Origin of the sequence: Kribbella voronezhensis, from assembly GCF_004365175.1 — a bacterium.
Classification (GTDB): domain Bacteria; phylum Actinomycetota; class Actinomycetes; order Propionibacteriales; family Kribbellaceae; genus Kribbella; species Kribbella voronezhensis.
Window position 1 is genome coordinate 1 of sequence record NZ_SOCE01000003.1, and the last position, 57,671, is coordinate 57,671.

At 68.7% G+C, this 57,671-nt stretch carries 53 protein-coding genes (1 of these 53 running past the window's edge); 39 read left to right on the forward strand and 14 right to left on the reverse strand.

Going from position 1 to position 57,671, the window contains the following annotated elements; all coding sequences use genetic code 11:
• The first annotated feature begins 761 nt into the window (after nt 1–761).
• The 4 genes from EV138_RS34735 (at nt 762) to EV138_RS34750 (ending at nt 3,886) form a co-directional block, all read left to right on the forward strand.
• A complete protein-coding gene (locus EV138_RS34735; protein ID WP_133984707.1) occupies nt 762–1,637 on the forward strand; it encodes a ribosomal eL19 family protein in 876 nt (291 codons plus the stop codon).
• A gap of 42 nt (nt 1,638–1,679) precedes the next feature.
• Nucleotides 1,680–1,841, forward strand: a complete 162-nt coding sequence (locus EV138_RS34740; RefSeq protein ID WP_166678877.1) for a hypothetical protein — start codon at nt 1,680–1,682, stop codon at nt 1,839–1,841.
• Nucleotides 1,838–2,902, forward strand: a complete 1,065-nt coding sequence (locus tag EV138_RS34745; protein WP_238158582.1) for a tetratricopeptide repeat protein — start codon at nt 1,838–1,840, stop codon at nt 2,900–2,902. The genes EV138_RS34740 and EV138_RS34745 overlap by 4 nt, the downstream gene beginning before the upstream one ends.
• Nucleotides 2,903–3,022: 120 nt before the next feature.
• On the forward strand, nt 3,023–3,886 hold the full coding sequence (locus tag EV138_RS34750; protein WP_133984711.1) for a CHAD domain-containing protein: 864 nt from the start codon (nt 3,023–3,025) through the stop codon (nt 3,884–3,886).
• 1 nt (nt 3,887) lies between these two features.
• On the opposite strand, the gene EV138_RS34755 is transcribed toward EV138_RS34750, so the two are convergent.
• Complete coding sequence (locus EV138_RS34755; RefSeq protein ID WP_133984713.1) at nt 3,888–5,051, reverse strand: DUF1015 domain-containing protein; 1,164 nt, start codon at nt 5,049–5,051, stop codon at nt 3,888–3,890.
• A gap of 24 nt (nt 5,052–5,075) precedes the next feature.
• Here EV138_RS34755 and EV138_RS34760 point away from each other — a divergent pair, with 24 nt between their 5' ends.
• The 13 genes from EV138_RS34760 (at nt 5,076) to EV138_RS34820 (ending at nt 19,152) form a co-directional block, all read left to right on the forward strand.
• Nucleotides 5,076–6,188, forward strand: coding sequence for an HAD-IIA family hydrolase (locus EV138_RS34760; protein WP_133984715.1), 1,113 nt, complete (start codon nt 5,076–5,078; stop codon nt 6,186–6,188).
• Nucleotides 6,189–6,319: 131 nt separating this feature from the next.
• Nucleotides 6,320–6,865: a polyhydroxyalkanoate synthesis protein PhaF gene (locus EV138_RS34765; RefSeq protein WP_133984717.1), complete on the forward strand. Its 546-nt coding sequence runs from the start codon at nt 6,320–6,322 to the stop codon at nt 6,863–6,865.
• 1 nt (nt 6,866) lies between these two features.
• Nucleotides 6,867–7,487: a hypothetical protein gene (locus tag EV138_RS34770; protein ID WP_133984719.1), complete on the forward strand. Its 621-nt coding sequence runs from the start codon at nt 6,867–6,869 to the stop codon at nt 7,485–7,487.
• Between the two features lie 18 nt (nt 7,488–7,505).
• Nucleotides 7,506–8,321, forward strand: a complete 816-nt coding sequence (locus EV138_RS34775) for a TlyA family RNA methyltransferase (protein WP_133984721.1) — start codon at nt 7,506–7,508, stop codon at nt 8,319–8,321.
• The gene (locus EV138_RS34780; RefSeq protein ID WP_255513792.1) at nt 8,318–9,301 is read left to right on the forward strand and encodes an NAD kinase; all 984 of its coding nucleotides are present in this window, start codon (nt 8,318–8,320) and stop codon (nt 9,299–9,301) included. Before EV138_RS34775 ends, EV138_RS34780 begins: the two co-directional genes overlap by 4 nt.
• A gap of 4 nt (nt 9,302–9,305) precedes the next feature.
• On the forward strand, nt 9,306–11,033 hold the full coding sequence (recN, locus tag EV138_RS34785) for a DNA repair protein RecN (protein ID WP_133984723.1): 1,728 nt from the start codon (nt 9,306–9,308) through the stop codon (nt 11,031–11,033).
• A gap of 143 nt (nt 11,034–11,176) precedes the next feature.
• Nucleotides 11,177–12,358 carry a putative cytokinetic ring protein SteA gene (gene steA, locus EV138_RS34790; protein ID WP_133984725.1) on the forward strand — a complete coding sequence of 394 codons (1,182 nt, stop codon included), beginning with the start codon at nt 11,177–11,179 and terminating at the stop codon, nt 12,356–12,358.
• Entirely contained in the window at nt 12,355–13,296 is a 942-nt protein-coding gene (locus EV138_RS34795; RefSeq protein WP_133984727.1) for a copper transporter, read from the forward strand. Before steA ends, EV138_RS34795 begins: the two co-directional genes overlap by 4 nt.
• A gap of 15 nt (nt 13,297–13,311) precedes the next feature.
• The gene (locus EV138_RS34800) at nt 13,312–14,127 is read left to right on the forward strand and encodes a hypothetical protein (RefSeq protein ID WP_133984729.1); all 816 of its coding nucleotides are present in this window, start codon (nt 13,312–13,314) and stop codon (nt 14,125–14,127) included.
• Entirely contained in the window at nt 14,106–15,731 is a 1,626-nt protein-coding gene (gene murJ / locus EV138_RS34805) for a murein biosynthesis integral membrane protein MurJ (protein WP_238158583.1), read from the forward strand. The genes EV138_RS34800 and murJ overlap by 22 nt, the downstream gene beginning before the upstream one ends.
• Nucleotides 15,728–16,753, forward strand: coding sequence for a glycosyltransferase family 4 protein (locus EV138_RS34810; RefSeq protein ID WP_133984731.1), 1,026 nt, complete (start codon nt 15,728–15,730; stop codon nt 16,751–16,753). Before murJ ends, EV138_RS34810 begins: the two co-directional genes overlap by 4 nt.
• 21 nt (nt 16,754–16,774) lie before the next feature.
• Nucleotides 16,775–18,505 carry a CTP synthase gene (gene pyrG, locus EV138_RS34815; RefSeq protein WP_133984733.1) on the forward strand — a complete coding sequence of 577 codons (1,731 nt, stop codon included), beginning with the start codon at nt 16,775–16,777 and terminating at the stop codon, nt 18,503–18,505.
• A complete protein-coding gene (locus EV138_RS34820) occupies nt 18,502–19,152 on the forward strand; it encodes an NUDIX domain-containing protein (protein ID WP_133984735.1) in 651 nt (216 codons plus the stop codon). The genes pyrG and EV138_RS34820 overlap by 4 nt, the downstream gene beginning before the upstream one ends.
• A gap of 515 nt (nt 19,153–19,667) precedes the next feature.
• On the opposite strand, the gene EV138_RS34825 is transcribed toward EV138_RS34820, so the two are convergent.
• From EV138_RS34825 to EV138_RS34840, 4 genes are all read right to left on the reverse strand, one after another.
• Nucleotides 19,668–20,396, reverse strand: a complete 729-nt coding sequence (locus EV138_RS34825) for a peptidylprolyl isomerase (RefSeq protein WP_133984737.1) — start codon at nt 20,394–20,396, stop codon at nt 19,668–19,670.
• Nucleotides 20,397–20,423: 27 nt separating this feature from the next.
• The gene (locus EV138_RS34830) at nt 20,424–23,822 is read right to left on the reverse strand and encodes a GH92 family glycosyl hydrolase (protein ID WP_202867099.1); all 3,399 of its coding nucleotides are present in this window, start codon (nt 23,820–23,822) and stop codon (nt 20,424–20,426) included.
• Between the two features lie 162 nt (nt 23,823–23,984).
• The gene (locus tag EV138_RS34835) at nt 23,985–24,335 is read right to left on the reverse strand and encodes a VOC family protein (RefSeq protein WP_133984739.1); all 351 of its coding nucleotides are present in this window, start codon (nt 24,333–24,335) and stop codon (nt 23,985–23,987) included.
• Nucleotides 24,336–24,571: 236 nt separating this feature from the next.
• Complete coding sequence (locus EV138_RS34840; RefSeq protein ID WP_133984741.1) at nt 24,572–25,180, reverse strand: HIT family protein; 609 nt, start codon at nt 25,178–25,180, stop codon at nt 24,572–24,574.
• A gap of 69 nt (nt 25,181–25,249) precedes the next feature.
• Here EV138_RS34840 and EV138_RS34845 point away from each other — a divergent pair, with 69 nt between their 5' ends.
• Nucleotides 25,250–25,687 (forward strand): cupin domain-containing protein, encoded by a 438-nt coding sequence (locus tag EV138_RS34845; RefSeq protein ID WP_133984743.1) that lies wholly within the window; start codon nt 25,250–25,252, stop codon nt 25,685–25,687.
• Between the two features lie 4 nt (nt 25,688–25,691).
• Here the strand turns inward: EV138_RS34845 and EV138_RS34850 are convergent, their stop codons facing one another.
• Nucleotides 25,692–26,522: an LLM class F420-dependent oxidoreductase gene (locus EV138_RS34850; RefSeq protein WP_133984745.1), complete on the reverse strand. Its 831-nt coding sequence runs from the start codon at nt 26,520–26,522 to the stop codon at nt 25,692–25,694.
• A gap of 588 nt (nt 26,523–27,110) precedes the next feature.
• On the opposite strand from EV138_RS34850, the gene ald reads away from it, so the two are divergent.
• The 10 genes from ald (at nt 27,111) to EV138_RS34900 (ending at nt 37,750) form a co-directional block, all read left to right on the forward strand.
• On the forward strand, nt 27,111–28,226 hold the full coding sequence (ald, locus tag EV138_RS34855) for an alanine dehydrogenase (protein ID WP_133984747.1): 1,116 nt from the start codon (nt 27,111–27,113) through the stop codon (nt 28,224–28,226).
• A complete protein-coding gene (xerD, locus tag EV138_RS34860; protein ID WP_133985508.1) occupies nt 28,223–29,161 on the forward strand; it encodes a site-specific tyrosine recombinase XerD in 939 nt (312 codons plus the stop codon). Before ald ends, xerD begins: the two co-directional genes overlap by 4 nt.
• A 23-nt stretch (nt 29,162–29,184) precedes the next feature.
• Nucleotides 29,185–30,450 (forward strand): low temperature requirement protein A, encoded by a 1,266-nt coding sequence (locus EV138_RS34865; RefSeq protein ID WP_166678878.1) that lies wholly within the window; start codon nt 29,185–29,187, stop codon nt 30,448–30,450.
• 401 nt (nt 30,451–30,851) lie between these two features.
• On the forward strand, nt 30,852–31,727 hold the full coding sequence (locus tag EV138_RS34870) for a ParA family protein (RefSeq protein ID WP_238158622.1): 876 nt from the start codon (nt 30,852–30,854) through the stop codon (nt 31,725–31,727).
• Nucleotides 31,712–32,116, forward strand: coding sequence for a hypothetical protein (locus EV138_RS34875; protein ID WP_133984751.1), 405 nt, complete (start codon nt 31,712–31,714; stop codon nt 32,114–32,116). Before EV138_RS34870 ends, EV138_RS34875 begins: the two co-directional genes overlap by 16 nt.
• The gene (locus EV138_RS34880) at nt 32,113–33,114 is read left to right on the forward strand and encodes a segregation and condensation protein A (protein WP_133984753.1); all 1,002 of its coding nucleotides are present in this window, start codon (nt 32,113–32,115) and stop codon (nt 33,112–33,114) included. Before EV138_RS34875 ends, EV138_RS34880 begins: the two co-directional genes overlap by 4 nt.
• On the forward strand, nt 33,111–34,361 hold the full coding sequence (gene scpB / locus EV138_RS34885) for an SMC-Scp complex subunit ScpB (RefSeq protein WP_238158584.1): 1,251 nt from the start codon (nt 33,111–33,113) through the stop codon (nt 34,359–34,361). The genes EV138_RS34880 and scpB overlap by 4 nt, the downstream gene beginning before the upstream one ends.
• Nucleotides 34,354–35,094, forward strand: a complete 741-nt coding sequence (locus EV138_RS34890; protein ID WP_133984755.1) for a pseudouridine synthase — start codon at nt 34,354–34,356, stop codon at nt 35,092–35,094. Before scpB ends, EV138_RS34890 begins: the two co-directional genes overlap by 8 nt.
• Nucleotides 35,095–35,175: 81 nt before the next feature.
• Nucleotides 35,176–36,537, forward strand: coding sequence for a Pup--protein ligase (gene pafA, locus EV138_RS34895; RefSeq protein WP_112239386.1), 1,362 nt, complete (start codon nt 35,176–35,178; stop codon nt 36,535–36,537).
• 214 nt (nt 36,538–36,751) lie between these two features.
• Nucleotides 36,752–37,750, forward strand: coding sequence for an FKBP-type peptidyl-prolyl cis-trans isomerase (locus EV138_RS34900; protein ID WP_133984757.1), 999 nt, complete (start codon nt 36,752–36,754; stop codon nt 37,748–37,750).
• Between the two features lie 36 nt (nt 37,751–37,786).
• On the opposite strand, the gene EV138_RS34905 is transcribed toward EV138_RS34900, so the two are convergent.
• Genes EV138_RS34905 through EV138_RS34915 form a run of 3 tightly spaced genes read right to left on the reverse strand, consistent with a single transcriptional unit; the run spans nt 37,787 to nt 40,625 of the window.
• The gene (locus tag EV138_RS34905) at nt 37,787–38,878 is read right to left on the reverse strand and encodes a DUF3866 family protein (RefSeq protein WP_133985514.1); all 1,092 of its coding nucleotides are present in this window, start codon (nt 38,876–38,878) and stop codon (nt 37,787–37,789) included.
• A gap of 37 nt (nt 38,879–38,915) precedes the next feature.
• Complete coding sequence (locus tag EV138_RS34910) at nt 38,916–39,776, reverse strand: alpha/beta hydrolase (protein WP_133984759.1); 861 nt, start codon at nt 39,774–39,776, stop codon at nt 38,916–38,918.
• Between the two features lie 60 nt (nt 39,777–39,836).
• Nucleotides 39,837–40,625: an SDR family NAD(P)-dependent oxidoreductase gene (locus EV138_RS34915; RefSeq protein ID WP_133984761.1), complete on the reverse strand. Its 789-nt coding sequence runs from the start codon at nt 40,623–40,625 to the stop codon at nt 39,837–39,839.
• A 188-nt stretch (nt 40,626–40,813) separates the two neighbouring features.
• On the opposite strand from EV138_RS34915, the gene EV138_RS34920 reads away from it, so the two are divergent.
• The 3 genes from EV138_RS34920 (at nt 40,814) to EV138_RS34930 (ending at nt 43,969) form a co-directional block, all read left to right on the forward strand.
• The gene (locus tag EV138_RS34920) at nt 40,814–41,968 is read left to right on the forward strand and encodes a LuxR C-terminal-related transcriptional regulator (protein ID WP_133984763.1); all 1,155 of its coding nucleotides are present in this window, start codon (nt 40,814–40,816) and stop codon (nt 41,966–41,968) included.
• 70 nt (nt 41,969–42,038) lie between these two features.
• On the forward strand, nt 42,039–43,001 hold the full coding sequence (locus tag EV138_RS34925) for a helix-turn-helix transcriptional regulator (RefSeq protein WP_112239395.1): 963 nt from the start codon (nt 42,039–42,041) through the stop codon (nt 42,999–43,001).
• Entirely contained in the window at nt 42,998–43,969 is a 972-nt protein-coding gene (locus EV138_RS34930) for a helix-turn-helix transcriptional regulator (protein WP_133984765.1), read from the forward strand. Before EV138_RS34925 ends, EV138_RS34930 begins: the two co-directional genes overlap by 4 nt.
• Here the strand turns inward: EV138_RS34930 and EV138_RS34935 are convergent.
• Nucleotides 43,966–45,156 (reverse strand): winged helix DNA-binding domain-containing protein, encoded by a 1,191-nt coding sequence (locus EV138_RS34935; protein ID WP_133984767.1) that lies wholly within the window; start codon nt 45,154–45,156, stop codon nt 43,966–43,968. The two genes, EV138_RS34930 and EV138_RS34935, sit on opposite strands and share 4 nt — an antisense overlap.
• A gap of 126 nt (nt 45,157–45,282) precedes the next feature.
• Here EV138_RS34935 and EV138_RS34940 point away from each other — a divergent pair, with 126 nt between their 5' ends.
• From EV138_RS34940 to EV138_RS34960, 5 genes are all read left to right on the forward strand, one after another.
• Nucleotides 45,283–45,474: a hypothetical protein gene (locus tag EV138_RS34940; RefSeq protein WP_133984769.1), complete on the forward strand. Its 192-nt coding sequence runs from the start codon at nt 45,283–45,285 to the stop codon at nt 45,472–45,474.
• A 52-nt stretch (nt 45,475–45,526) separates the two neighbouring features.
• Entirely contained in the window at nt 45,527–45,835 is a 309-nt protein-coding gene (locus EV138_RS34945) for a twin-arginine translocase TatA/TatE family subunit (RefSeq protein ID WP_133984771.1), read from the forward strand.
• A gap of 76 nt (nt 45,836–45,911) precedes the next feature.
• The gene (gene tatC / locus EV138_RS34950) at nt 45,912–46,670 is read left to right on the forward strand and encodes a twin-arginine translocase subunit TatC (RefSeq protein ID WP_133984773.1); all 759 of its coding nucleotides are present in this window, start codon (nt 45,912–45,914) and stop codon (nt 46,668–46,670) included.
• Complete coding sequence (locus EV138_RS34955; RefSeq protein WP_133984775.1) at nt 46,670–47,542, forward strand: diacylglycerol/lipid kinase family protein; 873 nt, start codon at nt 46,670–46,672, stop codon at nt 47,540–47,542. The genes tatC and EV138_RS34955 overlap by 1 nt, the downstream gene beginning before the upstream one ends.
• Before the next feature lie 106 nt (nt 47,543–47,648).
• On the forward strand, nt 47,649–48,500 hold the full coding sequence (locus tag EV138_RS34960) for a chitosanase (RefSeq protein WP_305000185.1): 852 nt from the start codon (nt 47,649–47,651) through the stop codon (nt 48,498–48,500).
• Between the two features lie 274 nt (nt 48,501–48,774).
• Here EV138_RS34960 and EV138_RS34965 read toward each other — a convergent pair whose 3' ends face one another.
• Nucleotides 48,775–49,143, reverse strand: coding sequence for a helix-turn-helix domain-containing protein (locus tag EV138_RS34965; RefSeq protein ID WP_238158585.1), 369 nt, complete (start codon nt 49,141–49,143; stop codon nt 48,775–48,777).
• A complete protein-coding gene (locus EV138_RS34970) occupies nt 49,140–49,544 on the reverse strand; it encodes a hypothetical protein (protein ID WP_133984777.1) in 405 nt (134 codons plus the stop codon). The genes EV138_RS34965 and EV138_RS34970 overlap by 4 nt, the downstream gene beginning before the upstream one ends.
• A 166-nt stretch (nt 49,545–49,710) precedes the next feature.
• Here EV138_RS34970 and EV138_RS34975 point away from each other — a divergent pair, with 166 nt between their 5' ends.
• Nucleotides 49,711–50,994 (forward strand): winged helix-turn-helix domain-containing protein, encoded by a 1,284-nt coding sequence (locus EV138_RS34975; protein WP_133984778.1) that lies wholly within the window; start codon nt 49,711–49,713, stop codon nt 50,992–50,994.
• 4 nt (nt 50,995–50,998) lie between these two features.
• On the opposite strand, the gene EV138_RS34980 is transcribed toward EV138_RS34975, so the two are convergent.
• Together EV138_RS34980 and EV138_RS34985 are read right to left on the reverse strand one after the other, a co-directional pair.
• The gene (locus EV138_RS34980; protein ID WP_238158586.1) at nt 50,999–51,298 is read right to left on the reverse strand and encodes a hypothetical protein; all 300 of its coding nucleotides are present in this window, start codon (nt 51,296–51,298) and stop codon (nt 50,999–51,001) included.
• 135 nt (nt 51,299–51,433) lie between these two features.
• Nucleotides 51,434–52,630, reverse strand: a complete 1,197-nt coding sequence (locus tag EV138_RS34985) for an MFS transporter (protein ID WP_133984782.1) — start codon at nt 52,628–52,630, stop codon at nt 51,434–51,436.
• A 546-nt stretch (nt 52,631–53,176) separates the two neighbouring features.
• Here EV138_RS34985 and EV138_RS34990 point away from each other — a divergent pair.
• Both EV138_RS34990 and EV138_RS38345 read left to right on the forward strand, forming a co-directional pair.
• Nucleotides 53,177–56,038 (forward strand): DEAD/DEAH box helicase, encoded by a 2,862-nt coding sequence (locus tag EV138_RS34990; protein WP_133984784.1) that lies wholly within the window; start codon nt 53,177–53,179, stop codon nt 56,036–56,038.
• 171 nt (nt 56,039–56,209) lie between these two features.
• Nucleotides 56,210–57,671: the 5' portion of an HNH endonuclease signature motif containing protein gene (locus EV138_RS38345; RefSeq protein WP_238158587.1), read on the forward strand. The gene runs 284 nt beyond the window's last position; the window shows 1,462 of its 1,746 coding nt (coding positions 1–1,462); it begins with the start codon at nt 56,210–56,212; its stop codon lies beyond the right edge, outside the window.

Here is a 57,671-nt window from a genome sequence, read left to right on the forward strand (position 1 = left end):
CAGCGCCGATGGTACTGCGACCGGGAGGTCGTGGGAGAGTAGGACGTCGCCGGACATTCACACTGTTAAGGGCCACCCACACGGGTGGCCCTTAACATTTGTGCCGGTGGTCTTGCCGGTAGCTTTGTCTGAGCGCAACACGTCGTACCGATCGATAGGAGTCACCGTGGCTACGCCACCTCGCAGCCCCCGTTCTGGCCCGGGCGACCGCTCTGGCCGAGGTTCGTCCGGCGGATCAGGCCGTGCCGGCGGCTCAGGCGGCGGTCGCTCCGGCGGAGGCGGTTTCCGCGGCGGCTCCAGCGGATCGGGAGGCCCCCGCGGCGGTTCCGGCGGCGCCGGCAGTTCCGGCGGCGGCTACCGAGGCGGCTCTGGCGGCACTGGTGGTTCCGGCGGCGGATATCGCGCGGGTTCTGGTGGCGCTGGTGGGTCTGGCGGCGGTTACCGTGGCGGCTCTGGTGGGTCTGGGGGCTCCGGCGGTGGGTCGCGCGCGGGCTCTGGTGGATCCGGTGGATCCGGTGGGGGTTACCGCGGTGGTTCTGGCGGTGGATACTCCGGCGGTTCTGGTGGGTCGGGCGGTTCCGGCGGTGGATATCGCGGCGGAGCCGGCGGGTCCGGGGGAGCTGGCGGTACTGGTGGTGGTTACCGCGCTGGGTCGGGTGCGTCCGGTGGGTCTGGGCCTCGTGGGGGTGCGCCGCGGAGCGGTGGTGCTCGCGGGCCGCGCCGTGACGACCGGCCGGAGCCGAAGCGGAACACGCGGTGGGATGACAAGGGTGCTCCTGGCCGCGATCCGTTCCGTGGTCAGTTGGATGGACCTGACGAGCGTGGGTCGCGTCGTGACGACCGGTCTAGCTCTCGAGACGACCGTGGCGCTTCGCGTCGCGACGATCGTGGTGGATCCCGGTGGGAGAGCCGCGGCGGCTCCGGTGGAGACGATCGCGGCGCCGGCCGTGGGGCTCCCCGCCGTGACGACCGGAGTACTTCCCGCTGGGAAGACCGGGGTGCGGCGCGTGGCGATGACCGCAGCGCACCTCGTGACGACCGCGGTTCCTCCCGCTGGGAAGGCAGAGGCGCCGCGAGTGGCGACGACCGTGGCAACTCCCGCTGGGAGAGCCGCTCCGGTGGCGAAGACCGTGCGTCGCGCGGGGACGACCGTGGCAACTCCCGGTGGGAGAGCCGCGGGGCCTCGGGTGGCGATGAGCGTGGTGGGTCGCGGTGGGAAGACCGTGGAGCGTCGCGTGGTGACGACCGTGGGGCATCGCGTGGTGACGACCGTGGGGCGTCGCGTGGTGACGACCGTGGTGCTGCGCGTCGTGACGACCGGGGTGCTCGCGGGGATGACCGTGGTGTTGGTCGTGGCGAGGACCGTGGTTCGCGGTGGGGTAGTGCGCCACGTTCGGAGGAGCGCGCTGCTGGTGGCTCTCGTTGGGAGGACCGTGGGGCGTCGCGTGGTGATGACCGTGGTGCTGCGCGTCGTGACGACCGGGGTGGTGAGCGTGGGGCGCCTCGGCGGGATGATCGTGGGGCTGCTGGGCGTGGTGCTCCTCGGCGTGATGACCGGAGTGCTCCGCGGCGGGATGATCGGCCGAGCGGGTTCAAGGGTGGGGAGCGGACCGGGCCGCGGAGTGATGATCGGGTAGGGGCTGACAAGCCTCGTCGTGACGACCGGACCGGGTACCAGGGTGAGCGGTCGCCTCGGCGGGACGACCGGGGTGGTCGGGATCAGCGTGGTGGTCCTCGCCGTGGTGATCGTCCGGAGCGCGGTGGACGCGGTGGCGACCGCCGTGGCGGTGTCGGCCGGAGCGACGAGGAGAGGGTCGGCCCGCGTCGGGACGATCCGGTGATCCCGGCAGGCATCACTGGTGCTGAGCTCGACAAGGGTGCGAAGGCGGAGCTGCGGTCGCTGCCACGCAGTCTGGCGGACCTGGTCGCGCAGCACTTGGTGGCGTCCGGGCAGTTGCTGGACGTCGACCCCGAGCTGGCGTACCAGCACGCCAAGACTGCACGGCGGCTGGCGGCGCGGCTGGGCGGCGTACGGGAGGCTGTGGCTATCACGGCGTACCTGGCTGAGCACTACGACGAGGCGTTGACCGAGTTCCGTGCGGTACGGCGGATGACGGGCAACCACGAGGTGCTGCCGATGATGGCTGACTGCGAGCGTGCGCTCGGACGGCCGGAGAAGGCGCTCGCGTTGTCGCGGGAGAAGCAGGTCGTGCTGCTCGAAGAGGGTTCGCAGATGGAGATGCTGATCGTCGCCGCCGGTGCGCGCCGCGACATGGGGCAGACCGCTGCGGCGATCCAGACACTCGAGGTACCGGAGCTGACGAAGCGGACGCGGGCGGAGTGGTTGCCGCGACTGCGTTATGCGTACGCCGATGCGCTGGCGGAGGCGGGTCGTACGGAGGAGGCGCTGGTGTGGTTCCACCGCGCGGCCGGCGTGGACCAGGACGGTTCCACCGGCGCGGCTGAGCGTGCTGCCGAGCTGGAAGGTCTGCAGTTCACCGACCTGGACGACGAAGACGAGTTCGACGGCGAGGACGATCTCAAGCCCGACGAGATGGTCGAGAACGACCACGTCGAGGACGAGGACGACGAGTTCGCCGACAACGACGAGGTCGAGGTCGAGGTCGACGACGACGTCGAGGACAACGCTGAGGGTGACGAGGTCGAGGACGACGACGTCGAGGACGTCGAGGCTGCGGACGTCGACGCTGAGGATGACGTCGAGGCTGCGGACGTCGACGCTGAGGGTGACGTCGAGGCTGCGGACGTCGACGCTGAGGGTGACGCCGACGCTGCGGACGTCGAGGCTGATGTCGACGATGCTGAGGGTGACGAGGCTGCGGACGACGACCAGGGTGAGGACGTTGTCGAGGGTGTTGTGAAGGACGACGAGAAGGACTGAGTCGGGTGACGGCCCGGGTGGGAGGTGAGGAATCGCCTTCTGCCCGGGCCGTTTGCTGTGTCCGGGAGGGGCGCGCTTGGCGGCGAGCGGTCATTAGGCGCCGTCGGTGAGAATGGGGCGGTGGAGAACCCGGAGAAGCTGACGCCCGAATCGCCGGTGGGTTCGCTGGTGGGGGAGGCACTGACCCGGGGTACGCAGCGGCTGTTGCGGGCGATCGCCATGGTGGAGAACTCCGAGGACGACGCGATCCACCAGGTGCGGGTTTCCTGCCGTCGGTTGCGCAGTGATCTCAAGCTGTTCCGGAAGCTGCTGGCCGGCGACTGGGCGGACAAGCTGCGGACCGAGCTGTCCTGGCTGGCCGCCAGTTGCGGCGAAGCTCGCGACCTCGAGGTGATCGCCGCGCTGGTCCGCGACAACGCGACCAGCGAAGACGACCCCGACCATCTGGCGACGATTCTCACCACGCTGACCGTCGGGCTCGACCGGGCCGCGGCGAGATCCGCCGAAGCGGTCACCGGCGATCGCACAACCCGGCTGGTCAGCACATTGCAGACCGTCGCAGCACGGCCCAAGCTCAAAGCAAAGGCCGACAGCCCCTGCGTCGAGGTGCTGCCGCAACTACTCGACTCGGCGCGCGGGAAGTTCAACGACGCGGCCGAGAAGCTGAAGCCCTGGACTTCCGACGACGACTGGCACGAGGTGCGGTTGCTGGCGAAGCGGGTGCGGTACGCCGCCGACACCACCGCCTCCGTGCTCGGGGACGAGGCGAAGGAGACCGCGATCCAGGCGGCGCGATTCCAGGAGCTCCTCGGCCAGCATCAGGATCACTGTGCGGCCGCCGATGCGCTTCACCTCTTGGCCAAGGACGCCGCCGGACAGTCCGATGCGGGGATGTCGTTCTCCCTCGGCCGCCTGATCGAGCGTCATCGCGCGGCCCGCAAGCCGCTCCGCGAGGAGTTCCTGACCCTCTACCACCGGCCGTGAATCAGCTGAGCGTGCGGAACAGCAGCCCGACGCGCGGTTTGGGACCGAACGACGTGGCCTTCTGGGGCAGTACGGCGCCGCGCAGAGCGGACCGCAGTACCTGATCCATCCGGGGCGCTACGAGCTCCACAGCGGCCTGTGTGGGCCCTGCCAGCGCAGTGGCGTCCGTGAGCGCGTGGTGGAAAGAGATCTCGTCCACGGCGACGCCCCAGGCAGGTAGCAGTTCCTCGTGCAGCAGCGAGACCGTTGGTGCCACTTGACCCTGCGTCGATTGCACTGTGACCCAGGAAGTCCCGTCGAAGATGGCGATCCGATCGGGCACACCCTCGACCCGCCCCGGGAGCACCTCCCAGCCGGCCGGCGTACGGGCCTTGACCAGGTCGAGGGTGAGGCCTGGGACGACTCGGTGGATCGGGTCCAGGGTGAGCGGGTGCCGCTCGTTGTCGACCAGCATGGCGAGGCCGACATCGGTGCCGGGGCGGTTCGGTGAGCGGCGGGAGCGTTCCAGGTACGCCGCGTAGCGGTGGTGGCCGTCGGCGATCAGGGCTTCGCGGCTCGCGAGTTCGGCCGCGATCGCGGCCAGCTTGTCCGGGTCCTCGATCCGCCAGATCCGGTGATGCGCGCCGTTCTCGGTGTCTGCGACCAGCCAGGGCACGCCCGAGCGTGCCTCGTCGACCGCGTCGCTCGCCGTACCGCCACCGCCGTACGCGAGCAGGATCGGCTCGAGATCGGCGTCGGTCGCCTCCATCAGGTCGTACCGGTCGTCGACCCAGTGCTGCATCACGTTCTCGTGCGGCAGCACGACCTTGCGGGCCGGGTCGAGAGCCAGCGCGCCGACCAGACCCACCAGGGTCGCGCCGCCGAGCCGCTGCTCGTAGACGTACAGCGCGGGCCGGCGATCCTGCACCACGATGCCGTCGCGCTGCCAGCCCACCAGCCGTCGCGCGGGCTCGTCGTACCGGCCGCGACCGAGCTCGGGATCGCGTGGAAGGATGAGCCTCACCATGTTGTGCAGATCAGAATCAGTCAGCCGCCGGACCAGGGCGGGTTCCAGCACGTCGTACGGCGGCGACGTCACCGCGCCGAGTGCGCTCACCTTCCCGGCGACGAACCGCCAGGCGCGCAGTGGTTGCAACCGCAGCACGCTTCCGGTGGCTTCCGACATGGGCGGCATCGTACGGGGGGAAGGGTGACGAGAACACAGGAATCGCCTCCACCGCTGTCCGCATGTGACGAACCGCTCGCCAGCCGGTACGACGTGGCGCTGCTCGACCTGGACGGCGTCGTGTACGTCGGCCCGGATCCGGTTCCGGACGCGCCCGACCACCTCCGCAAGGCGGCCAAGGACGGCATGCGGATCGGGTACGTCACGAACAACGCCAGCCGGCCTGCCTCGGCGGTCGCAGCGCACCTGGCGTCGTTCGGGCTGGACGTGATCGCGGAGGACGTGGTGACGTCGGCGCAGGCGGCGGCCAAGCTTGTCGCCGGTGAATTCCCCAAGGGGTCGCCGGTGCTCGTGGTCGGCGGTGAAGGGTTGTACGTCGCGCTGGAGGAGTACGGGCTGAAGCCCGTGCGCAGCAGCGACGCGGACCCGGTCGCCGTCGTCCAAGGCTTCCACCCGGACGTGAACTGGGTGATGCTCGCGGACGGCGCGCACGCGATCAACGAGGGCGCCCGCTGGTACGCGACGAACCTCGACCTGACCATCCCGACGGCAGGCGGCAAAGCACCCGGGAACGGGACACTGGTGCAGGCCGTTCGTGCCGCGGTCGACGTGGACCCGATCGTCGCCGGCAAGCCTGAGCCGCCGCTGCTGGAGACCAGCATCGAGAGGCTGGAAGCCGAACGGCCGTTGATGATCGGCGATCGGCTCGACTCCGACATCGAGGGGGCGAACGCGGTCGGCATCGCCAGTCTGTGGGTCGCCACCGGCGTGCACGACGCTCACGATCTCGCGGTGGCGCCGAAGAACCAGCGGCCGACGTACATCGCCGCCGACCTCGGCGCCTTGGCCGAGAAGCAGGCTGGCGTGACGGTCGACGGGAGCAAGCACGCTTGCGCGGGCTGGACGGCCGAGGTGGTGAACAGCGCCGTCTCGGTGACCGGCGAAGGAGCGCCGTACGACGGTTTGCGGGCGATCCTTTCGGCGGTGTGGGCCGCGGCCGACGGCACTCCGAAGAACGAGACCAAGCCTGCGGCGAAGGGTGCCTCGCGGGCGCGGCGGCCGCTGCCCAAACCGGCGCCGGCGGCGGAGTCCATCGCTATCGACGCGGCCCTGCGGAAGGTCGGACTGGCGAAATAGCGGCGTCCGGTCCGGGAACTCGGGCTGGCGGAAGGCATAGGTGGCCTGGTAATGCGTGGTCGGCGCGATACCGTGGCAGGCAACGAGGCCCGGACCGTTGAGGCGAGGACGAAGTTAGCAAGGAGGCAGTCATGGTGATGGATGCACTGCGCGGCTATGTACAGCTGGCGAACGGTCTGACCGAGGTGACGAAGCAGCGGGCCCAGCAGGCCGCCAAAGCGCTGCTGCAGCAGACCGGTGCCGACGCGCTGACCACTGGCCTGACCGGCAAGGTGACCGAACTCGCGGACGAGATCGTTGCCACCAGCAAGAGCAACCGCCAGCTGCTTCAGGCGATCGTGGCGAACGAGGTCGAGGGCGCGGTCGCCCGGCTGGGGTTCGTCCGGTCCGAAGAGGTCGCGGCGCTGACCCGGCGGGTCGAGGGGCTGGAACGGGAGCTGGCCGACGCGAAGGACGAGCTGGCAGCGAAGGGTTCGGCGGCGACGCCGGCTGCTGGGGCGACCTCGACGCCGGCTCCGGTGAAGGCTGCCGTTCCGGTGAAGGCACCGAAGAAGGCGCCGGTCAAGAAGGCACCCGTGCCGAGTCCGGTGGCCAAGAAGGCGCCGGCGAAAAAGAGCGCGGTGCAGCAGGCCGCGGTGAAGAAGGCGGCCAAGAAGGCCGCGGCGAAGAAGGCCTGACGTGACGGATCACCCCGGCGAGCAGTTCCCCTCGGAGGTCGACCCCGACGTCGAGCCCGGGTACGAACCGGAGCCCGACGAGAGCCCGGAGCCCGATTACGACTCCGAGCCCGGCGCGCAGTCGACGTACCGGCCGAGTCAGCACGGCGTACCGCACACGGACCCGCTGCTGGCCGGTTTCACCCTGTACGGCGAACTGCCGGCTGAGCCGGACGACACCGAGCCGGAAGAAGACACCGAGCAGGTCTTCGAAGCCTCGCTCGAGGCGGAAGAGTCGCCGGCGGAAGAAGCCGCTGAACCAGAGGAAGAACCACAGGAAACAGTCATTCCTCGGCCTTCGGTTCCGTCGCCTGCTTCGTTCCAGCCCCGACCACCTGTTCCCTCTCCGGCTTCGTTCCAGCCTCGACCAGCTGTTCCGTCGCCGGCTTCGGTCCAGCCGCGTCCGCCGGAGCCTGTGGAGGAAAGGGACGAGGACGCTCCGCACCCGTTGGTGGAGGAGACGATGGCCCGGCTGGACGAGTTGCGGGAGCGGCCGGTCGCCGAGCATGCCGAGGTGTATGCGGATCTCCACGAGCGGTTGCAGACCGCGCTGGTCGAGGCGGACGCCGAGGACCGTGGCTGAATGAGTAGGGCAGGCTGAGTGGCCAAGGCAGTCAGGCGGTCCCGGCTCGACGCTGAGCTGGTCCGGCGCGGCCTGGCACGGTCCCGGGAGCACGCCAGCGAGCTGATCGCCGCCGGCAAGGTGAAGGTCTCGGGCACGGTCGCGAGCAAGCCTGCCACCGGAGTCGGTGCCGATGCGCCGATCCTCGTGGACACCTCTGAGACCGACGACCCCGGCTACGCCTCGCGCGGTGCCCACAAGCTCGTCGGTGCGCTGGAGGCCTTCACCGGCGTACAGGTGAAGGGCTGTAGGTGTCTGGATGCAGGTGCGTCCACCGGTGGGTTCACTGACGTGCTGCTGCGCAACGAGGCCGCCAGTGTGATCGCTGTCGACGTCGGCTACGGCCAGCTCGTCTGGGCGTTGCAGACCGACGAGCGCGTCACAGTGATGGACCGTACGAACGTCCGGACCCTGACGCTGGAGGACATCGGCGGCGTACCGGTCGACTTGGTCGTCAGCGATCTGAGCTTCATCTCGCTCACCCTGGTGCTGCCGGCACTGCTCGGAGTGGTGACGCCGGACGGTGACCTGGTGCTGATGGTGAAACCGCAGTTCGAGGTCGGCAAGGAGCGGCTGGGCAAGGGCGGCGTAGTGCGGGATCCCGAGTTGCGGGCCGACGCTGTCCGGGGCGTGGCGGCGAAAGCGGCCGAGCTCGGCTGGGGCGTCGAGTCGGTGGCGGCCAGTCCGCTGCCCGGTCCGTCAGGAAATGTCGAATACTTCCTGTGGATACGGCGTTCTGCACCTGCTCTCGATGAGACGATGCTCCGGACCGCTATCGAGAGCGGTCCGCAGTGACCGGAGAGCTGGACGTAGAAGAGGTGGGGAGCCCCGTGGTCGAGCAGGCGTCCGATCCGCGGCGGGTGCTGCTGGTCGCGCACACCGGCCGCGAGTTCGCCGTCGAGGTGGCGCGCGAGGCGCACCGGCTGCTGACCGGCGCGGGCATGGTGGTCCGGCTGGTCGGCGAGGAGACCGAGGCACTGGAGCTGGACCCGGTCGAGATCGCGTACGACGCGGAGAAGGCGGCCCAGGACGTCGAGCTGATCATCGTGCTCGGCGGCGACGGGTCGATCCTGCGCGGCGCCGAGCTGGCCCGGCCGCACGGCACGCCGGTGCTCGGCGTGAACCTGGGACATGTCGGCTTCCTCGCCGAAGCCGAGGTCGACGACCTGGAGCGGATCGTCCAGGTCGTGGTCGACCGGACGTACACGGTCGAGGAGCGGATGACGCTCGCGGTCGACGTCTGGGTCGAGGACGAGCTGGTCTTCGACACCTGGGCACTGAACGAGGCGAGCATCGAGAAGGCCGCCCGGGAGAAGATGCTCGAGGTGCTGGTCGCGGTCGACGGCCGGCCGCTGTCGCGCTGGGGCTGCGACGGAGTCGTGGTCGCGACGCCGACCGGCAGTACGGCGTACGCGTTCTCCGCCGGTGGCCCGATCGTCTGGCCCGAGGTCGAGGCGATCCTGATGGTGCCGCTGAGCGCGCACGCGTTGTTCTCCCGGCCGATCGTGGTGGCGCCGACGTCGAAGCTGACGGTCGAGCTGGTCGCGGCCTGGCACGGGCGCGGGGTGTTGTGGTGCGACGGCCGGCGGATGGTCGAGGTCCCGCCGGGTGCCCGGATCGAGGTCCGGCGCGGCAAGATGCCGGTCCGGCTGGCGCGGGCGCACGAGGCTTCCTTCACCGACCGGCTGGTGGCCAAGTTCGACCTGCCGGTGCTGGGCTGGCGTGGCACGGCCGAGCTGAATCGGCGCAAGCAGAGCGCACAAGAGGAGAAGTAGGGCGATGATTTCCGAGATCCGCATCACCGGGCTGGGCGTGATCGAGGACGCCACCTTGGAACTCGATCCCGGCTTCACCGCGGTCACCGGTGAGACCGGCGCCGGCAAGACGATGGTGGTCACCGGCGTGAACATGCTGCTCGGCGGCCGCGCCGACAGCGGCCTGGTCCGGCACGGCGTACGGCGTGCGCGGGTCGAGGGGCGGGCCCGCAACGTGCCGAAGTCGATCGTCCGGGAGGCCGAGGAGCGCGGCGGCGAGCTGGATGACGACGACGAGTTGCTGATCGCCCGCGAGCTGTCGTCCGAGGGCCGGTCCCGGGCCTTCCTGGGCGGCGCCTCCGTGCCGGTGTCGGTGCTCGCCGAGGTGTCCGGCGACCTGGTCGCGATCCACGGGCAGGCCGACCAGTGGCGGTTGCTGCAGCCCGCGCGGCAGCGGGAGACGCTGGACACGTTCGCAGGCAAGGCGGTGCTGGTGCCGCTGGGGGAGTACGCGTCGGCGTACAAGCGGCATCGCGAGGTGGAGGCCGAGCTGATCGAGCTGACCACCAGGCAGCGCGATCGCCTGGCCGAGGCGGATCTGCTGCGGTTCGGGCTGGACGAGATCGCGAAGGCCGAGCCGTTGCCGGGCGAGGACCGCGAGCTGGCGGCTGAGGAGGAGCGCCTCGCGTACGCCGACGGCCTCCGTACTGCGGCGACGACGGCCGGCGACGCGCTCGCCTCCGACGACCTCGATTCGAGCCGGCCGAACGACGTACTGGGCCTGCTCTCGCTGGCCAAGCAGGTGCTCGACGGCGAACGTGAGCACGACAACAAGCTCGCCGAACTGGCCGACCGGGCCGGCGAACTCGGCTATCTCGCGGCGGATCTGGCCGGCGAGCTCTCGTCGTACGCGGCCGATATCGACACCGATCCGGCCCGGCTGGCCGTGGTGAGTGAGCGGCGAAGTCTGCTGACCGGGCTGGTCCGCAAGTACGGCGATCAGGAGGGCACCGTCGACGAGGTGCTCGAATGGACCAAGCGATCCGCCGCCAGGCTGGCCGAGCTGGACGGCAGCGACGAGCGGGTCGAGTTGCTGACCGCCGAGCAGTCCGAACTGCAGGCGCAGCTGAAAGATCTCGGCAGCCAGGTCAGTGCGGCTCGCAAGGAAGCGGCCGCGCGGCTCGGGGTCGCGGTGTCGGCGGAGTTGAGCGGGCTGGCGATGCCGCACGCGACGCTGACCGTCGAGGTGCACGAGACGACGGCGGGACCGTTCGGTGCCGACGAGATCGAGTTCTGCTTCGCGGCGAACCCGGGCAGCCCGGCGCGCCCGCTGCAGAAGGCTGCCTCAGGCGGTGAGCTCTCCCGGGTCATGCTCGCGCTCGAGGTGATCCTGTCCGACACGCACCCGGTGCCGACGCTGGTCTTCGACGAGATCGACGCCGGGATCGGTGGACGGGCGGCGGTGGAGGTCGGCAAGCGGCTGGCCCGGCTGGCGGAGAAGGCGCAGGTGATCGTGGTGACGCACCTGCCCCAGGTGGCCGCGTTCGCCGACCGGCACGCGGTGGTGCTGAAGAGCGACGACGGCTCGGTCACCACCAGCGGCCTGGTCGCGCTCGACGACGACGCCCGGCTCAAGGAACTCTCCCGGATGATGGCCGGCCTGGAGAACTCCGACGCGGCCCAGGCGCACGCCGAGGAGTTGCTGGCGCTGGCGGCGGAGCGGCATACGAAATCACGCAAGAAGAAGCGCTGATCGTCACTGTGCGTCCCCGATTGGTCACCCCTGGGTCAAAAGGATGATTTAGCGGGTTGTCAGCGGGTACAAGGATGTGAATGAGTCTGCCCGGGGTTTAAAAGGCGGGTGGAAGGCTCTTGACATGGCAGGATGAGAGCGCGATGAAACTGCCCAGCCTGCGTCGAGCACGCCCCACTGAACTGCCCGGGATCACCGGAGTGGTCCGGCTGGATCGCCGTACCAAGAATCTCACCAAACGGCTGAAGCCGGGCGAGATCGCGGTGATCGACCATGTCGACCTGGACCGGGTCAGCGCGGAGGCCCTGGTGGACTGCCGGGTCGGCGCCGTCCTGAACGTGTCCGACTCGATCTCCGGCCGCTATCCGAACCTGGGACCCGAGATTCTGGTCGAGGCCGGGATCCCGCTGGTCGACGGGATCGGCCGCGAGGTGTTCTCGGTGCTGCACGAGGGCGAGCGGGTCCGCGTCCACGACGGCGTGCTGTACCGCGGCGAGGAAGTCATCGCCAAGGGGTTGTCGCAGGACACCCAGACGGTCGCCGAGCAGATGGACGACGCCCGGGCGGGCCTGTCGACCCAGCTCGAGGCGTTCACCGCGAACACGCTGGAGTACCTGCGCCGCGAGCGCGACCTGCTGCTCGACGGCGTCGGCGTACCGGCGATCCACACGCCGATGGACGGCAAGCACGTGCTGATCGTGGTCCGCGGGTACGACTATCGGGAGGACCTGGTCGCGCTGCGGCCGTACATCCGGGAGTACCGGCCGGTCCTGATCGGCGTCGACGGTGGCGCCGACGCGCTGGTCGAGAACGGGTACGTACCGGATCTGATCGTCGGCGACATGGACTCGGTCAAGGACGAGACGCTCAAGTGCGGCGCCGAGGTGATCGTGCACGCGTACCGCGACGGCCGCGCGCCGGGCGCGGAGCGGCTCGAGCGGCTCGGCGTGGACTCGATCGAGTTCCCGGCCACCGGCACCAGCGAGGACGTCGCGATGCTGCTGGCCGATTCCAAGGGTGCGTCGCTGATCGTCGCGGTCGGCACCCACAACTCGCTGGTGGAGTTCCTCGACAAGGGGCGCTCCGGGATGGCGAGCACCTTCATCACCCGGTTGCGGGTCGGTGCCAAGTTGGTGGACGCCAAGGGTGTCGGCCGGCTGTACCGCAGCAGGGTGTCTACCTTCCAGGTGATAGCGCTGATCGTGGCCGGGTTGTTCGCACTGGGCGTGGCGATGGTGGTCATCGGTGCCGACGACGTGCTCTGGTCGATCATGAAGGCGCGCTGGAACGACTTCGTTTACTGGATCCGGGAGCTGTTCACGTGATCGACTTTCGCTACCACATCGTCTCGATCGTGGCGATCTTCTTCGCCCTGGGCGCCGGTGTGGTGCTCGGTGCCGGGCCGCTGAAGGGCACCGGCGCCGACGTCGTCCAGGCGCAGGCCAAGAAGGACCGGGCCGCGCTGGAGGACGCCCGCGCCGAGCTCATCCAGGCACAGTCGCTGGACAAGTACCGCGACGACTACGTCGCCAAGGTGACCGCCGGCCTGACCGTCGGCAAGCTGACCGGCAAGCGGGTCTGCGTCGTGACGATGCCCTCGGCCGACGGCGACCTGACGAACCAGGTGCAGGACACCATCGAGGCGGCCGGCGGCCAGGTGACCACCCGGATCGCGCTGGACAGCAAGCTGTTCGACCCGGGTCAGCGCCAGCTGGTCGAGCCGCTGGTCAACGAGCTCGTCACCGCCGACGTGACCTTCCCGGCCGACAGTACGACGTACCAGCGGGCCGGCATGATCCTGGCCCGCGGCGTCGCCGCGAAGGAAGAGGGCAAGCTGGTCGACTCCGAGGCGACCAAGATCATCAGTGGCCTGACCGGCTCGAAGCTGCTGTCGCTGAAGCCGACCCCGAAGGATCGCTGCAGCCTGGCCGTCGTGGTCGCCGCGGACCCGCCGACCCCGGCCCCGGACAACTCGTCGTACAACGACGCGGTGGACTTCGCCGAGGGACTGGATGCCGGTAGTGCGGGCGTCGTGGTCGCCGGGACGCCGGACACCGCGCAGAACGGTGGCCTGCTGAAGTCGCTGCGCGGTGACGCCGACGCGACCAAGAGCCTCTCCTCCGTCGATGTCGCGAACATGCCGAGCGGTCAGGCGACGATCGTGTTCGCCCTGGTCGAGCAGGCCGGCGGCAAGGCCGGGCAGTACGGCGGTGTCGACGCCAAGAACGGTGTCGCCCCGACCGCGGTCCAGGCCAAGAACTGAAAGGCTCGAAAGCCAATGGGTTTGGGGAAGCTGGGCACCGCCCTGGTGTCCGCGGCGGCCACTGCTGCTGTTGAGCGGGCTGCCGCGAAGCTGCCGAAGGAGAACCGGGCGCCGTTCGAGCGCACGAACCACCGCGGCGAGACGGTCACCTTGCTGGAAGGCCCGGTGGCCGTGCTCGGCGCGCTCGCCGGTGTCGCCGCCGGAACGTCTGGACGTGAGCGCACCGCCGCGTTGATCGCCGGCTCGGTGTCCGGTGCCGTCGGCGCGTACGACGATCTCGCGGGAACCACGACCACCAAGGGTTTTCGCGGTCATCTGAGTGCGTTGCGGCGCGGTGAGGTGACCAGCGGCGCGGTGAAGATCCTCGGTGTCGGCGCGGCCGGACTCGTTGCCGCTGCCTTGCTGCCACGCCGGTCGAAGGGTTTCGGTGCCGCGGCCGGGATCGTTGCCGACGGCGCCTTGATCGCCGGTACGGCGAACCTGACCAACCTGATGGACCTCCGCCCAGGACGCGCCTTGAAGGCCGTGACCGCGCTGAGTGCTCCGGTGGCTTTGGTCAGCGGCCCGGCGTCGGCGGTGGTCGGCGCGGCTGCTGCTGCGGCGCCCGCCGATCTCGGCGAGCGCTCGATGCTCGGCGACTGCGGCGCGAACGGCCTCGGCGCGATCACCGGTACGGCGTTGGCCGCGTCGCTGCCGCGTCCGCTCAAGGTGCTGGCGCTGGGCGTGGTCTTCGCTCTGAATCTCGCCAGCGAGAAGGTCAGCTTCACCAAGGTGATCGCCGAGACTCCGGCCCTGGACAAGATCGACCAGTGGGGCCGACGACCCCGGTGACCGCAGGTGGTCGGATCGCCCGGGCCGCTCTGCTCGTCGCGGGCGTCACGGTCCTGGCGCGCGTGGTCGGGTTCGGACGGTGGCTGGTCTTCTCCAAGACGGTAGGCGCCGGGTGCCTCGCCGATGCCTATGCGACGGCGAACCAGCTTCCGAACGTCCTGTTCGAGATCGTGGTCGGCGGTGCGCTCGCCGGTGCGGTCATCCCGGTGCTGGCCGGACCGGTGGCTCGGGGCGATCGCGCGGCGCAGGGGCGGATCATCGGTGCACTGCTGAGCTGGTCGCTGGTACTGCTGACGCCGTTCGCCTTACTGGCTTGGTTGTTGGCGTCGCGCTACACGGACGCGATGCTGGACGCCGGCCCTGAGTGCGGTGGTTCATCGGCGACCGCGACGCGAATGCTGTTGATCTTCGTGCCGCAGGTGTTCGGCTACGCGGTCACAGTGGTGGCGACGGCTGTGCTGCAGTCGCACAAGCGGTTCGCGGCCGGTGCTGTGGCCCCGCTGGTGTCCAGCCTGGTCGTAGTGGCGACCTACATCGCCTTTGCTTCTCTTGCTCCTGTTGCCGACCAGGCTTCGCGCGGAGCTTCCGACTTGCTTGCTTGGGGCACCACCTTCGGTGTTCTGGCACTGGCCCTCACTGTGCTGGTGCCGATGCTGTTGCTGCGCTTGCCGATCAAGCCGACGCTGCGTCTCGACCCCGGCGTGGGACCGGTACTACGGAAGCTCGCGGCGGCCGGCCTGGTTGTTTTGGTTGCCCAGCAAGGCGCGTTCCTCGTCACGACCTACTTGGCGAACCACCGAGGCGCGGCCGGGAGCATCGCCGTCTACACCTGGGCGAACGCGGTCTACCTACTGCCGTACGCAGTACTGGCTGTTCCGATCACCACTGCGGTGTTCCCGCGACTGGCAGCCACCTTCGAGTCGCGGGACTTCGCAGCTTTCGATCTGTACGCCGGTGGCTCTACTCGGGCAGTCATGCTCGCTGGTGGAGCTGGTGCCGCCCTGTTGGTGGGTACTGCGGTACCGGTGGCGCGCATCTTCGCCTACAACGACGGCCGGGTCGTGGAGTCGCAGGCGTCGTCGCTCGGTGCTGGGCTGGTTGCCTTCGCGCCGGCGATCATCGGGTTCTCCGTGCTGATGCACCTCGGTCGGGTGCTCTATGCGCGGCATGCTGGTCGTCAGGTCGCTCTGGTCACCGGTGGTGCCTGGTTAGCCGTAGCGATCGCCGGAGTGCTCTTGACGTTGCAGTGGGACGGGCTTGACGCAGTGGGCGCTCTGGCGGCTGCGATGTCGGTCGGCATGGTCGCGGGAGCAGTGGTGTTGCTTGTGGTGTTGCGGCAGATCGCCGGACCTGGTGTGCTCAGCGGGTTGCTGCGCGCCACAGTGGCTGCCTTGCTGGGTGCTGTAGCTGCCGGAGCGGTGGGCTGGGTCGTAGCGCTGCCTGCCGGTGACGGTGGCTGGGGGAGTGCCTTGGTGTTCGCGGTGCTGTCCGGGCTGGCCGTAGTACTTGTGTACGGCGGTGTCGTGGTGGCTGTGGATCGTTCGGACACTCGCGTGTTGCTGCGGCGTGGGGTCGTCCCAACCGGTGCGGAGGAGAAGCAATGAGGATCGGCCTGCTGCTGGCGGAGTCGCGGGGCGGGATCGGTCAGCACGTCGCCTCACTGGTACCGCGGTACCTCAAGGCCGGTCATGAGGTCGTGATCTGCGCACCGCCCGGTACTGCGGATCACTTCGACTTCGGTGAGGCTGTGGTTGTCGCCCAGGCTCCTGGGCTTCGTGGCTGCGACGTGATCCACGCACACGGCTACCGGGCGGGTATGACGGCACTGCGCGATCGGTCACGGCTCCGGCCGCTCGTGGTGACGTGGCACAACGCAGTACTGGCTCCTGGGCCGCGTGGTGTCGTGATGCGGCTCGGGCAGCGGTTGGTGGCTCGTGGTGCCGATCTGACTCTGGGGGCGTCCAGCGACCTGGTGGAGCTCGCGCGTTCGCTGGGTGCTCGGCAAGCGCGTCTCGCGCCTGTTGCCGCGCCTGCGATGCCAGAGGTCCGTACGCCGTCCGCTGCCGTGCGGGAGTCGCTCGGTATTGGTGACGGGCCGGCTGTGCTTACTGTTGGCCGTCTGGCTCCGCAGAAGGACTACCCGACGCTACTGTCCGTAGCGGCCGACGTGGCTGCTGACCGACCTGATGTGGTGTTCCTCGTTGTCGGCGACGGTCCACTGCGGGAGAACTTGCAGGCGCGCATCGACGCTGAAGGGTTGCCGGTGCGGTTGCTGGGCCATCGGAGCGACGTGGCGGATCTGCTGGGGGCGTCCGACGCGTTTCTGCTGACTTCGCACTGGGAGGCGCGGGCTCTGGTGCTGCAGGAGGCGCTGCAGGTCGGCGTACCGGTGGTGGCGACGGCGGTCGGCGGCGTACCGGAGCTGGTCGGCGACAGCGCGGTCCTGGCGTTCCCGGGCGACGCGCGGGGGCTGGCGGACGGCGTACGGAAGGTTCTGGACGATCCGGCCGCGGCGGCCGCTATGCGGACAGAAGGCCTCAAGTTGGCCGCCGGATGGCCGGACGAAGACGACGTTGCAAAGAATCTGTTGGACATCTACGCGGGTCTCGTCGCGACCACTGCTTGACAAGAGGTAGCCTTAAAGCCCGTGGACAGAGCTTCGTTCGGGCAGCAGACCAAGCACGTATTCGTCACCGGTGGCGTCGCCTCCAGTCTCGGCAAGGGGCTGACGGCGTCCAGCCTCGGCAGTCTGCTGACGGCGCGGGGCATCCGGGTCACCATGCAGAAGCTGGATCCGTACCTCAATGTGGATCCCGGCACCATGAACCCGTTCCAGCACGGCGAGGTGTTCGTCACCAACGACGGCGCCGAGACCGACCTGGACATCGGGCACTACGAGCGGTTCCTCGACCGGGATCTCTCCCAGGTCGCCAACGTCACCACCGGCCAGGTCTACTCGTCGGTGATCGCGAAGGAACGCCGCGGGGAGTACCTGGGCGACACGGTCCAGGTGATCCCGCACATCACCAACGAGATCAAGGAACGGATGCTGGCGATGGCCGGCCCCGACGTCGACGTCGTCCTGCACGAGATCGGCGGCACGGTCGGCGACATCGAGTCGCTGCCGTTCCTCGAGGCCGCCCGGCAGGTCCGGCACGACGTCGGCCGCGACAACGTGTTCTTCCTGCACATCTCGCTGGTGCCCTACATGGCCCCGAGCGGCGAGCTGAAGACCAAGCCGACCCAGCACTCGGTCGCGGCGCTGCGGTCGATCGGTATCCAGCCCGACGCCATCGTGTGCCGCGCCGACCGGGACATCCCGGACAGCGTGAAGAAGAAGATCTCGCTGATGTGCGACGTCGACATCGAGGCCGTCGTGGCCGCTGTCGACGCGCCCTCGATCTACGACATTCCGAAGGTGCTGCACGCCGAAGGGCTGGACGCGTTCGTCGTACGGCGGCTGAACCTGCCGTTCCGCGATGTCGACTGGACCCGCTGGGACGAGTTGCTGCGCGTGGTGCACCAGCCGGCCGACGAGGTGACGGTCGCTCTGGTGGGGAAGTACATCGATCTGCCGGACGCTTATCTGTCGGTTGCTGAGGCACTGCGGGCTGGTGGGTTCGACAACGACGCCAAGGTGAATCTGCGGTGGATCGCCTCGGACGAGTGCGCTACTCCCGAGGCGGCTGCTCGGTTGCTCGGGGACGTGGACGCGGTCTGCATTCCTGGTGGCTTCGGGGTGCGCGGGATCGAGGGGAAGATCGGCGCCATCCGGTACGCGCGCGAGAACGGCGTACCGATCCTCGGGCTTTGTCTCGGGTTGCAGTGCATGGTGATCGAGGTCGCGCGCGATCTGGCTGGGTTGGTCGAGGCGAACTCTTCCGAGTTCGATGTCGATGCGTCGGAGCCTGTCGTGGCGACGATGGAGGAGCAGAAGCACATCGTCTCCGGCAGTGGAGATCTGGGCGGGACGATGCGGCTCGGGTTGTACCCGGCCAATCTGGCGGACGGGTCGATCGTGCGTGGCCTCTACGGGTCGCCTACGGTGCAGGAGCGGCACCGGCATCGTTACGAGGTCAACAACGCTTACCGCGACAAGCTGGAGACGGCCGGGCTGGTGTTCAGCGGGGTGTCGCCGGACAACGAACTGGTCGAGTTCATCGAGCTGGACCGGTCGCTGCACCCGTACTTCGTGGCTACCCAGGCGCACCCTGAGCTGCGGTCGCGGCCGACGAAGCCGCATCCGTTGTTCTCCGGGTTGATCGCTGCTGCTCTGGTGCGGCAGCGGGAGTCGCGGTTGCCGGTGGACGAGGTCGCGCTGAAGAAGTCCTCTACTTCCAAGAAGGCTGCTGCCGCTGAACCGGTGAAGGCGCGATGAAGGACCACCCTGTACTGCGGTTCGGTGCGGGGCTGGCCGACTCCCGGGAAGCCTGGGACGTCGCTTCGTCCGAGGTGGTGCACTCGACCGGCCGGGTGATCTCCGTACGGCGGGACCAGGTGGTCCCGCCTTCTGGTGGCGAACCTTTCGTACGGGACGTCGTCGTCCATCCTGGCGCTGTCGGGGTTGTCGCGCTCGACTCCGATAACCGGATGCTTTTGGTGCGGCAGTACCGTCATCCGGTCGGATACCGGTTGCTGGAGCCGCCCGCGGGGTTGCTCGACGTCGCCGGCGAGGACTACCAGGTCGGCGCCGAGCGAGAACTCTGGGAAGAAGCCGCGACCAAGGCCGCTGACTGGCGCGTCCTGGTCGACGCCTTCACCTCCCCAGGCCTCACGAACGAGGCGGTCCGCATCTTCCTGGCCCGCGAACTGTCGGAGGCATCGGAGGTCTACGACCGCCTGCACGAAGAGGCCGACATGGAAACGGTCTGGGCTCCCCTCGTCGACGTCGTCGGCGCAGTACTGGCCGGCGACCTCCACAACCCGATCCTCGTCATGGGCGCCCTGGCAGCCTGGTCAGCCCTCAACGGCCCCGGCTTCAACAACCTCCGCCCAGCCAACGCCCCATGGCCGGCAAAGGACTGACCCCACGCAGCTCCTCCGTCGCCGCTCCCACCCACCCGTGGTCGCGGCTCCTACGTCGCCGCTCGGTGAGTGCGGCGTGGTGCTTGTGGACTGAACTCGGTCGAGATGACCGCGCGTCGCCCGCGCACCGGCTGCGGGGGCCGCTTGTCGCTGCGACTCTTGGCGTTGTCGCCTACTACGCAATCGCCGACGTGATCGGCCGGCGGCGAGGCGGAGGGAGGCGGCGTTGCCGGCGCTGCCCTGGGCCTGCGGGGGGTGACGCACCAGCCCGTCGCTTGCTCTTGCCACCCCTGGTCGCGGTCTTTCGTCGCTGCTCGCCTTTGTCGTGAGTAGGTGATCTAGCGGCGCACACGCTGCTGCGGGCGAGGTCCGGAGCAGCGTGTGCCGGGGTCAGGCTGGTGTTTTACGTTTGCGCTCGGGGCAGTCGGCTCTGCTCGTACGTCAGCTCGCGAACGGGTGAGTTTGAGTGACGTCGGTGCCTACGTGTTCGAGCGTCGAGGGAGGTGCGTGGGGAATCAGTGGCCGAGTTGGCGGGCTACCAGGATGTTTGTGGTGCGGACTGGGGTGCCGTCAACGGGGGCTGGGTCTTCGGGGGTGGGTTGGACGCCGGCGGCGGCTACGCGGTCGAGGGCGCGGAGGGCTAGGCGGTCGACGGTGCCGAAGACGGTGTAGTTGGGGCGGAGGCGGGAGTCGGCGAAGACGAGGAAGAACTGGCTGCCGTTGGTGTTAGGGCCCGCGTTGGCCATCGCCAGGGTGCCTCGGGCGTAGACCTTGCTGGTGCCGGTGGGGTCGGTGGGCCAGTTCGGGAGGTCGGTGGGGAGCTCGTCCTTGTACGAGTAGCCGGGGCCGCGTTCGCCGGTGCCGGTGGGGTCGCCGCACTGGAGGACCTTGAGGGTCGGGTACAGGGTCAGGCGGTGGCAGGTGGTGAAGTCGTAGAACCGGCTGCGGGCGAGGTGGAGGAAGCTCTGCACCGTGCAGGGGGCCTTGGCGCGGTCGAGTGACAGCAGCATCGGGCCCTGGTTGGTGGCGAGGACGAGCTTCACGATGCCCTTGTTCGGGGTGTTCACCGGGTCCGGCGGCAGCGAGACCGGTCGCGGCGACGGGTCGTCCGGCGTCGCGGTGTACTGGCAGGGGCCGCTGGTGGTGACGGCGTCCGCGGCGGGTGCTGCCGAGGCGGTCGAGGCCGTGGTCAGCAGTCCTGCGATGGTCAGCGCGCTGCACGCGATGACGGTGGTGACTCTCATCGATCTGTCTCCTAGTGGGCGTCGGGATCAGCCGGTGGCCAGCGTGAAGATCCGCAGGTCGCGGTTCTTCGGCAGCGTCACGCTAACCGGCGTCTTGCCCGTCGGGAAGGTGATCGGTGCTGTGGCGAAGATGTTGGTCGCCACGTTGTCCCGTCCGCCGCCTGCTTCATTCCGGTACGGCGTGGTCGCCACCACCAGGTTGCCGAAGTGCACGGTGTCGCCGCCGCCGCCCAGCGTCCAGTCGCTGAAGGACAGGTCGATCGGCGCAGTACTGCCGTCCGAGAAGGTCAGCAGCCCTTCACCCGCTTGATTGCCGTTCACCGCGCTGCCGACGAATGACAACTTCGTGGCACCGGCAGGGATGTCCAGGTTCAGCAGCTGCCCGTCAGCAGGCACGTTGTCCGGGTCACCAGCCGGTACGCCGGGCCAGGTGAGCGTCAGCCCTTCCTTCGTCAGAGTGCCGCCCGGGGTGAGCCCTGCGGCTGCAAGAGCCTGTCGCGAGTAGCTGACTCCACCACCGTCGTAGTCGGCCTCGTTGTGGTCGCCCGTGTCGTCAGAAACGGCTACACCTTCGCGGAGTACGGAGAAGGTGTTCGGCAGACCCACAACGACGGTGAACCCGAGCCGGGGGAGCGCAGTACCGTCTGCTGCCTTCAACGCCACGGTGACCTCGTAGCGACCGTCCGGGCTACCAGCGGCCGCACTGATGCGTACTGGCGCTCCACCGACGCCACTGGCCGGATCCACTGTGAAGGAACCACTGACAGGAGACGCAGTGAGTCCCGCTGGGGTTGTCACCGAGTACTGCACCGTGCTGGCGGTTCCGTTCAACCGGTGCGCCTCGATGGTCACCGGATCGCTCGTGGTGCCAGGGGCGACGACAACTCGGCTCGTGTCCGTCGCGGTCTGGAAGGGGATCTCGCCGGTGCGCCACGACGGCGGTGCATCGGCAGCGGCCGAGCCCCAAGCAGTGTTGGCCGCAGTACCGAGCTTGAAGTCCAGCGTGCCGCCACGGTTCACGAAAGACTCCGGCAGCCACGGCTTGCTCGTACTACGCCCGTTCACCTTCAGGCTCTGCACATAGATTCCCGGAGCTCCACTGGCGTTGATCCGGATGGTCCGACCGCCGTCGCGATGAATCACCGCGTGCTGGAACAACGGCGCGGCTACTTGCAGGTCTGCACGACTGGGCACGTCCGGGTAGAGCCCGAGCGAGCTCCACACGAACCACGACGACATTGCGCCCAGGTCGTCATTGCCAGGAATACCGCCGGTCGTGGTGTTCCACAGCTGGGTCATTGCCTGCCGCAACGTTTCCTGCGTCTTGTACGGCTGCCCGGTGTAGTTGTAGATCCAGGGCGTGTTGATCGACGGCTCGTTGTCCATCTCGGCGTGCAGGTCGCCGGACTTCGTCAGCGCCCAGTTGCCGTCGGCATCTTTGAAGAAGGCATCGAGTCGCGCGGCGGCCTTCGCAGTACCGCCCATTGCATCGAAGAGCCCGGCTCTGTTGTGCGGAATCATCCAGGTGTACTGCGCGCTGCTGCCCTCCGCGAAGCCGTCGCCGGTCGCGGGCTCGAACGCCGGCCAGGCGCCGTTGTCGTCACGGTTCTGGATGTAGCCGCCGTTCTCGGGATTGAACACGTTCTGCCAGTACTGCGACCGCTTGAGGAACTGCTCGTACGTCGAGTTGTCTCCGGTCCGCGCGGCGAGCTGTGCGAGCGCGAAGTCGTCAGTGCTGTCCTCCAGCGTCTCGACCGCGCTACCCCAGGCGTTGGACTTGGTGGGGAGGTAGTGCAGCGCCAGGTACTTGTCGAGCGACGGCCGCTGCCCGATCGACATCACGGGCTTGCCGGCCGAGCTGAGGTCGTTGGCGGTCGGCACGGTGGCTGCTTTGACCAGCGACTTGAGCGCGGTACGGACGTCGAAGTTCGTACCGCCGAAGGCGTAGATGCCGGCAACAGCAGGGGCAGACGGGTCGCCCGTCATGACCGCGGTACTGCCGGAGGCGTGCGTCCAGCGGTCCCAGATGCCGTTGTTCTGCTGGGCTTGGTTGAGCAGCGACTGTGCAATGTCGCCGGCCTTCCGTGGTTCCAGCAGCGTCAGGAGCTGCAGTTGCGACCGGTAGACATCCCAGCCCGAGAAGGTCGCGTACTGCGCTGTCTGTCCGTGCTGCACGCGGTGCGGCTGCTGGTCGAAGCCCCAGTACTGGCCGTTGACGTCGCTGAACACGTTGGGGTGCAGCAGTGCGTGGTAGAGCGCGCTGTAGAAGGTGGTGCGCTGCTCTGCCGTACCGCCGCCGATCTCGATGCGGTTGAGCTGGTCACGCCACGCCCGCTTCGCCCACGCCGCAGTGTTCTCCAGTGAGGTCCCGCGTCGGTTCTCGGCTCTCAGGTTGGCAGCAGCGTTGGCCTCGCTCACGTACGAGATGCCGATGCGCATGGTGACCGTCTTGGCGTCGAACCCGACGTAACCGCCGGAGCCCTTGTTCGGCGGCATCCACCCGTCAGTCCCGTACGACGTACCGCCGTGTGCGCTGGTCGATCCAGGAGTGACAGTGGTGTCCTGCCACGTCCCCGTTTTGGCGAACGGCTGGTCGAACTCCGCGACGAAGTGCAGCGTGTAGTAGCTGCGTCGGCCGACCGAGGCGAGGTACCCGCAGAAGTTGCCGCTCGTCACTGATCCGGTGACGGTCCGCTTGGCGGGGTCGATCGAGATCTGGGCGTCGCTGGAGCCGACCTCGGAGTTCGACGTACGGAACATCACCGTGGCTGGTTTGTCCTGCGGGAAGGTGAAGGCCGCGGACCCGGTGCGGGTGGTCGCGGCGAGTTCGGCGGTCGCGCCCGAGTCGAGGGCGACCTTGTAGTAGCCGGGCTTGGCGACCTCGTTCGCGTGCGAGAACGTGCTCGCGTAGACCTCGTCCTTGGCGTCCGCTTGCGGCGACGAGGTCACCTCCCCGGCGTACGGGAAGATCGGGATGTCGCCCGAGCCGCCGGCGCAGCCCGTGCCCGACATGTGGGTCAGGCTGAAGCCGCGGATCTTCGTCGCGGAGTACAGGTAGCCGCCGGGCGCGGCCGTGCGGTACGCGTTGCCGCGGCTGGTCTCGGGGCTGAACGAGAACATCCCGAACGGGGTGACCGCGCCGGGGAAGACGTTGCCGGCGTTCGACGTCCCGATCAGCGGGTCGACCTGCTCGGTCGGATCGGCCGAACTGGTGGTGATCCTGCTCGCGCCGATCGCCTCGGGCGCTTTGAGGTTACGCAGTACGGGATCTGGGGGCGTGGCGGTCGTCGGAGAGCTGGTCTGCCCCGGATGGTCGCTGGGCGGCGCCGGGCTGGGGCCGGCTTGCGCGGTGGCGGCCAGGGCGAGGGCTGAGATCACCGACCCGGCCAGTACTGCGGACGCACGGCGGCTGCTGCGGTTCTTCATGGGGTTCCCCACCTTCGACGTCGAGACAACGTCGCCACGCAGAACGCGGCGACGGGGTCACGGGCGGCGTGACATCGTTGTCAGCAATAGATAGCCGAGCCGATGAGGTGAGTCAAGAGTTCCGGCACGTTCCGCAACTTGTTGCTGGCGGAGCGCGACGGCCTAGAGGTCGTACGCCGGTGGGTGCCGCGGCTGGTAGAGCCCGAGCTCGCCACCGCCGGGCAGCCGGATCGAGGTGAGGATGCCCCACCGCTGATCCTCGACCGGGCGGACGAACTCGACGCCCCGCTCGGTCAAGTCGGCGACGGTCTGCTCGAGGTCGTCACACATCAGATACAGCTCGTGCGACTCGGACCCGGTGCTCGGATGCACCGCCACCTCGGCCGGCGGCAACTTGAAGATCAACCAACCATGCCCGGCGTCGACATGCGGATAGCCCAGCACGTCCCTGAGAAACGCCCGATCGGCCTCGGCATCCCGGCTGTAGACGATGACATGCGCACCATTGATCACCCACCCGACGATAAGCACCGCCAGACCCGATGGCGATGGTCCGACGAGGGGGCGAGCGAGCGGGCAGGCGACGGAGGAGGTGCGAGCGGACTCGTCGTACGAGCGAGCCGACGCGAGACGAGGGGGCGGGTTGCCGACCCACCGCGTGCGCTCGCCGTTTGAGCCGCGACGGAGGAGCGGCGGTCTGGGCGGCGAGCACCGACGCAGGAGGTGCGAAGCGGGTCGTCGTACCGGGGTTAGTCGGCGGCGATGCCTAGTGGGGTGCCGGACAGTTCGGTGAGGGCTTGGGCGACGGTGCGGGCGTTGGCTTTCGACTCTTCGTCGGGGAGTTTGGGGAGAAGGTCGTCCCAGGCGGCGATCATGGCGCCGCGGAGTTGCATCATGCCGAGGGGGCGGGCGAGGAACCAGATGTGGAAGTGTTCGCTGCCGTCGCCCCAGCGGTTGAAGTGGGTGCGGCCGACGCCGTCGATCCGGCGGATCGCGCCGGCGACGCGCTGGATCATCGGGCCGAGGGTGGCGGTGAGTTCGGGCGGGAGGTTGTCGAGCCGGTAGTGCTCGCGGGGGACCAGGAGCGCGACCATCTGCAGCCCGTTCTGGAGTCCGCCCTTGAGGATCCACTGGTCGTCGGCCCAGATCGCACCCCACTCGGGGTCCGCGCACGTCATACACGGTTGGCCGCCGGGCTCCCCGGCGCGCGGTGGCTCCGGCAGCACCGGCTCGTCGAGCGGCACCACCTGGAGATCGCCTTCGAACGGGAAGAACGGACCACCCAGCAGGGGATCCGCCGACATCCGCTCGCCGTACGGAAGCCTGCGGTGGTACTCGGACGGCATGTCATCGCTCATAGCCCGAACTCTGCCGAACCCGCCCGCCCAGCGCCACCACATTGCACCCGGGTGGGTAGCGTTCGAGGCATGGGTGACGACATGCGGCCGGAGTTGGCTGAGGTGCTGGGGCTCGAGAAGCATCCCGAGGGCGGGTGGTTCCGGGAGACGTGGCGTTCTGAGGTCGAGTTCGAACCAGGCGGGTACGACGGTAAGCGGTCGAGCGCGACAGCGATCTACTTCCTGCTCGCACCGGGCGAGGAGTCGCGCTGGCATCGGGTGAAGTCGGCCGAGATCTGGCTCTGGCACTCGGGCGGCCCGTTGACTCTCGAGCTCGGCGGCACCGGCGAGGACCCGGGTGAAGCCGAAGAGATCACGCTGGGACCGGACGTGAAAGCCGGCCAGCACCCGCAGGCCGTAGTACCGGCGGGTGCTTGGCAAGCGGCGCGACCGGCCGGCGATCAGCCGGTGCTGGTCTCCTGCATCGTCTCGCCCGGCTTCGACTTCGCCGACTTCACTCTGCGGTGAGGCGCTAGAACAGAACGGTCGCGAGCGCTTCGTACCCGGGCAGCAGATCGGGTCCTTCCTTACCGATCTGCTGTACGACGACCTGGTCGGCGCCCGCCTCCAGGTGCGCCCGCAGACCGTCGGCGACCTCGACCGCGGTGCCGTGCAGCACGAGCAGGTCGACCAGTTCGTTGCTGCCGCCGTCAGCGAAGTCTTCGTCGGAGAATCCGAGTCGCTTCAAGTTCGCCGTGTAGTTGCTGAGCTTCAGGTACGTCGCCAGGTAGTCCCGCGCCACCGCGCGCGCGATCTCCTTGTCGGTCTCCAGCACGACCTTCTGCTCCGGCGCCAGCAGTACGCCGTCGCCGAGCGTGGCCCGCGCCTGGCGAGTGTGCTCCGGCGTCGTCAGGTAGGGCACTGCCCCGGCCGTGCGGGCCGCCGCCAACTTGAGCACCCGCGGACCGAGGGCCGCGAGCAGCCGTCGTTCCATCGGGACCTTCCCGTCGTCGAGCGCGTTCAGGTACTCCACGAGCGTCTCGTACGGCGACTTGTACTCACCGGACTGCTCCCGGTGACCCACGCCGACGCCGAGCAGGAACCGCCCCGGGAACTCGTCCTCCAGCCGGTGGTACGACTCCGCCACCTGCGCCGGATCGGCCTTCCACACGTTCACGATGCTGGTGCCGACGGCCACCGAGTCCGTCGCTGCCAGCAGTACTTCGGCGTCGCGCAGGTCGGCCGCGGGGGAGCCGCCCAGCCAGAGCGTGCCGTAGCCGAGTTGCTCGAGGCCGGCCGCGAGCTCCGGTCCCCATTTGTGCGCCTGATGCCAGACCCCGACCCGTCCCAGATCGACCGCCATGTCCTACCCCTCTCGTCAGAACTTCCGTTCGTGGCAACCCAGGGCGGTGGGCCGGTCATTCCCCCGCGCCGCTCCAGCCGTCACCCGGCGGAGGAAGGTGACACAGGCAAGCATCGCCGACACCCCCGCGGTGCCGTCAACGATCGTTGCAGGGACAAGGACTCGCGCGACCGCCGGTGAGTGCGCAAACTCACTCCGAAACCGGCAACGATGCCAGCCGGTACCGCACCGATCGTTTCGGAACGGGGTACTGGAGAGTCACTTGGCGGAGCTCTGCCCATCAGTGCAAAGCAGGTGTTAAGGCGAACGAAAGATTTGCGTCAAAATTGCGCGAAAGCGCCGAGTGGCCTTCCAGAGCGTGGATCCGGCGGCCAACCTCACGTCGCGCCACGGCGTCTTACGAGAGTGTAACCGGACCGCAGGACGCGCATCCGCGCGTCGGGCCCGGACAAGACCAACCGGTCGGGTGGTATGAACCTTGCGGGCTTACACTCGGCAACGACCTGGCGTTCCCAACCCCTCGAGACGGCCGGGCCGCGGACCACAGCGAGGTGAGCCGCACACCTGGATACGGAAGAAGGGCAAGTTGTGAAGGTCGGAGTTCCGAAGGAAGTCAAGAACCACGAGTACCGGGTGGCGATCACCCCGGCCGGCGTGCACGAGTTCGTGCGTAATGGGCACGAGGTTCTGATCGAGCAAGGGGCCGGTAGCGGTTCGCTGCTCACCGACGAAGAGTTCGTGGCCGCCGGTGCGCGCATCGTGCCGACCGCCGACGACGTGTGGGCCGACGCCGAGCTGGTGCTCAAGGTGAAGGAGCCGGTCGCCGAGGAGTACCACCGGATGCGCAGGGACCAGGTGCTGTTCACCTACCTGCATCTGGCGGCCAGCCCCGAGACCACCAAGGCGCTGACCGACTCCGGCATCACCGGGATCGCGTACGAGACGGTCCAGCTTCCGGATGGATCGCTTCCCCTGCTCGCCCCGATGAGCGAGGTCGCGGGCCGGCTCGCGCCGCAGGCCGGCTCCTACCACCTGATGGCCAACGGCGGCGGCCGCGGTGTCCTGATGGGCGGTGTCTCCGGTGTGCACGCGGCCCGGGTGGTCGTGATCGGCGCCGGTGTCGCCGGGATGAACGCGGCGGCGATCGCGCTCGGCATGCAGGCCGAGGTGCAGCTGTTCGACCGCAACATCGCCCGGTTGCGCGACGCGGACCGCACCTACCAGGGCCACCTGCGCACGGTCGCCTCGAACGCCTTCGAGATCGAGCGCGCCGTCCTCGACGCGGACCTGGTCATCGGCGCGGTCCTGGTCACCGGGGCGAAGGCGCCGAAGCTGGTCAGCAACGAGCTGGTGTCGCGGATGAAGCCGGGCAGCGTGCTCGTCGACATCGCGATCGACCAGGGTGGCTGCTTCGAGGACTCGCGCCCGACCACGCACGCCGACCCGGTCTACAAGGTGCACAACTCGCTGTTCTACTGCGTCGCCAACATGCCCGGCGCGGTGCCGAACACCTCGACGTACGCGCTCACCAACGTGACGCTGCCGTACGCCGTGGAGCTGGCGAACCTCGGCTGGCGGGAAGCGCTGAAGAACGACCACAGCCTCGCGCTCGGCCTGAACACCTTCGGCGGCCACGTCACCTACGGCCCGGTCGCCGAAGCGCACGGCCTGGACCAGCTGAAGCTCGACGAGGTCCTGGTCTGAGCGGGGAGATCACTCGGGCGGTCAGCGCGTACCTCGACCATCTGACGGTCGAACGCGGGCTGGCCGCCAACACCCTCGCGTCGTACCGGCGGGACCTGCGCCGGTACGGCGAGTATCTCGGCGGCGCCGGGATCGACAGCCTCGGCCGGATCACCGAGGCGGTCATCGGCGACTTCCTGATGCGTCTTCGCGAAGGCGACGCCGACCATCCGCCGCTGACCGCGTCGAGCGCCGGCCGGACGGTCGTCGCGGTTCGCGGGTTCCACAAGTTCTGCCTGCGCGAGGGGCTGACCGCGGTCGACCCGGCGGCCGCGGTGAAGCCGCCGACTCCGCCGCAACGGTTGCCGAAGGCACTGACGGTCGACGAGGTCACGCGGATCCTGTCCGCTGCGGCCGGCGCCGAGGCGGAGCCCGCAGTACTGGCTACTCGCGATGCCGCGTTGCTGGAGTTCCTGTACGGGACGGGCGCCCGCATCTCCGAGGCGGTCGGGCTGGATGTGGACGAGGTCGATCTGGAGACCGGCACGGTGCTGCTGCGCGGCAAGGGCAGCAAGGAGCGCGTCGTACCGGTCGGCTCTTACGCTCGCGACGCCCTGTCGGCGTACCAGGTGCGGGGCCGTCCCGACCTGGTCGGCCGAGGCCGTGGTTCGCACGCGTTGTTCCTGAACGCCCGCGGCGGCCGGCTCTCCCGGCAAAGTGCGTGGACCGTACTACGGCGTGCGGCCGAGCGCGCCGGGATCGCCAAGGAGATCTCGCCGCACACGCTGCGCCACTCGTTCGCCACCCATCTCCTCGACGGCGGCGCCGACGTCCGCGTGGTCCAGGAGTTGCTCGGTCACGCGTCAGTCACCACCACCCAGGTCTACACGCTCGTCACGGTCGACAAGCTCCGCGAGGTCTACGCCACCTCGCACCCGCGCGCCCTCTCGTCCTGAGGGCTGGCTCTAGGGTGTCGGCCGTGACGGAAGACGTGAAGGTTGCCGAAGAACGGCATGCGAGTTGGCTGGAGTTGTTCTTCGACCTGATCGTGGTGGCTGCCGCGGCGCAGATCTCGCACCGGCTGCACGGTGCGGAGACCGTCGGTCAGGTAGCTGCCTGCGCGGCGATGTTCTATGCGATCTGGAGCGTCTGGACCTCGACCAGCGTCTACGCCAACGTCGCGGGGGAGCGGACCAGGCAGTTGTCCGTCCTGCTGACGATGCTCGGCGTCGGCGTCATGACGGCATCGGTACCCGGTGTCTGGCCCGGGCTACTGCCCGAGGGCGACCACCACCCCGGTAACCGCACGGTCGCGTTCACGGTCGCGTTCCTGTACTGCCGGGCGATCGCGGCCAGGTCGGCCGGTCGCGACGGTCAGGTGATCACCTTCTGGCCCGGGACCCAGAGTCTGATGGCCACGCCCTGGATCGTCGCGCTCTTCGTACCGGAGGAGACCGCGCACTGGCTGTGGGCCGGGGCGATCGCCGCCGACCTGATGTTCTCGTTGATGGGCTCCCGCAACCCGAAGGCCCTGGAGCGGACCGAGCAGGCCATGCTGAGGCAGCAGGAGGACCGCCGGCGCAAGGACCGCTTCGCCAGGCTGCTGTCGCTCGGCCGGGTGACCCCGGCGGAGGCCCCGCAGCCGACGTTGCTGTCCGTCGCAAAGGTCGAACGCGGTCACCTGGACGAACGCCTCGGCCTGTTCGTCATCATCGTGCTCGGCGAGGCAGTGGCCCAGGTGGTCGCCGCCGACGCCGACCTGGTCTGGACAGTTCCGGTCGTCCTCGCCTCCGTGCTGGCGTTCGCGCTGCTGGTCGGACTGTGGCGGCTCACCACCCTGTACGGCTTCAGTACGGCGCCGCGCACGACCGCGCCGCTGGAGCCGTCCATCGCGCTGTCGGCGCATCTCGGGGTCACCGCCGCCATGATCGCCATCGCGGCCGGGCTCGGTGGGCTGATCATGGCGGCCGGCGAACACCTGGCGACGATGGAACGCGGCTATCTGTTCGGTGGCCTCGCCCTGTACTTCGTCGTGAGCGTGCTGACCGGGATCGCCGGACGGGCGCCGCTGAAGTGGTTCCTCGGGTGGGCCCTGCCGAGTCTGCTGGCGTCGGTCGCGGTCGCGGTCCTCGGACACCCGTTGCCCGCCTGGTCGCTGGCAGTGCTCGCCGGCGTGATCCTGCTCTGGTTCTCCACCTACAACTGGCTGAGCGAGCTGAAGGAATCGCGGGCCCGCGCGACGTAGTACAGATCGGCCCCGGTAGCCGGGCGAAAGTCTGCGGTGTGCAATCATTCGGTCACGGTCGGTCAATCTGACGGTGTGATCGGCCGTGTCCGGAAGGCCGACCGACCCCGCTGCGGAGTGGCTGGTTGAGAGTGCTTGAATGCACGCTTACAGTCGCTGGGATCGCCCGTATCGGTTGAAAGGTTTGACGAGTCATGAACGAGTCGACATTCCCGGGCACCCAGCACCTGCCGTCGTCGATGGAGCCGATCCCGTCGACCCCGGACCCGGCGCCCGCCACGCCAGCAGAACCGACCCCCCAGCACACGCCCGCGCCGCCGTCCCCGGCACGGACCGTCGTCACCCCACCCAGCAACTATGCGGAGATGCCCCGGCCGACGGCCAAGCTGACCGCGGAGGACATGGCACCTGTGAATGACCCGCACGGTCCGAGGAACAAGATCGGACCGACCGGCCGGCCGCTTCCCGATCTGCCGGAAGTGAAGCCGCCGACGAGGCGCGGACCCGCGCAGGTGATCGCGATGTGCAACCAGAAGGGTGGCGTCGGCAAGACCACGACGACCATCAACCTGGGTGCCGCGATCGCCGAGACCGGGCGCAAGGTGCTGCTGATCGACTTCGACCCGCAGGGCTCCGCCTCGATCGGCCTGGGCGTGCAGCCGCACGACCTGGAGCTGTCGGTCTACAACCTGCTGATGCAGCGCGACATCACCCCCGCCGAGGTGATCCAGGCGACCCGGGTGGACAACCTCGACCTGCTGCCGGCGAACATCGACCTGTCCGCGGCCGAGGTCCAGCTGGTCCAGGAGGTCGCCCGCGAGTACACGCTGCAGCGCGTCCTGGAACCGATCATCCCGCTGTACGACGTGATCCTGATCGACTGTGCCCCGTCCCTCGGCCTGCTCACCGTGAACGCGCTGACCGCGTCGAACGGCATCGTCGTGCCGCTGGAGTGCGAGTTCTTCGCGCTGCGCGGCCTGGCGATGCTGACCGACACGATCGGCAAGGTGCAGGACCGGCTGAACCCGAAGCTGGAGATCGTCGGCATTCTCGGCACCATGTTCGACGGGCGCACCACGCACGCCCGGGAGGTGCTCGACCGGGTCGTCCAGGCCTTCGACGAGCGCGTCTTCCACACCGTCATCCGGCGTACCGTCAAGTTCCCCGAGACCACGGTCGTCGGCGAGCCGATCACGACGTACGCGCCATCGTCCCAAGCGGCTACCCAGTACCGCGACCTTGCCAAGGAGGTGCTGGCGCGTTGTCCCGTCGGGTGAGCCTGCCAGGTGCCAGCGAGCTGTTCGGGGGTGCGGCACCCAAGCAGACCAGACCCGAGAAGCGCACAGCCACTGACGGATCGTCGCTCGACGACCGCCGCGGTTCGACCGGACGGTCGCGAACCGCCGTCGTCGAGGACCGCAAGTCCAGTGGCCGGATCCGGCACGACACGAAGATCACCGTGTACGTGACCGAGGAAGAGCTGCTCGGTTTGGAACAGACCAGACTCGCGTTGCGAGCCGAGCACGGCCTGACCGCGGACCGCGGCCGGATCGTCCGCGAGGCGATCGACGTCCTGCTGGCCGATTTCGTCGACCACGGACCGGACTCGGTCCTGGTGCAGCGCCTGCGGGCCGCCGAGTCGGCCGCGGAGCCTGCCTCGTCATGAGCGACGCCCCCACCTCGGAACTGCCGATCGAGCTGCCGGGCGCTGTCGACTCGGAGCTGCCGACCGCGGCCGAGGGCAAGGGCTTCAGCGTTCACCTGGTCAACTTCGAGGGTCCGTTCGACCTGCTGCTGCAGTTGATCAGCAAGCACAAGCTGGACATCACCGAGATCTCGCTGTCCCAGGTCACCGACGACTTCATCGCGCACATCAAGGCGCTCGGGTCGGAGTGGGACCTGGATCAGACCTCGGAGTTCCTGCTGATCGCGGCGACGCTGCTGGATCTGAAGGCGGCCCGGCTGCTGCCGCAGGGCGATGTCGAGGACGCGGAGGATCTGGCGCTGCTGGAAGCGCGCGACCTGCTGTTCGCGCGGCTGTTGCAGTACCGGGCGTTCAAGCAGATCGCGGCGCTGATGCAGAACCGGATGGCGGAGGAGGCCAAGCGGTTCCCGCGGGCGGTCGGGATGGAGCCGCGCTTCGCCGATCTGTTGCCGGAGGTGCTGCTCGGCGTCGACCCGGCCGGGCTGGCCGCGCTGGCTGCTCGCGCGTTGGCGCCCAAGGAGAACGTTCCCGAGGGCGTTTCGCTGACCCACTTGCACGCGCCGGCGGTGACGGTTCGTGAGCAGGCGCTGGTCATCGTCGACCGGCTGCGGCGCCAGCGCAGTACGACGTTTCGCGCGCTGGTCGCCGATTCGCCGGACACGGTCACGACGGTGTGCCGGTTCCTGGCGCTGCTGGAGTTGTTCCGGGAGGCGGCGGTGGCGTTCGACCAGGTGACGCCGCTGGGTGAGCTGACGATCCGGTGGACCGGTACCGACGACGGTGAGATCGACGTCAGCGACGAGTTCGACGAGGTGGCGGAGCCGGAGTCGACCGAGGGTGAGGCGCCCGAAGTACCGGACGAGACGCCGGAGTGGTTCTCCTCCGGTACTCCGGTGACCGTGGACGACCCGCCCGAGGCCGAGAACACAGCAGTCCAGAACGAGACGGTGGAGCAGTGACCGAAGACCAGACCACGACCGAGCTCGATCCCACCCCTGCGGAGTCGGCGACCGCTGACGCGTTGGAGTCGGTGAGCGAGACCGAACAGGTCGTCGACCGGGAAGAAGACGGAGAAGTCGCGCCGGCTGAGGTTGACGACGAAGCTGCGCCGTTCGGGGACGATGAAGGGGTCTTGTCGGGGGAAGAGGTCGTTGTCGATGACGAGACCATGCGGCGGGCGCTGGAAGCTATTTTGATGGTGACGGACGAGCCGTTGCCGGCGTTGACGTTGGCGCGGACCGTCGGGCGGCCGACTGTTGATGTGACGAACGCGCTGAACGAGTTGGCGGGGGAGTACACCGAGCAGGGCCGTGGGTTCGACCTGCGGGAGGTGGGCGGTGGCTGGCGGTACTACACGCGCGCCGACGCGGCGCAGTACGTCGAACGGTTCGTCCTCGACGGGCAGCAGTCGCGGTTGACCCAGGCGGCTCTGGAGACACTGGCTGTGGTCGCCTACAAGCAGCCGGTCAGTCGCGCGCGGGTCTCGGCCATCCGTGGGGTGAACGTCGACGGCGTGATGCGTACGCTGATCAGCCGCGGGCTGGTCGAAGAAGCCGGCTCGGACACCGAGTCGCAGGCGACCCTGTACCGGACCACCTCGTACTTCCTGGAACGGATGGGCATGCAAAGCCTCGACGACCTGCCCGAACTCGCGCCCTACCTCCCCGACATGGACGACATGGAAGAGGAGTTGGCCGCCCAGAACACCGCGCCGACCGCCGGCGAGGCCGACGCGACCGCCGAGGTGGTCGAGACTGGTGCGGTGGAGAAACCTGTGGCTGAGCACGAGGAAACCGGCGGAGAGCTGGAACTGGCTGAGGAGCTGGAGACCGGCGGAGAGCTGGAACCGGCCGAGGAGCTGGAGGCCGGCGGTGACCCGGTCGAGGGCGACGCCGATCCGGCGGAGATCCCGGCCGGTGAAGAAGATGCCGATGGCAACGATGCTGACGACGACAGTGCCGATTTCGACGCTGCTGAAGGTGATTCGGACGATTCCGCCGATTCGGACGATTCGGACATCGAGGACGGTGAGGACGCCGGTGGGGTGACCGCCGACGTTGGCGCGGAGGACCTCGACGAGTCGGCGGACGAGCGGTTGGCGGCGGCCGAGGAGCTGGAGGCGGCGGGCGCGGCCGACGGGTTCGAGGGCGACGAGGGAGCCGACGGTTCGCAGTACCGGACGCAGGCCGACGATCGCGATGAGTGACACCGAGGAGACCGGGATCCGGCTCCAGAAGGCACTCGCCCAGGCGGGGATCGCCAGCCGGCGGAACTCCGAGCTCCTGATCGAGCAGGGCCGGGTCGAGGTCGACGGCGTCGTCGTCACCGAATTCGGCACCAGGGTCGACCCCGCCGTCTCGGTGATCCGGGTCGACGGCGAGCGCATTCCGCCGCTCACCGATCACGCGTACATCGTGTTCAACAAACCACGCGGTGTCGTCACCACGATGTCGGACCCGCAAGGCCGGCCGTGCATCGCCGACTACGTCCACGACCGCCCCGAGCGGCTCTTCCACATCGGCCGCCTCGACACCGATACCGAGGGCCTGCTGCTGCTCACCAACCACGGTGAGTTCGCGCACCGGCTCGCCCACCCGTCGTACGAGGTCTCCAAGACGTACGTCGCCGAGGTGGACGGCAACGTCAAGCCGGGCGTACTGCGTCAGCTCCTCGACGGCGTCAAGCTCGAGGACGGCCCGGCCCAGGCCGACACGGTGAAGATCGTCTCCAGCGTCAAGGGCCGGACGCTGATCCAGATCACCCTGCACGAGGGCCGCAACCGGATCGTCCGCCGCATGTTCGACGCGGTCGGCCACCCGGTCAAACGCCTCACCCGGACGGCGATCGGTCCCGTCCGCCGCGGCAACCTGCACACTGGCGAACTGCGCGATCTCGACCAGAAAGAACTGGGTCAGCTGCTCGACCTGGTCGACCTCTGACGGCATCAAAGGGATAACGCGAGAAGGCGGCGCGCCTGCGACAGGGCACGGATGTCGGAGGTGCGCCGTAGGGTGGGGGATGTGAACCGGCGAATCTTCGGCCTGGAGAACGAGTACGGAGTCACCTGCACTTTTCGCGGTCAGCGCCGACTGACCCCCGATGAGGTGGCGCGGTACTTGTTTCGGCGAGTCGTGTCCTGGGGGCGGAGCAGTAACGTCTTCCTCCGCAACGGGGCCCGGCTCTACCTCGACGTGGGCTCCCACCCGGAGTACGCGACGGGTGAGTGCGACTCGGTCACCGACCTGATCGCACATGACAAAGCCGGCGAGCGGATCCTCGAGGGACTGCTCGTCGACGCCCAGAAGCGGCTGCACGACGAGGGCATCTTCGGCGACGTCTACCTGTTCAAGAACAACACCGACTCGGCCGGCAACTCCTACGGCTGCCACGAGAACTACCTGGTCAGCAGGCACGGCGACTTCGCCAAGCTCGCCGACGTGCTGATCCCGTTCCTGGTCACCAGGCAGCTGATCTGCGGCGCCGGCAAGGTGCTGCAGACGCCGCGCGGCGCGGTGTACTCCGTGAGCCAGCGCGCCGAGCACATCTGGGAGGGCGTGTCCAGCGCGACGACGCGGTCCCGGCCGATCATCAACACCCGTGACGAGCCGCACGCGGACGCCGAGCGGTTCCGCCGGCTGCACGTGATCGTCGGCGACTCGAACATGTCCGAGACCACGATGCTGCTGAAGGTCGCCAGCACCGATCTCGTCCTGCGGATGATCGAGGCCGGCATCGTGATGCGCGACCTGACGCTGGACAACCCGATCCGGGCGATCCGCGAGATCAGCCACGACATGACCGGTCGCCGCGAGGTCCGGCTGGCCAACGGCCGCGAGGCGAGCGCCCTGGACATCCAGGGGGAGTACCTGACCAAGGCGCGCGACTTCGTGGACCGCCGCGAGCTCGGTACGCCGGCGGTCGAGCGCGCGCTGTCGCTGTGGGAGCGGACGCTGAAGGCGATCGAGTCCGGCGACCTGTCCGGGATCGAGCGCGAGATCGACTGGGTGATCAAGTACCGGCTGATCGAGCGCTACCGCCAGCAGAACAACCTCGGCCTGGCGAGCCCGCGGGTCGCCCAGCTCGATCTGGCGTACCACGACATCCACCGTCCCCGCGGGCTGTACTACCTGCTCGAGCGCAAGGGCGCGGTCACCCGGGTGGTCGACGACCTGCGCGTGTTCGAGGCGAAGTCGGTGCCGCCGCAGACGACCCGGGCGCGGCTGCGGGGCGAGTTCATCAAGCGGGCCCAGGAGCGCCGCCGCGACTTCACCGTCGACTGGGTGCACCTGAAGCTGAACGACCAGGCCCAGCGCACCGTTCTCTGCAAAGACCCGTTCAAGTCCCACGACGAACGAGTCGAGAAGCTCATCGCGAGCATGTGAGGCATGCGGCAACCACCGGTACGGCGTACCGGTGGTTGCTGTGAGCGGGCCGGCAGTCTCCTGTGCGACGCTGCGTGACGTGATCGAACGGTGACTGAGGTGAGTGGCCGCGTGCTTGCCCGTGCAGGCTAGGGTGGGCGGCGTTCATCCGGCCGTATCCAGGTAGGCCCGCGTTTCCAGGGCTTCGCCGTGAGATTTTCGAGGTGCTCGTTTCGTGCGCAAGTTGTTGAGTCTGGTCGCTGTGCTGGCGCTGGGGTCGTCCCTGGCCGCCTGCGGCTCGGACGATTCCAAAGCCGGAGGCGACTTCGGCAAGTCCGGGATCAAGGTGACCGAGGAGTTCGGCAAGAAGCCGACCGTGACGCACCGCGACGGGGAGCCCGACAAGTCCCTGGTGACCGAGGTGCTCAAGGAGGGCGACGGCCCGGTCGTCACCAAGGGCGAACTGCTCACCGCGAACTACCTCGGCCAGATCTGGCGTGACAACAAGGTGTTCGACAACTCCTACGACCGCGGGGCGCCGTCGTCGTTCCCGATCGGCGTCGGTGGCGTGATCTCCGGCTGGGACGAGGGCCTGGTCGGCAAGAAGATCGGCAGCCGTGTGCTGATGTCGATCCCGGCCGACAAGGGCTACGGCCCGTCGGGCGGTAACGAGAAGGCCGGCATCACCAAGGACGACACGCTGATCTTCGTCGTCGACCTGGTCGGCGCGGCCGCCAACGACACCAAGCTGGACGCGGACCCGGTCGCCGCGCCGGCCACCCCGTTCAAGGTCACCGGCGAGCTGAACGCCGAGCCGAAGGTCACGGTTCCGGCCGGGACCAAGCCGCCGGCCAAGCCGGGCAAGCCGGTCGTGATCGCCACCGGCAAGGGCAAGCCGGTCGAGAAGGCCAGCCAGCTCGTCGGCCGCTACGTGGTCTACGACTACACCGGCAAGAAGCAGGCCAGCACCTGGGACGGCACGCCGGCCTCGGCGTCCGCACCGGCGCAGCCCGGCGCCCCGACCGACCAGCTCCAGGTCGGCCCGGGTCCGAACGGCCAGACCGGTGCCCTGGACGGCCTCGCCGGTATCCCGATCGGCAGCCGGGTCCTGGTCGAACTCCCGGCCAGCAAGGACGACAAGGGCAAGACGGTCAACGCCTTCGCCGTGATCGACATCCTCAACGCGTTCCCGGCCCCGAAGCCGGCCAGCCCGGCCGCAACGCCGTCGAACTGAGCAACCCCCCAAGGCGGTCTGGGACTCTCCGGAGTCTCAGACCGCTTTCTGCCGTCCCAGCGGCACGTCCACCAGGCCGGCGGCGTGGCGGCCGGCGGCTGCTGCTGCTTCGAAGTACGCGCGATCCGTGTCCAGGTTGCGCCCCATCGTCGACAACTTGACCGGGGCGGCCGCCAGCGCGTCGTACAGGCCGTCCACGGACACCCGTACGACGCGATGCCGCGCCTTCAGCGGTTCGGCGGCGTCCCGGACGAGGTCGCCGAAGTCACCGCCCAGCTCCGGTACGACGACGTCGGCCGGCTGCAGCGCGACCCGCCCGTACGCCGTGAGGCTGTGGTGCGAGATGCCGCGGTGCCGTGGTCGCGGGTCGGCTTCGGAGATCCGCAGCGAAGCCACTGCCCGGCCGCCCAGCGTGGCGATCGCGTTGACGGCCTCGCCCGACTGAACACCGGAGAAGCCCCAGCGCGTCCCCGTGCCGAGGTTGCCCGGCCCCTGCGTGATGACGACGACCTCGGCCGCCAAGACGTGTACTGCGGTCAGTAGGCCGGTGTGGACCGTCACAGCCTCTCGATCACCACCGAAGGCCTGCCCGACGGTCACTGTCCCACCGAGCCAGCCCGCGTCCTTCAAAGCCGGCACAGTGCGCGAGAACGCGAGCGGCAGGGCGCCACCGTCCGTCATGACGTAGACGACCCGCGTCCCCGGCCTCGCTTCGAACACCCCGGCCAGCACGGCCGGCAGAGCGGAGTGCAGGTCCGCCACGACCACCGGCGTACCGAACAGGTCGTCGGCGTCACGCAGTACGGCGTGGTCGGGGGAGTCCTGCTCGTCGGCGCCCAGCACCATCGACTGCAGCGGTGTGTACCGGGCCTTGACCAGGTGGCCCGTCTCCGGCGGATCGGGTGGGAGCCGGTCGGGGATGGCCACCACCAGCGCGTAGCCGCCGGTACCCAGACCACGGTCCAGTGCGCCGACGTTCAGCAGCACCCGGTCACCCACAGCAGGCGACCCGACCAGGTCCGGGTACGCCAGCGCGCGCACGGCCCGGTCCCCGATCACCACAGCCAGTTCCTGCGCCCCCGGCCAGCCCCGCCCGAGTCCGCTGACAACCCCTTCACGCCACCGCATCACCCGCTGACTGTAGCCAACCACTCGCTCGGGATGGCTACGACGCGGTGCGCTTGAGGAAGTCCAGGGCAGTGTCGGCGACCTCGCGCCAACCGCTGTCGATGGTCAGGGCGTGGCCGCGCCCCTGCAGCTCCACGATCTCGGTGATGGCAGGGTTCTCCTGTTGTTGCTTGTAGGAGGCGTTCGCGACAGCCCACGGAACCGTGTTGTCCTTCTCGCCGGAGATGATCAGCAACGGACCGCGATCCGGGTTCTTGGTATCGACCTTGGCCTCGGTCCACGGATTGAGGTTGGCGGCCGCCGCCTGGAACAACGGCTTGCCACCCGCAGGGACCGCGTAGGTCTCGTACAACTGCCTGGCTTCGTCCTCGTCCACGGCGTTGGCGAACCCGAAGCGGAACTGGTCGTAGGTGAGCGGGACCGCGCGGTTGCGGTTGGCGGGGTTGCCGAGCACGGGGAAGGCCGACTTCAAGGCCGAGATCGGGAGCGGGAGTACGCCGCGGAACGGTGCCGGGTCGATCGCCACCGATGCCGCTGCCAGGCCGCGACCCGCCAGGATCTGGGTCAGCAGCCCACCGAAGGAGTGACCGACGACGACGGGTTTGGTGTCCAGTCCGCGGATGATCTCCTCGAAGTGGTCGGCGACCTGACCGATCGACTTCCCCGCGAACGCTTCGGGGTGCGCGTTGGCTTCCGCGACCGTCTCGGGATCGTCCGGCCAGCCGGGCGTCAGGGCGACGTACCCGTGCTCTTCGAACAGCGTCACCCACCGTTCCCAACTGCTCGGCAACAGCCACAGCCCGTGGATGAACACCACGGGCGGCCGCCCCGCGGCGTTCGCCTGCTTGCATTGCTCCAGCTCGTGCTCGGTGATGGTCCGGGCAGCGGAATCAGACATCGGGGCCCCTTAACTCGGAAGGAATGGCAGGCGGCACGAGCCGCCGGTGATTGGACGGAGTCAGACGGTGGTGATCAGGCCGCCGTCGATGACGAAATCGCTGCCGTTGACGTTGCCGGCCCGGTTGCTGGCCAGCAGGAGGGCGAGGTCGGCCACCTCTTGCGGGGTGGTGAAGCGGCCGGTCGGGCTGTCGGCCGCGGCGCCTCCCGCGACCTCGTCGGGCTTGATACCGCGGGCTTTCGCGATCGTTTCGGCGACTCCGCCGGCGCCCAGCCACAGGTCGGTCTGCACCGGACCGGGGCTGATCGTGTTGACCCGTACGCCCTGCGGGCCGAACTCCTTGGACAGCGACTTGCAGAGGTTGCTCAGCGCCCCCTTGGCCGCGCTGTAGTCGACCACCGCCGGATCGGGGAGCGAGGCGTTGACCGAGGCAATCGTCACGATGCTCGGGCTCGGCCGCCCGAGCATGTGCGGCAGCGCGGCCCGGATGCTGCGGACGGCGGCCAGGAAGTTGATCGTGAGAGTCGCGTTCCAGTCCTCGTCGGTGATCGCCAGGAATCCGTCCAGCCTCGGCCGGACGGCGCCGACGTTGTTGACCAGGACGTCCAGGCCCCCATGCCTGCCGACGGCTTCCTCGATCAGGTACGCCGGTCCGCCCGCTTCGGTGAGGTCGACCTTGATCACGGCGACCGGGAAGCGGTCGGCGAGCAGGTCGAGTTCGTCGCTGCCGTGCAGCGCGCCGGCCACGACCGCGACCCCTTCCTCCGCGAGTGATCGAGTGATCGCGAGGCCGATGCCCTTGCTCGCACCGGTCACCACTGCGACCTTGCCGGTCAGATGAAGCTCCACGTGCTCTCTCCCTGGTCGGGGTACTGCGTCGGCGGTCCCGACGCTAGGCCCGCCGGCCCCCGGTCCGACACCACGTGATCACGTAGTCCGAATCGCTTGCCGCCCGGCGGAGTCGCGGGCGAGGATGAGTGCAGGTCGTACCTGGGGATGCCGGCCGCCGCCTGGAGCGTTCACACGCCGGAGGAGCCATGGACGACGCGGGAGGGCCAGCACGCGCAGAGGCGGTCCAATACGTCCTCGACAGAGTCGCGCACGGCGGCCACGGACCGGGCGCGGTCTCCGAGGCGATCCAGCTTTCCTGGCAGCGCTCCGCCGACGCCGGGCTGCCCACTGACCACGTCGCTGTCCCGTTCGACGCCGACGTCGACAAGGACGGCAGGCTTCGCTGGGCTGCGGCGCCGGCCATGGCTGCCGTCAGCGCCGACTTGTCCGATCTCCCTGTCGCGCTGCTGCTCAGCGACCACACCGGACACGTGGTCGATCGATGGGCCGGCTCCAGCAGTACGTCGGACCTGATGGACGGCATCGGCGCAGCGCCCGGCTACGTGTGCCGCGAGGAACTCGTCGGCACCAACTCGATCGGCCTGGCTCTGCTGACCTCCGGACCGGCCGTCGTCCGCGGCTTCGAGCACTACGCCGACAATCTGACCGCTGTGTCCTGTGCCTCCAGCGCGGTCGTCCACCCCGCGACCGGTCAACTGCTGGGCGTCGTCAACGCCACTTGCCCGGGGAGCATCTACAACCCGGTCATGCCAGCCCTGGTCGGCCGGGTCGTGGCCGAGACCCGTCGCCGGCTGATCGAGGAATCGCGCGTCCCCTCATCCGCACTCCGTGCCGCGTTCCTGACCGCACGCCGCCGGTCGAAGGGGGCGCTCGCCGCCATCAGCGCCAACACCATGTTCTTCAACACGGCTGCCGGTCCGATCCTGGCTGCTCCGGCCGACCGGGCTCTGCTGTGGGACTGGGCCGAGCGAGCGATCCGCGACCACCACGGGAGCCTGGAGGCGGTCGTCGCCTACACCTCCGGGCCCAGATCCACTCGCTGCGAACCGGTGTACGACGGTTCGACGCTCGCCGGAGCCGTCGTCCGGATCGGCCCGCGACGAAATCCCCCGTCCACCGCTGCCCTCCTCGACACCGGCCCTGCGAGCCGCTGGTCGCTCCTCACGGACTCCGAGCGGACCATCGCCGAACAGGTCGCCCGCGGCCTCACCAACCGGGAGACCGCCGCGTTGCTGTTCCTCTCACCGCACACGGTCGACTACCACCTGCGGCAGATCTTCCGCACCCTCGGTGTCCAGTCCCGGGTCGAACTCGCCCGGGTCGTCGAACGGATCCGCTGACCGCACGTAAGGGAACACCTGTTCGGCGCGGGGGTGGGGGTGGGGACCGGGGACGCCGTAAGGTGGTCGGGTGTCGGCGCGGAAGAGTGAGCGGCTGCTCAATTTGGTGATCTGCCTGCTGGTCGCGCGCACCTACGTGACCAAGGAGCGGATCCGCGAGGTGGTCGAGGGCTACGCCGGGCAGACCGACGACGCCTTCGAGAAGATGTTCGAGCGCGACAAGGACGAGTTGCGCGACCTCGGCATCCCGATCGAGATGGGCACCATCGACAAGTTCTTCTCCGACGACGTCGGCTACCGGATCCGCCGGGACGTGTTCGAGCTGCCCGAGGTGCACCTGGAGCCGGACGAGGCCGCGGTACTGGGTGTCGCCGCCCGGGTCTGGCAGCACGCCAGCCTGGCCGAGGCGACCACGTCGGCCGTGCTCAAGCTGAAGGCCGCCGGGATCCAGACCGATCAGTCCGCGCTGAGCGCGATCGAGCCGCATGTCGGCGCCTCGGAGCCGGCCTTCGACCCGCTCTGGTCGGCCGTGGTCAGCCGCAGCGTCGTCCGGTTCGAGCACCGTCGCAGCGGCCTCGCCGAGCCGACCCAACGGACCCTCGAGCCGTGGGGGATCGTCTCCTGGCACGGCCGCTGGTACGTCGTGGGCCGCGACCGCGACCGGGAAGCGACCCGGATGTTCCGGCTGTCGAGGATCGGCGGCGACGTGAAGACGGTCGGCGAGCCCGGCGCCTTCGTCGTGCCGGAAGGCACCGATCTGCGGTCGCTCGTCTCCGAACTGGCTCCGCCGCGGCCGACGTCGGAGGCGAAGGTGCGGGCCCGGACCGGCTCGTGCGTCAGCCTGCGCCGCCGGGCGAACGCGATCGAGCCGTACGAGGACGGCTGGGACCTGCTGCACGTCCCGTACGCCGACTCGGAGGTGCTCGCCGAAGAGATCGCGTCGTACGGGCCGGACGCCGTCGTCGAAGGACCAGGAGACGTGCTCGACGGCGTACTGCGCCGATTGCGGACCATTGCCGGGGTGGCCGGATGAGCAACGCCCGGGATCAGGTGCAGCGACTGCTCGCGTTGGTGCCGTACCTGCGAGAGAACGACGGCGCGCGGGTCGACGACGTCGCCGCCGAGTTCGGCGTCCGGCCGAAGCAGATCATCGCCGACCTGAAGGTGCTCTGGTTCTGCGGGCTGCCCGGCGCGCAGATGGGCGACCTGATCGAGATCGACATCGACGCGGCCGAGGGCGACGGCGTCATCCACCTGAACAACGCCGACTACCTGGCCCGGCCGTTGCGGCTGGCCGCGGACGAGGCGCTCGCGCTGCTGACCGCGCTACGGACGCTCCGCGAGGTCACCGCCGGGCACGACCGCGACGCGGTCGACCGGGCGATCGCCAAGCTGGAGCGGGCCGCGGGGGAGGGCGCTGCCGCCATCGAAGGCTCGGCGGCGCACGTCCACGTCGAGCCGGCCGCCCCGGAGATTGCCGACATGGTGAACCGGGCGCTGGCCGAGCGTCGCCGGATGCACCTGACGTACGACGTACCGTCGCGTGACGAGACCACCGAGCGCGATGTCGACCCGATGCGCCTGGTCGTGTCGGAGGGCCGGACGTATCTGGAGGCCTGGTGCCGGCTGGCCGAGGACGTCCGGTTGTTCCGCCTCGACCGGATCGCCGCGGCCAAGGTGCTCGACCTACCGAGCGAGCCGCCGCCCCAGGCGACGCCGAGGGACTTGTCGAACGGCATGTTCCAGCCGTCGGAGTGCGACCTGCTCGCGACCGTCCAACTCGCGCCGCCCGCGCGCTGGGTCGCGGAGTACTACCCCATCGAGTCGGTCGAGGAAGGCCCGGAGGGCTCCCTGATCGTCAAGCTGCGCGTCGCCGACACGGCCTGGCTCCAACGCCTCGTACTCCGCTTGGGCGGCTCCGCGACGGTCCTGGAACCGGCCGAGCTGAGCGACCAGATCGCCGCCACCGCCCGCGACGCGCTCTCGGCGTACGACGTCTAAGCCTGGGACAGCGTCTTCTCCAGCGGCGACCGGAACCGCGGAGTCACCCGTACGCCGGCCAGCCAACTCGTCCATTTCGCGGCTTCGACCTCGATCGCCCGGGTCGCCTCGGCGCCGACGTCCTCCAGCAACCTGAAGCGGACCTCGCCGGACTCGGGCTGGCCCCAGCCGCCGACGATCCGGCCGTTCACCCAGACTGTCGGGCCGACGTTGCCGGTGTTGTCGAAGAGCTGGGGCTTGTAGTCGCCGAGGTACCAGTCGCGTTCTTTCCAGCCCATCGGCGTCGGGTCCAGCGCCGGCAGCAGCGCGACCCACGGCTCGACCTCGGTCTCCGGCCCCTCGTCGCCGGGCAGGACGTAGCCGACGGCACCATCCAGATCCACCTCGACCGCGTCCACCGCGGTGAGCGCCTTCTTCGTCTGACCCAGAGTCCAGCCCGACCACCACTGCAGATCCGCGGCCGTTCCAGGCCCGAACGAGGTCAGCCAGGCCCTGGCGAGCTCCGCTCGGGCGTCCTCCGCGGGCAGCTTGTCGCCCAGCCCGCCCGGCAGCCAGTTCTCGGCGGGGGACCACTGGTGTTGTCCGCTGAGCCACGTCCCGATCGGGCGACCGCGGACGATGCGGCCCTCAGCGGCCAGCTGGAACAGCACCCGGCTGGTGACGTACGGCTGGGCGGCGTACGACTTGCCTTCGGCCATCGAGAGGCGGGTCCGCAGGCGTGGTTCGTCGGCGGACAGTTCGTTCGCGGTGGCGGAACCGCGCAGCGCCAGAGCGGTCGCCGTCGACTCCTCGACCGCCCGCAACCACTTGCCGGCCGCGTCCGCGTCCGGCCCGATCCCGGCCTCGACCAGGTGCTTGACCAGGAGTTTGCGCTGTTTCATGGCGATGTCCTCGGTGCAGGCGGCCTGGATCACCGGCGCGAAGGCCGTCGGCGCCACGAAGACGGTCCGCCGCATGCCGAGCATCCGGATCAGCGTGCGATCGTCGTACAGGGCACGCTCTGTGCCCGCGACCTCACTCCCCGGCACCCTGGCGGCGACCGACAGGTGCACGGTCGCCGGGTCGGTGGCGTGCAGCACCACCACGGCCTCGGTGGCCTCGAGCGGACCCGTCGCCTGGCAGGACGGTGCCAGCCGATGCCGCCGCCCGATCCTCGCCCGCCGCTCGCCGACCCCGATCCGCTCCATCAACGCCCCATCTCTGCTGGTGATACACAGTTCTTACCATTACGTTCCAGCCACGTTCGGCCACCGTTGGGCCTCAGGATCACCTGCGAGCCGCGATCCTGGCCTGGGACCGGATAGGCTCGGGGCATGTACTGGTTCCTGCTGTTCCTCGGCGTGGTGGCGGTGTGGCTTCTGGTCCTCGCCCTGCTCGCCAAGAAGCTGTGGGGCCGGACCAAGGCACTGACACGTGAGTTGGTCGCCGCCCAGTCCAAGCTCGACGCCGCGCAGTCACAGACCAGATCCGGACAGTCCGGCGAAGGTGCGCGGGCCCGGGCGTAGTATCGGCGCTCACTGTTGAGCCACGAGTAGAAGTCGGTAGAGGGAGTTCGTCATGGTTTCCTATCTCGGTATGCCCCAGGGCGCTGAGTGGCTCGTCATTCTCGCGATCGTCGTCCTGCTCTTCGGCTCGGCCAAGCTGCCGGCACTGGTGAAGCAGCTCGGGAAGTCCAAGAAGATCTGGGAAGAAGAAGTCGGCCCGGGTCGCAAGAAGGACGACGAGCTCACCCAGGGCGTCCAGGCGCCGACCCAGCAGGTGAACCCCCCGGTGCAGGCTCCCAGCCAGCAGCCCGTGCAGCAGCCGAACCAGGTGAACGGTCAGGCGCCGGGCGACGGTCTGCCGCCGACGCACACGGCCAACTGAGCCTCGCGCTCCATCTGTGACAGTGGTGAGGATCGGACGGCGGAAAGAGCGCCGCCCGAAGGACGAAGAGGGTCGGATGACCCTGCGCGAGCACATCATCGAGCTCCGCAACCGATTGGTCGTCAGCGTCGCCGCGATCGTGGTGGGCACGATCGCGGCCTGGTTCATCTACGACCAGGCGTTCCATTTCCTGACGAGCCCGTTCGTCGAGAGCGTCCGGCAGCTGAACCCCCAGCCGGGGGAGAAGCGGCCGGAGCTGACCTTGGGCGGGGTCGGTGACGCGCTGACCTTCCAGATCAAGGTCTCGGCGTTGATCGGGCTGATCCTGGCCGGGCCGATCTGGCTCTACCAGCTGTGGGCGTTCATCGCGCCCGGACTGCACCGCAGCGAGAAGAAGTGGACGTTCCTGTTCGCCGGGATCGCCGCACCGCTTTTCGCCGGCGGTATGGCGGTGGCCTACTGGACGCTGCCGAAGGGCATCGCGATCCTGATCAGCTTCACCCCCGAGTCGGTCCAGAACCTGGTCGACGTGCAGCATTATCTGGACTTCGTGATCCGGACGATGCTGGTGTTCGGTGTCGCGTTCCTGATCCCGCTGGTCGTCGTGCTGCTGAACATGGTCGGCCTGGTGCCGGCCACGGCGCTCAGCAAGTTCCGGCCGTACATCATCTTGGTGATCTTCGTCTTCGCCGCCGTCGCCACACCGTCCGGTGACCCGTTCACGATGTGTCTGCTGGCGATCCCGATGTGCCTGTTGTTCTTCATCGCCGAAGTGATCTGCCGGATCAACGACAAGCGCCGGTCGCGCAAGACCGAGGAAATGCTGGCCGATTGATGAGCCGACACATCGCCCTGGTGGTCAACCCCACCAGTGGCCGGGGCCTCGGTGCCCGGGTCGCGCCGATCGTCCGCCGGCGCCTGGAGTCCGCCGGGCTGACCGTCACGGAGTACGCGACCACCTGTGCCGAGGACGTCGGCCGGATCTCCGCGGAGGTGATCGCCTCCGGTGCGGACGCGGTCGCGCTGATCGGCGGCGACGGCACGATCCACCTCGGCGCGCAGGTGCTGGCCAAGTCGGGGATGCCGTTCGGCGTGATCCCGGCGGGCACCGGGAACGACTTCGCCCGCGGGATCGGCGTACCGCTGAAGAATCCGCTGGCGGCGGCCGATCTGATCGTGGCGGGCAAGACGCGTTCGGTCGACCTGGCGGTGGCGAAGGACGAGTTCATCACCACGGTGGTCGCCGGTGGCTTCGACTCGCTGGTGAACAAGCGCGCCAACGAGATGAACTGGCCGAAGGGCAACTCGCGGTACACGCTGGCCACGCTGGCGGAACTGCGGACGTTCAAGCCGCTCTCGTACGTCGTGACGGTCGACGGCGAGGTGCTGGAGACCGAGGCGATGCTGGTCGCGGTGGGCACCGGTCCGACGTACGGCGGCGGGCTGCAGATCTGCGCGGGCGCGGAGATCGACGACGGATTGCTCGACATCACCGTGATCAAGCCGGTCTCCCGGCTGACGCTGCTGCAGATGTTCCCGAAGCTGGCCAAGGGCACGCATCTGGGGCATCCGATGGTGCACACGCTGCGCGGGCGCTCGGTGCGGCTGGAGTCGCCGACGGTCACGGCGTACGCCGACGGGGAGATCCTCGGGCCGCTGCCGGTCGACATCGGCATCGCTCCTGGTGCGCTGACCGTCTTCGCCTAGTTGCTCAATCACTACACGAATCTGTTTCATCTCTGTTCGTGGCGGCTGTTGTCTGATAGGAAAGGTTCCTAACAGATACCTCTCGACGCCCCTCGAAGGAGAGATCGTGCTCAACCGCCCCCGCAAGACCGGCACGAAACTGGCCGCCGTCCTGCTCGGCTTCGCCGTCGCAGCTACTCCCGCTTACGCGATGGCCTCGCCGTTCACGCCGCACAACGACGCCGCCCAGCAGGTGACCAAGGTGACGGCGACCGGGTTGGACGACCCGGCCAAGAAGGAAATCGCGATGAAGATCGTGTCCAGTGCGGAGAACTCCTCGCTGGACTGGAAGGCGCAGTACAAGTACATCGAGGACATCGACGACGGCCGCGGCTACACGGCGGGCATCATCGGGTTCTGCTCCGGCACCGGCGACATGCTCGACCTGGTCGAGCTCTACACCCAGCGCAAGCCGGGCAACGTGCTGGCGAAGTACCTGCCCGCCCTCCGCCGGGTGGACGGCACCGACTCCCACGAAGGCCTCGATCCGAACTTCCCGAAGGACTGGCGGACCGCGGCCGGTGACAGCGCCTTCAAGACCGCCCAGAACGACGAGCGCGACCGGGTCTACTTCAACCCGGCCGTCGCCCAGGGCAAGTCCGACGGCGTCGGCACCCTCGGCCAGTTCATGTACTACGACGCGATCGTCATGCACGGCGACGGCGGCGACCCGACCAGCTTCCGCAACATCCGCAAGCGCGCCCTGAGCAAGGCCAAGCCGCCGTCGCAGGGCGGCAACGAGACCACCTGGCTGAACGCCTTCCTCGACGCCCGCGTCTGGGCGATGAAGCAGGAAGAGGCCCACAGCGACACCAGCCGCGTCGACACCGCCCAACGCGTCTTCCTCCGCAACGGCAACCTCAACCTCAACACCCCCCTCGACTGGAAGGTCTACGGCGACAGCTACCACATCAGCTGACCCCGCACCCCGTCACGACCCTCGCACCCCGCAGTCCCGGGGGTGCGAGGGTCTTCCTCGTACTACGCCCACGCACCTCCTGCGTCGGCGCTCCCACCCACCCGGGAACGCCGCTCCTCCGTCGCGGCTCAGAACTGTGGCGGGCCGATCCCGCGACCTCACCCGCCGCGGACGGCCCCCGGGCCCCCCGTGTTCGCCACTGCGACCCGATCGCACCCGCGGCTCCGAAGTAGGCTCAACCGCATGCTGCACGGCGTACTGGAGGTTCCCGGGATCAGGCAGAGTCCGTGGCCCGGAAGCGATCGAGATCGATCTCCATCTCCATTCCGTTCAGGAGGACGACGATCCGCGGCTGCTCGGCGCCGGTCGCATGCAGGTACTCCGCGAGAGTGGACAGCAGCATGTCGCTCCGCCGCTCGAGCCGCGAGACGACCGCCTGCCCCACACCTAAGCGCTCAGCCACCTCCACCTGGGTGAGGTCACCGGCGCGCCGGATCATCGCCAGGTTCTCGGCGTACACGCGATCCATCTCACCGGCTTCGGCCTCAACCTCGGCAACCCCGGCAGCGATCTCCGGCTTGGCCAGCAACTCGTCCAGACGATCGTTGCCCCGGACAAAGGTCGATCTACTCTTCTTGCTCACGGCCGTCCTCTCTTCGCCTCTCGCTTCCACTGATCGATCACCCCGTCGGCGCGAGCGCCGACCGAGTTGTAGAAGACGTCACCGATACGAGCCTTGTCTCCCGCAAACAGTGCGACGACAACGATGTCGGAGTCCGGTGGAAACCAGCAGATGAGCCGGATCGCAATGCCTTCGCGATACGGATGCGATACCCGCCACAGCGGATAGCGCCTGGACTGCCGGATCCACCGGAGCGTCGCTGTCTCGGTCTGCCGGGTCGGCGGTTCCTTGAGGTCCTGGAGACGTTTGAGCGCGGCGGTGACCCGGATGAGGACCTGCTGCGCACGCGCATCTCCCTTGTCCGCTCGTCTTTCCACGCCGTCGAGCCAGGTGCCGAACTCGGCCGGCCAGTCGATCTGCACCGCTCAACTATGTCACTGAGATCATATGGCTTTGAAATCATATTTGATAGTGGCTGCAGCGGCAACGATCCGTTCCTGGGAAGTCTTGTCAGCGAGTGATGGCGTGTACAGCGACGAGGCTGGTCGGGAGGCTCGTTGGTTCGGCTGGGGCGGGTTAGGTTTGGGTATGGCTCGGCGGCTTGTGGGTGACGTGGTGTCGGGGGAGGCTGCGCGGCGGGTTGCGTTGGGGGCGCAGGGGTTCGGGGACGGGCGGCCGGGTGGGCGGGTGGATGTGCGGCGGCTGGGGAAGGTGGTCGAGCGGGTCGGCGTACTGCAGGTTGATTCGGTGAATGTGTTGTGCCGGTCGCATTATCTGCCGGTGTTCGCCAGGCTCGGGGCGTATGAGCGGGCGGCGCTCGATCGGATCAGCTGGACCGGGGACCGGAGGTTGTTCGAGTACTTCTGGGGGCACAAGGCGAGTCTGCTTCCGTTGAGTGCGTATCCCTTGCTGCGTTGGCGGATGAGAGCCGTCGAGCGGCAGGACTGGAGTGACCCGGAGGTGTCGGCGCCGTGGTCGGTCGTCACCGGGATGCAGCGGCTGAGCAAGGAACGGCCTGGGTACGTCGAGCAGGTTCTCGCGATGGTCACCGAGCACGGGCCGATCACGGCCGGCGAGGCGAGCCCGGACGGCGTACGGCGAAAGGCCGGCGACCCCGATCCCGATCCGACCACCGGGCGGATGTGGAACTGGCAGGACGCCAAGATCGCCGTCGAGTACCTGTTCGCCGCGGGCCGCGTCGCGATCGCCGGCCGGCGCAACTTCGAGCGGTTGTACGACCTCACCGAACGGGTACTGCCGGCCGCCGTACTGCGGGCGCCCGAACCCACCGTCGACGAGGCCCGCCGCGAACTGGTCAACCACTCGGCCAAGGCCCTCGGCGTCGCCACGGCAACCGAACTCTGCGGTGCCACCGGCGGCTACTTCCCGTTGCCAACGGCAACGGCTAGGCGGGTGATCAACGAACTCGTCGAAGCCGGCGACCTGATCCCGGTACAGGTCGAAGGCGTGACCCAGCAGAGCTATCTCTCCAGGACCGCGATCGACCGCCCCGTCGACGCCCGCGCCCTGCTCTCACCCTTCGACACCCTCATCTGGAACCGCGACCGCACCCATCGCCTGTTCGACTTCTTCTACCGGATCAGCATCTACACCCCTGCCGCACAACGAATTCACGGGTACTACGTCCTGCCGTTCCTCCTCGGCGATCGCCTCGTGGCCCGCGTCGACCTGAAGTCCGACCGCAAGAACTCCACCCTCCTCGTCCCGACCGTCACCCCCGAGCCCGGCGCAACCGACATCGCCGAACCACTCGCCGCCGAACTCACCCTGATGGCCCGCTGGCTCAACCTGGACCGCATCCAGGTGACGGCGGACGGCGGCCTCGGCCGCGCGCTTTCCCAGCTCGTCTAAAGCCTCAGTCGGTCCAATCCAGTTGCGGTTCGGGGACAGCGAGACTCCGCCCGTGCTCCTGCGCCGCCGCCCGGCCCGCGCTGTCGCCTCGCGGGTAACGAAAGACGCGATCCGGAAACACCACGAAGATCTCCCGGTCGTCGTGGAAATCGGCGTACCAGCCCGGCTTGTCGAGCAACCCCATCAACGCGTCCGCGAGCGACTCGGCCCGGTTGTCCTCCACCTCGAACTCCACCAGCGTCCACACCGACGGTTGCTCGGCCGACGTCCCCTCAACCGCGGCGCGACTCAACTTCCGAACCACCAGCGGCACCCCCTCCAGCACCGCCCCCACCCGCAAACTCTCGGCGATAAGCGCTCCTTCGTACACCCTGACCCCTTCCGATGATCGACGTACGGCGAATCCAGGGGCTCCCGGAGAGATGTCGGGGAGCCGCGTTCAAACGGTGCTGTCGATGTCGACTCCTTCCGGTCGCCAGCGGTGAGCGAGCCAGAATGCGGCAGCCGCGGCAACACTCATGCCGGCGCACCACCCCAACGTCGCGGTCGTTCCGAACGCCTGGACGAGAAGGCCGGCCAGCACACCGGAGACCAAGGAACCGGCGGTCACTGCATTGGAGAACAACGCCGCGGCCGCTCCGCCGGCCGGCTTCATCACCACCTGGAAGTGCTGGATCCCAGCCGTACCGATCACCGCGATCGCTACTCCGCGAGCGACCTGAGCGATCAACAGAACGAGGAGACTCCCTGCGAGCGCAGCCACCAGGAAGTAGATCGCGAACAATCCGAGGCCGACCATGATCAGCCGGGGTCGGTTCACCCGCGGTAACAGCCACACCAAGACGAACGCGGCGAGGACCTCAACGACTGCGCAAGCACTGAAAAGCAGTCCGACGTCGCTACCCGATCGGCGCAGGTCGCCGGTGACGAACAACGGCAGCGCCACCGATCCGGTGAACATCGCAGTGTGGACGAGGGCGATACTCGCGGTCAATATCGCTATGAACCCCCGTGAACGGGGGTTTCGGCGTTCGGCCGTGGGCGGTGCGGGTCGAGTGCCACCAGACGGTCTCGGAATGAGCAGAACAGTCGAAGTGGTGAGGATCAATGCCACGGCCGACGCTTGGAAGACGATGTCGTAGCCGGCCGCGGATACCAGCCAGGCGCCGAGGAGCGGCCCGACCGCCCACGCCAGCGACCAACCCGATCGCAGCAACGGCGCGACTCTCTTCTTGGCGTTGACGGCGAACGCGACATCGGCGAGCGCGAACAGTTGCGGATAGCCGGCGCCGACGGCGCCCAGCAAGACAAGACCGACCAGCAACAGCGAGGGAAAGCCGGTGATCACAGACAAGAGTGCATAGCCACCGGCGCCGGCAAGCACGCTGACCACCAGCCATCTACGAGTGGGCGCCCGATCAAACCTCCGCCCGAAGATCATGCTCGCGACGATGCCGCCCAGCGCGACGGCCGAGACGAAGACCCCCACCTGCAGCGGCGCGAACCTCGCCTCCTCCACGGCGAAGAGAACCAGATAGGTTCCCGCCATCGAGTCCGCCAACCCGAGCAGAACGACAGCCGCGAGCATCGGCCCGACGACCGCGCGCGACATCCGGACGTCAACTGTTCCACGCACCGCATCAAGCTAACGGCGCCCGCCGACAGTTCCTGGCCGGCGCTGACGGCGGGGGGAATCTCCATCCGCGTACTTGCCGTCGCAGGTGTGGGACGAAGCGGTCGGCTCTGTGGTCGGCTCGCGATCGGGACCGAGGCTGTAGGAGCCGGACTGACTTGCTGCGCACCCAGGACTTCGGAGGATCGCGTCCGGCGAAGCATCGCCGAGCGGCGACGGACGGGGGGCAGTGCCGGCCGGCTCGAGAGTCGGCTCGTGGTGGGCGAGGCCGTGGGAAGCCGGCCGGCCGCGCCCGGGGTTCGTCGCGGATCCAGCCTGGCAGGGAATCGCCGTCGAGCGGCGGCGGAGGAGCCGCGACCGGGGGTGGGTGGGAGGGAGTCCGCGAACGCAGGAGCGGTGACGGGGTGGGCGCATTCGAGCGGGCGACGCCAGGAGCCGCGACCAGGGTGTGTGGAGCAGCGACGCAGGAGCCGCGTCCGGGTGGGGGTTTGGTCGGCGTACAGGCGGGGGCGCGGGGTTCTGGGGGTGGGGGCAGATAGATTGGGGGATATGAGCACCCCGTCCGAGAAGTACGCCGTTTTCCGCTCGGACCAGGAGCATCCTGCGGTCAAGGAGTTCCGGGAGCTGTACGACTTCCAGCTGGACGAGTTCCAGTTGCGAGCCTGTGCCGCGCTCGAGGACGGTCACCAGGTGCTGGTTGCGGCCCCGACCGGGTCGGGTAAGACGCTGGTCGGGGAGTTCGCCGTCCACCTCGCGCTCCAGCGGGGGCAGAAGTGCTTCTACACGACTCCGATCAAGGCGCTGAGCAACCAGAAGTACAGCGATCTCGTCCGCCGGTACGGCAGCGACAAGGTCGGCCTGCTGACCGGGGACAACTCGATCAACTCCGAGGCGCCGATCGTCGTCATGACGACCGAGGTACTGCGGAACATGCTGTACGCCGGCTCGCACACCCTGCTCGGCCTGTCCTATGTGGTGATGGACGAGGTCCACTACCTCGCCGACCGGGCTCGCGGCGCCGTCTGGGAAGAGGTGATCATCCACCTGCCGGACTCGGTGGCGGTGGTGTCACTGTCCGCGACGGTGAGTAACGCCGAGGAGTTCGGCGACTGGCTGGAGACCGTGCGCGGGAACACGGTGGTCGTGCTGGAGGAGAAGCGGCCGGTGCCGCTGTTCCAGCACGTGATGGTGGGGAAGCGGCTGCACGACCTGTTCGCGGGCGAGGCGCCGACCGCGCGAGCCGGCCAGGCGCAGTACGGACCACAGAGCCGCTCCGGCAATCCCGCGAAGGCGAACCAGGCGAAGAACGGACAGAAGAGCACGGCCGATCTCAAGGATCTGGTCAACCCGCAGCTGGTCCGGATCGCGAGAGACGACAGCCGGATCTTCCGCGACGACTCGCGCAAGCCTCGCCGCCGCCGCGATCTGCCGAAGCAGCGGCCGGCCCGGTCGCACTTCACGCCGTACCGGTCGGATGTGGTGGAGGAGCTCGACGCGGGCGCGCTGCTGCCGGCGATCTACTTCATCTTCTCGCGCAAGGGCTGCGAGGACGCGATGCTGCAGTGCCTGCGGTCCGGTCTCCGGCTGACCAAGCCGAGCGAGCGGGACGAGATCAAGCGGGTGCTTGCCGAGCGTACGGCGGACCTGCCGGACGAAGACCTCGGCGTACTGGGGTACCACGACTTCGCCGAGGCGCTCAGCCGCGGGATCGCCGCGCACCACGCCGGCATGCTGGCCGCCTTCAAGGAGGTCGTCGAGGAACTGTTCGCGCGCGGCCTGATCAAGGTCGTCTTCGCCACCGAGACTCTTGCCCTCGGCATCAACATGCCCGCCCGCACGGTGGTGCTGGAGAAGCTGAGCAAGTGGAACGGCGAGGCCCATGTCGACATCACGCCGGGGGAGTACACCCAGCTCACCGGCCGGGCGGGGCGCCGCGGGATCGACGTCGAGGGTCACGCGGTCGTGCTGTGGCAGCCCGGGTTCGACCCGCGCGCCGTGGCCGGCCTGGCGAGCACCCGAACCTATCCGCTCCGCTCGTCGTTCTCCCCGTCGTACAACATGGCCGTCAACCTGGTCCGCCAGGTCGGTCGGTCGAGGGCGCGCGACATGCTGGAGCTGTCGTTCGCGCAGTTCCAGTCCGACCAGGCCGTCGTCGGGCTGGCCCGCCAGGTGCAGCGCAACAACGAGGCCCTGGAGGGGTACAAGGAGTCCATCAACTGCCACCTCGGCGACTTCCTCGAGTACGCCGCGCTGCGACGGCGCATCGGTGAACGCGAGTCGTCCGGGTCGAAGCGGCGCAAGCTGGACCGCCGGGTCGAAGCGCAGGAGTCGCTGGAGAAGCTGCGGATCGGCGACATCATCCGAATTCCGGCCGGCCGGAGTGCCGGCTGGGCGCTGGTTCTCGATCCCGGCGTCCGGTCCGAGCGCGAGGGGCCGCGACCGACCGTGCTCACGCTCGACCGGCAGGTGCGGAAGCTGTCGATGATCGACTTCCCGACCCCGGTCGAGTCGATCAGCTCGCTGCGGGTGCCGAAGAAGTTCAACGCGCGCAACCCGCAGCAGCGGCGCGAGCTCGCCCACGTACTACGGGGTCGCACCGACATGATCGGCGAGGAGGGTCCGCCGTCGTCGCGCAGCCGCAACGGCGACGTCGTCACGCACGCGGACGATCCCGAGTTGCAGCAGATGCGAGCCGAGTTGCGCGCGCACCCGTGCCACGGCTGCTCGGATCGCGAGGATCACGCCCGCTGGGCCGAGCGGTACTTCCGGCTGGACCGGGAGAACCGCGAAGTACAGCGCAAGATCGAGCAGCGGACGAACACGATCGCCCGCCAGTTCGACCGGGTCTGCCAGGTGCTGGACGCGCTGCACTACCTGGAGGGCGACAAGACGACCGAGGCCGGTGACCGGCTGTCGCGGATCTACACCGAGCTCGACCTGGTTGCCGCCGAGTGCCTGCGCGTCGGGGTGTTCGACGACCTCGACGTACCGGAGTTGGCCGCCTGCCTGGCCGCGCTCGTCTACGAGTCACGGTCGAAGGACGAGCCGACGTCGCCGCGGTTGCCGCGCGGCGAGGTGCGTCCGGCGCTGGAGAAGATGGGGCTCATCTGGCGCGAACTCTCCGCGCTCGAGCGGGACATGCGTGTCGACTTCCTGCGCTCGATGGACCTCGGCTTCTGCTGGGCAGCCTTCCGCTGGGCCTCGGGCGCCTCCCTCGCCGAGGTCCTCTACGAGTCGGACCTGGCCGCCGGCGACTTCGTCCGCTGGGTCAAGCAACTGATCGACCTGACCGAACAAGTCGCCGACGCAGCCGGCCCCACCCCCCTCCGCCAAACAGCCCGCACAGTCACCGACCAACTCCGCCGCGGCGTCATCGCCTACGCCTCCGTCGTCGACGAACCAGACAACTGAACAACGGTCGCACTGCGGAATGCACCCGCATAGCACTTCCTACGTCGGCGCTTTCCACAGCGGGGTAGTTGCTGTGGACAACTTGGCTGGATGTTGTTCACCGTCAATCTTCTTGCTGGTAAGGGATTGCGGCGTTCAGAAAGTGTCGGTGGGGGTGTCTAGGGTTGCGGTATGGAGTTGGTGGAGGCGCGGCCTGCGTATCTGTTGAGTGGCGAGGAAATCGTCGTCGCTCTGGATGCGGTGCATGCCGAGGTCGCGCGTCTGCAGACGTACGAGTTGCAGCTCACCGCGCGCCTGGCTGAGACCGGCTACACCACTGAGTCCAGCGGCCAAGACATCGTCAGGTTCCTCGCCGACCGGTACCGCCGCGACCGGTACGCCGTACGCCGCGACCTCGCGCTGGCCAAGACACTCCCGAAGTACTGCGCTGTCACCGCAGCCCAGCCCGACCCCTTCACCCCATCCGGCACCGACCCGACCATCCAATACACCACCACCTCCACCGACACAGAAGCCGAGACCAACGCAGACACGGGCATCGGCGTCGATACCGGCGGTTACTCCGATCCGAGCACCGGCACCGATCCCAGCACCGGCACCGATCTCCACGTCGGCACCAATCCGAGCACCGACATCGATCCCAGCGTCGGCACCGATCCCAGCACCGGCACCGAGCCCAGCATCGGCACCGATCTGAGCAGCGGCACCGATCTGAGCACCGGCATCGGCAACGGGTGTCGCGGCGTCATCGGCAGCCAGCCGGCAGGGCGCGCTGACACCGGTGGGTGCGGTGAGCGGGTGGCTGGGGATGGCGAGGTGGTGTTGCCGGTGTTGTTGCATCGGGGGCAGACCGAGGTGATCGTGGCGGCGTTGGAGGCGGTTCCGTCGGCGGCGATGGTGCCGGTCGAGGAGTTGCGGGCTGTGGAAGAGCAGTTGGTCGAGGCTGCTCGGCATCTGGGGCCGGCGGACTTGAAGCGCTTGGGTCGGCAGGTGCTCGAGGTGCTGGACACCGACGGGCCGGAGCCGGCCGAGGAGTCCGCGGCGCGACGCGAGTCGCTGCGCCTGGCGAACGCCGACCAGGGGGTGAAGTTCTCGGGGTTCTTGGCCAACGACAACGCCGAGTTGTTCCGGACCCTGATCGGGGCCGCGGCCAGACCCCACAAGACCGCCGATGGGCAACCGGATCCGCGGTCGCGGGACAAGCGCCACGCTGACGCTCTCACCCAGGTGCTGACAGCCGCGGCAGCAGCTGGTGACCTGCCGGCGCAGGGTGGGGTGAAGCCGCACGTCACGGTCACCATCGACTTCACCGACCTGAAAGCCGCCGGGCGCGACGCGACCGGCGATCTGCAGTTCGGTGACGGCTTGTCGGCGGCGGCGGTACGCCGGTTGGCGTGCGATGCCGGGATCATCCCGATCGTGCTCGGGTCGAAGTCACAGCCGCTCGACGTCGGGCGTGAGGAACGCTACGTGACCAAGGCGATCCGTCGTGCCCTGAACCGCCGCGACAAAGGCTGTGTCGTATGCGGCGCCCCGCCCAGGTACTGCCACGCCCACCACATCGTGCACTGGGCCGACGGCGGACCCACCTCGCTGGAGAACCTGGCGTTGTTCTGCGGCACCGACCACATCG

Bases quoted from the DNA above. Each gene is read 5' to 3' on its own strand.
- EV138_RS34920 (WP_133984763.1), top strand. From the start codon at position 40,814: ATGGACGACGCGGGAGGGCCAGCACGCGCAGAGGCGGTCCAATACGTC.
- EV138_RS34990 (WP_133984784.1), top strand. From the start codon at position 53,177: ATGAGCACCCCGTCCGAGAAGTACGCCGTTTTCCGCTCGGACCAGGAG.
- EV138_RS34735 (WP_133984707.1), top strand. From the start codon at position 762: ATGACAAGGGTGCTCCTGGCCGCGATCCGTTCCGTGGTCAGTTGGATG.
- tatC (WP_133984773.1), top strand. From the start codon at position 45,912: ATGACCCTGCGCGAGCACATCATCGAGCTCCGCAACCGATTGGTCGTC.
- EV138_RS34830 (WP_202867099.1), bottom strand. From the start codon at position 23,822: ATGAAGAACCGCAGCAGCCGCCGTGCGTCCGCAGTACTGGCCGGGTCG.
- EV138_RS34890 (WP_133984755.1), top strand. From the start codon at position 34,354: ATGAGTGACACCGAGGAGACCGGGATCCGGCTCCAGAAGGCACTCGCC.
- EV138_RS34940 (WP_133984769.1), top strand. From the start codon at position 45,283: ATGTACTGGTTCCTGCTGTTCCTCGGCGTGGTGGCGGTGTGGCTTCTG.
- EV138_RS34870 (WP_238158622.1), top strand. From the start codon at position 30,852: ATGGCACCTGTGAATGACCCGCACGGTCCGAGGAACAAGATCGGACCG.
- EV138_RS34905 (WP_133985514.1), bottom strand. From the start codon at position 38,878: ATGCGGTGGCGTGAAGGGGTTGTCAGCGGACTCGGGCGGGGCTGGCCG.
- EV138_RS34825 (WP_133984737.1), bottom strand. From the start codon at position 20,396: ATGAGAGTCACCACCGTCATCGCGTGCAGCGCGCTGACCATCGCAGGA.
- EV138_RS34955 (WP_133984775.1), top strand. From the start codon at position 46,670: ATGAGCCGACACATCGCCCTGGTGGTCAACCCCACCAGTGGCCGGGGC.
- EV138_RS34765 (WP_133984717.1), top strand. From the start codon at position 6,320: ATGGTGATGGATGCACTGCGCGGCTATGTACAGCTGGCGAACGGTCTG.
- EV138_RS34850 (WP_133984745.1), bottom strand. From the start codon at position 26,522: ATGGCGGTCGATCTGGGACGGGTCGGGGTCTGGCATCAGGCGCACAAA.
- steA (WP_133984725.1), top strand. From the start codon at position 11,177: ATGAAACTGCCCAGCCTGCGTCGAGCACGCCCCACTGAACTGCCCGGG.
- EV138_RS34845 (WP_133984743.1), top strand. From the start codon at position 25,250: ATGGGTGACGACATGCGGCCGGAGTTGGCTGAGGTGCTGGGGCTCGAG.
- EV138_RS34820 (WP_133984735.1), top strand. From the start codon at position 18,502: ATGAAGGACCACCCTGTACTGCGGTTCGGTGCGGGGCTGGCCGACTCC.
- EV138_RS34935 (WP_133984767.1), bottom strand. From the start codon at position 45,156: ATGGAGCGGATCGGGGTCGGCGAGCGGCGGGCGAGGATCGGGCGGCGG.
- recN (WP_133984723.1), top strand. From the start codon at position 9,306: ATGATTTCCGAGATCCGCATCACCGGGCTGGGCGTGATCGAGGACGCC.
- EV138_RS34800 (WP_133984729.1), top strand. From the start codon at position 13,312: ATGGGTTTGGGGAAGCTGGGCACCGCCCTGGTGTCCGCGGCGGCCACT.
- EV138_RS34975 (WP_133984778.1), top strand. From the start codon at position 49,711: ATGGCTCGGCGGCTTGTGGGTGACGTGGTGTCGGGGGAGGCTGCGCGG.
- EV138_RS34945 (WP_133984771.1), top strand. From the start codon at position 45,527: ATGGTTTCCTATCTCGGTATGCCCCAGGGCGCTGAGTGGCTCGTCATT.
- EV138_RS34755 (WP_133984713.1), bottom strand. From the start codon at position 5,051: ATGTCGGAAGCCACCGGAAGCGTGCTGCGGTTGCAACCACTGCGCGCC.
- EV138_RS34930 (WP_133984765.1), top strand. From the start codon at position 42,998: ATGAGCAACGCCCGGGATCAGGTGCAGCGACTGCTCGCGTTGGTGCCG.
- EV138_RS34880 (WP_133984753.1), top strand. From the start codon at position 32,113: ATGAGCGACGCCCCCACCTCGGAACTGCCGATCGAGCTGCCGGGCGCT.
- EV138_RS34840 (WP_133984741.1), bottom strand. From the start codon at position 25,180: ATGAGCGATGACATGCCGTCCGAGTACCACCGCAGGCTTCCGTACGGC.
- EV138_RS34810 (WP_133984731.1), top strand. From the start codon at position 15,728: ATGAGGATCGGCCTGCTGCTGGCGGAGTCGCGGGGCGGGATCGGTCAG.
- EV138_RS34910 (WP_133984759.1), bottom strand. From the start codon at position 39,776: ATGTCTGATTCCGCTGCCCGGACCATCACCGAGCACGAGCTGGAGCAA.